This is a genomic window from Desulfofundulus thermocisternus DSM 10259 (assembly GCF_000686645.1).
In the GTDB taxonomy this organism is placed as follows: Bacteria; Bacillota; Desulfotomaculia; order Desulfotomaculales; family Desulfovirgulaceae; genus Desulfofundulus; species Desulfofundulus australicus.
In genome coordinates, this window is the sequence record NZ_JMLG01000008.1 from 57,672 (window position 1) to 103,335 (window position 45,664).

At 56.3% G+C, this 45,664-nt stretch carries 35 protein-coding genes, 3 pseudogenes and 1 riboswitch (1 of these 39 running past the window's edge); of the genes and pseudogenes, 35 read left to right on the forward strand and 3 right to left on the reverse strand.

Annotation, left to right across the window (positions count from 1 at the left end; translation table 11 throughout):
- The 18 genes from BR83_RS15415 to BR83_RS17185 all read left to right on the forward strand — a co-directional run.
- Positions 1-427: the final stretch of an S-layer homology domain-containing protein gene (locus tag BR83_RS15415; protein ID WP_034634785.1), read on the forward strand. 2,405 nt of this gene lie to the left of the window's left edge; 427 of the gene's 2,832 nt are visible here — the last part of the coding sequence; its start codon lies off the left edge, out of view; the stop codon is at positions 425-427.
- 149 nt (positions 428-576) lie between these two features.
- Complete coding sequence (locus tag BR83_RS0108365; protein WP_027356711.1) at positions 577-1,350, forward strand: DUF4430 domain-containing protein; 774 nt, start codon at positions 577-579, stop codon at positions 1,348-1,350.
- 12 nt (positions 1,351-1,362) lie between these two features.
- Complete coding sequence (locus tag BR83_RS0108370) at positions 1,363-2,292, forward strand: energy-coupling factor transporter transmembrane component T (protein ID WP_027356712.1); 930 nt, start codon at positions 1,363-1,365, stop codon at positions 2,290-2,292.
- Positions 2,256-4,010 carry an ABC transporter ATP-binding protein gene (locus tag BR83_RS0108375; protein WP_242839650.1) on the forward strand — a complete coding sequence of 585 codons (1,755 nt, stop codon included), beginning with the start codon at positions 2,256-2,258 and terminating at the stop codon, positions 4,008-4,010. Before BR83_RS0108370 ends, BR83_RS0108375 begins: the two co-directional genes overlap by 37 nt.
- Entirely contained in the window at positions 3,977-4,600 is a 624-nt protein-coding gene (locus BR83_RS15420; protein WP_084327119.1) for an ECF transporter S component, read from the forward strand. The genes BR83_RS0108375 and BR83_RS15420 overlap by 34 nt, the downstream gene beginning before the upstream one ends.
- Positions 4,601-4,712: 112 nt before the next feature.
- Positions 4,713-6,017: an outer membrane protein assembly factor BamB family protein gene (locus BR83_RS15425; protein WP_162164755.1), complete on the forward strand. Its 1,305-nt coding sequence runs from the start codon at positions 4,713-4,715 to the stop codon at positions 6,015-6,017.
- Between the two features lie 450 nt (positions 6,018-6,467).
- Entirely contained in the window at positions 6,468-6,902 is a 435-nt protein-coding gene (locus tag BR83_RS0108395; RefSeq protein WP_027356714.1) for a DUF3842 family protein, read from the forward strand.
- Between the two features lie 34 nt (positions 6,903-6,936).
- Positions 6,937-8,970 (forward strand): putative cobaltochelatase, encoded by a 2,034-nt coding sequence (locus tag BR83_RS0108400; protein WP_027356715.1) that lies wholly within the window; start codon positions 6,937-6,939, stop codon positions 8,968-8,970.
- 27 nt (positions 8,971-8,997) lie between these two features.
- On the forward strand, positions 8,998-10,065 hold the full coding sequence (locus BR83_RS15430; RefSeq protein ID WP_034634787.1) for an ATP-binding protein: 1,068 nt from the start codon (positions 8,998-9,000) through the stop codon (positions 10,063-10,065).
- Between the two features lie 69 nt (positions 10,066-10,134).
- Positions 10,135-10,974, forward strand: a complete 840-nt coding sequence (locus tag BR83_RS0108410; protein ID WP_027356716.1) for a daunorubicin resistance protein DrrA family ABC transporter ATP-binding protein — start codon at positions 10,135-10,137, stop codon at positions 10,972-10,974.
- Positions 10,967-11,707: an ABC transporter permease gene (locus BR83_RS0108415; protein WP_084327121.1), complete on the forward strand. Its 741-nt coding sequence runs from the start codon at positions 10,967-10,969 to the stop codon at positions 11,705-11,707. The genes BR83_RS0108410 and BR83_RS0108415 overlap by 8 nt, the downstream gene beginning before the upstream one ends.
- Before the next feature lie 256 nt (positions 11,708-11,963).
- A complete protein-coding gene (gene cobN, locus BR83_RS0108420) occupies positions 11,964-15,857 on the forward strand; it encodes a cobaltochelatase subunit CobN (protein WP_027356718.1) in 3,894 nt (1,297 codons plus the stop codon).
- A gap of 29 nt (positions 15,858-15,886) precedes the next feature.
- Positions 15,887-16,963: an ABC transporter substrate-binding protein gene (locus BR83_RS15435; protein WP_084327123.1), complete on the forward strand. Its 1,077-nt coding sequence runs from the start codon at positions 15,887-15,889 to the stop codon at positions 16,961-16,963.
- The gene (locus tag BR83_RS0108430; protein ID WP_027356719.1) at positions 16,942-18,057 is read left to right on the forward strand and encodes a FecCD family ABC transporter permease; all 1,116 of its coding nucleotides are present in this window, start codon (positions 16,942-16,944) and stop codon (positions 18,055-18,057) included. The genes BR83_RS15435 and BR83_RS0108430 overlap by 22 nt, the downstream gene beginning before the upstream one ends.
- Before the next feature lie 109 nt (positions 18,058-18,166).
- Positions 18,167-19,591, forward strand: a complete 1,425-nt coding sequence (locus BR83_RS0108435; protein ID WP_027356720.1) for a stalk domain-containing protein — start codon at positions 18,167-18,169, stop codon at positions 19,589-19,591.
- Between the two features lie 28 nt (positions 19,592-19,619).
- Positions 19,620-21,986, forward strand: coding sequence for a copper amine oxidase N-terminal domain-containing protein (locus tag BR83_RS0108440; RefSeq protein ID WP_027356721.1), 2,367 nt, complete (start codon positions 19,620-19,622; stop codon positions 21,984-21,986).
- A gap of 73 nt (positions 21,987-22,059) precedes the next feature.
- Positions 22,060-22,881, forward strand: a complete 822-nt coding sequence (locus BR83_RS15440; RefSeq protein WP_034634789.1) for an ABC transporter ATP-binding protein — start codon at positions 22,060-22,062, stop codon at positions 22,879-22,881.
- Between the two features lie 147 nt (positions 22,882-23,028).
- Positions 23,029-23,172, forward strand: a complete 144-nt coding sequence (locus tag BR83_RS17185; protein ID WP_157832987.1) for a hypothetical protein — start codon at positions 23,029-23,031, stop codon at positions 23,170-23,172.
- Positions 23,173-23,191: 19 nt separating this feature from the next.
- Here BR83_RS17185 and BR83_RS0108455 read toward each other — a convergent pair whose 3' ends face one another.
- A complete protein-coding gene (locus BR83_RS0108455) occupies positions 23,192-24,022 on the reverse strand; it encodes an ABC transporter permease (RefSeq protein ID WP_027356722.1) in 831 nt (276 codons plus the stop codon).
- A gap of 292 nt (positions 24,023-24,314) precedes the next feature.
- Between BR83_RS0108455 and BR83_RS0108460 the strand changes: the two genes are divergently transcribed.
- Positions 24,315-24,893: an FmdE family protein gene (locus BR83_RS0108460; protein ID WP_027356723.1), complete on the forward strand. Its 579-nt coding sequence runs from the start codon at positions 24,315-24,317 to the stop codon at positions 24,891-24,893.
- A gap of 229 nt (positions 24,894-25,122) precedes the next feature.
- Positions 25,123-25,407, forward strand: a complete 285-nt coding sequence (locus BR83_RS0108465; protein WP_242839651.1) for a transposase — start codon at positions 25,123-25,125, stop codon at positions 25,405-25,407.
- 162 nt (positions 25,408-25,569) lie between these two features.
- On the opposite strand, the gene BR83_RS0108470 is transcribed toward BR83_RS0108465, so the two are convergent.
- A complete protein-coding gene (locus tag BR83_RS0108470) occupies positions 25,570-26,121 on the reverse strand; it encodes a Uma2 family endonuclease (RefSeq protein ID WP_027356725.1) in 552 nt (183 codons plus the stop codon).
- Positions 26,122-26,220: 99 nt separating this feature from the next.
- Here BR83_RS0108470 and BR83_RS0108475 point away from each other — a divergent pair, with 99 nt between their 5' ends.
- The 15 genes and pseudogenes from BR83_RS0108475 to BR83_RS17870 form a co-directional block, all read left to right on the forward strand.
- Positions 26,221-26,967, forward strand: coding sequence for a DUF4198 domain-containing protein (locus BR83_RS0108475; RefSeq protein WP_027356726.1), 747 nt, complete (start codon positions 26,221-26,223; stop codon positions 26,965-26,967).
- Positions 26,968-27,065: 98 nt separating this feature from the next.
- On the forward strand, positions 27,066-27,407 hold the full coding sequence (locus BR83_RS0108480) for a CGGC domain-containing protein (protein WP_027356727.1): 342 nt from the start codon (positions 27,066-27,068) through the stop codon (positions 27,405-27,407).
- A 223-nt stretch (positions 27,408-27,630) separates the two neighbouring features.
- Positions 27,631-27,911, forward strand: a riboswitch (cobalamin riboswitch).
- Between the two features lie 139 nt (positions 27,912-28,050).
- Complete coding sequence (locus BR83_RS0108485; protein ID WP_027356728.1) at positions 28,051-29,757, forward strand: carbon-nitrogen hydrolase family protein; 1,707 nt, start codon at positions 28,051-28,053, stop codon at positions 29,755-29,757.
- A 723-nt stretch (positions 29,758-30,480) separates the two neighbouring features.
- Entirely contained in the window at positions 30,481-31,419 is a 939-nt protein-coding gene (nikB, locus tag BR83_RS0108490; RefSeq protein ID WP_027356729.1) for a nickel ABC transporter permease, read from the forward strand.
- A gap of 3 nt (positions 31,420-31,422) precedes the next feature.
- Positions 31,423-32,352 (forward strand): nickel ABC transporter permease subunit NikC, encoded by a 930-nt coding sequence (gene nikC / locus BR83_RS0108495; RefSeq protein ID WP_027356730.1) that lies wholly within the window; start codon positions 31,423-31,425, stop codon positions 32,350-32,352.
- Between the two features lie 20 nt (positions 32,353-32,372).
- Positions 32,373-33,347 (forward strand): ABC transporter ATP-binding protein, encoded by a 975-nt coding sequence (locus tag BR83_RS0108500; RefSeq protein ID WP_027356731.1) that lies wholly within the window; start codon positions 32,373-32,375, stop codon positions 33,345-33,347.
- A 15-nt stretch (positions 33,348-33,362) separates the two neighbouring features.
- Positions 33,363-34,322: an ABC transporter ATP-binding protein gene (locus tag BR83_RS0108505; protein WP_027356732.1), complete on the forward strand. Its 960-nt coding sequence runs from the start codon at positions 33,363-33,365 to the stop codon at positions 34,320-34,322.
- A gap of 155 nt (positions 34,323-34,477) precedes the next feature.
- Positions 34,478-35,518 (forward strand): methyltransferase, encoded by a 1,041-nt coding sequence (locus BR83_RS0108510; RefSeq protein WP_027356733.1) that lies wholly within the window; start codon positions 34,478-34,480, stop codon positions 35,516-35,518.
- Positions 35,511-37,100, forward strand: a complete 1,590-nt coding sequence (locus tag BR83_RS16400) for an ABC transporter substrate-binding protein (RefSeq protein WP_051618048.1) — start codon at positions 35,511-35,513, stop codon at positions 37,098-37,100. Before BR83_RS0108510 ends, BR83_RS16400 begins: the two co-directional genes overlap by 8 nt.
- A gap of 149 nt (positions 37,101-37,249) precedes the next feature.
- Positions 37,250-40,991, forward strand: a pseudogene (gene cobN, locus BR83_RS15450) (cobaltochelatase subunit CobN).
- Positions 40,988-42,547: an ABC transporter substrate-binding protein gene (locus tag BR83_RS0108525; protein ID WP_027356734.1), complete on the forward strand. Its 1,560-nt coding sequence runs from the start codon at positions 40,988-40,990 to the stop codon at positions 42,545-42,547. Before cobN (BR83_RS15450) ends, BR83_RS0108525 begins: the two are co-directional and overlap by 4 nt.
- A gap of 272 nt (positions 42,548-42,819) precedes the next feature.
- Positions 42,820-42,996 (forward strand): class I SAM-dependent methyltransferase, encoded by a 177-nt coding sequence (locus BR83_RS17610; protein WP_242839652.1) that lies wholly within the window; start codon positions 42,820-42,822, stop codon positions 42,994-42,996.
- 243 nt (positions 42,997-43,239) lie between these two features.
- On the forward strand, positions 43,240-43,515 hold the full coding sequence (locus BR83_RS17615; protein WP_027356735.1) for a hypothetical protein: 276 nt from the start codon (positions 43,240-43,242) through the stop codon (positions 43,513-43,515).
- Between the two features lie 20 nt (positions 43,516-43,535).
- Positions 43,536-44,894 (forward strand): ABC transporter substrate-binding protein, encoded by a 1,359-nt coding sequence (locus BR83_RS15460; RefSeq protein ID WP_242839653.1) that lies wholly within the window; start codon positions 43,536-43,538, stop codon positions 44,892-44,894.
- A gap of 146 nt (positions 44,895-45,040) precedes the next feature.
- Positions 45,041-45,514 (forward strand): annotated as a pseudogene (locus tag BR83_RS17870) (cobaltochelatase subunit CobN); the annotation flags it as partial.
- Here the strand turns inward: BR83_RS17870 and BR83_RS16705 are convergent.
- Positions 45,466-45,664 (reverse strand): annotated as a pseudogene (locus tag BR83_RS16705) (IS200/IS605 family accessory protein TnpB-related protein); the annotation flags it as partial. The pseudogenes BR83_RS17870 and BR83_RS16705 overlap by 49 nt on opposite strands.

Below are 45,664 nucleotides of genomic sequence, written 5' to 3' on the forward strand. Positions count from 1 at the left end.
GATGGCCGATCCGGACGGGGCAAAGCTCTTCAATGACGTGCCGCAAGACGCCTGGTACTGCGGCATGGTGGGTGCGGCGGCGAAAGCAGGCTTGGTGCGGGGAACCGGCGAACACAGTTTTGCACCCAATGAGCCCATCACCCGGGAGCAAATGGCGGCCATGATGGCGCGGCTCATGGCCCGGGAAGGACAGGATATGGGTATTGGTGAGGCCGATGCGGCCAGAATGCTGGCCGGCTTTGAAGATGCTGCCTCTATTTCTCCCTGGGCGCGAAACTCTGTGGCCCTGGTGGTATGGGAGCAGGTCATGAGGGGCCGGGCGCTGGCCCGGTTCATCCCTGCAGGCAATACCACCCGGGCAGAAGCTACTGTAGTGTTGTACCGGGTGTGGCAAAAGTTACAGCCGGCTGCTGCTGATAAGAAGTGATACTTCCATGTGGCTATGGGAGTGAGGGCGAGTAAGCCGGTCGGACCGGGGACATGCTGCCGGCCGCGTGCCGCCCTTGTGCGGGAGCGGGTGCCGTTCCGCTCCCGCATCCAACCGGGTTCACTGAATATTTACCATGGGGTGATTCCATGAAGCGCAAACTCATTTATCTTATTGGTTTGCTGGTGATTCTGGCCGGTGTGCTGGGACCAGCCCTGTACATGCATAAAGTTTTCAGTTCCCAGCAGCAATACCGGCAGGCTTATAGCAACCAGGTAACCGGCGGCCAGACAACTAACTACAGTGCGACCGAACAGGAAAATGCTCCTGCGCAGAGCCAGCCCGCCGCCGGTTCCGGTCAACCTTCTGCCGGAATAAGTACAACCCGGCCCTCCGGCGAATCGATACCAAGTCCGTCACCTGCGGCCAAAGAAAAAGCCGGGGCGGCGGGCGGCGGCCAGAGCAAGCAGTCTACCGCTACTTCCCGGCAGAGTATGGCTTCTGGCGGGCCGGATGAAAGTGCTTCTTCTGGCGAGCCGGCTAAAAATTCTTCTGCTGCGCCGGAGAGGGAAGCCGGATGCAGGGTCTGGGTGGCCGTCATCGGGAAAAATGATGAGTTCCTTTTCAGACCGGCGCAGGTTACTGTTGAAACGGACAACAGGTGGGGGGTCACCGCCCTGGGTGCCCTGGATGCCACCGGTCTTCCCTACGCCATGAAACCGGCCTGGCCCGATTTTGTGGATTCCATAGGTGGCCAGGCCTGCAGCGGCATGGCCGGGTGGATGTATTTGGTAAACGGCGAAGTGCCCATGCACATGGCCAGCAAGCACCCGGTAAAAACGGGGGACAAAGTAATCTGGTGGTACAGCAGGAGCATGGACCAGCCACCTCCCCGGTGGGAAGACCTGGTGAGCAAAAAGTAAAGGGGTGCCGGGATGTTTGACAGGCTTTTTTACCGGGAAAAGGGGCTTTTCCTGCAGAGCTTTCACCCGGCCACGGTTCTGGTTTATCTTCTGGTGCTCCTCATCCTGAGCCTGATCTATGATCATCCCCTTTATCTGCTGGCGCTCTTTCTCCTGCTTGCCCTCCTGATCAGGGAAGTGGACGGCCTGGATGCCTGGGAGGGATTTTTAAAAGCAGGGGTCTTTTTAATGCTGGTGGTGATGATGGTCAACCCCCTGGTGATCCGGGCCGGTAAAACCATCATCTGGCACGGTCCTGCAGTTCCCTTTCTGGGGAAGCTGGACATATCCATGGAGGCAGTCTATTTCGGCGCCGCTTCCAGCCTGAGGCTTCTGGTCATCATCAGCATTTTTTGCCTTTATAACCTGATGATCAACCCGGATAAGATTTTGAATCTTTTTTCCAGAGTGGCCGGTAAATCAGTCCTGGTGATGTCCCTGGCCACGCGGCTGTTTCCCACCATGGTCAGGGACCTGCAGAGGATCAGGGAAGTGCAGCAGCTGCGGGGCGTCGACTTTGACACGGGCAACCTGTGGCAGCGGGCAAAGAAATACTCCGGTTTATATAACGTGCTGCTTTTATCCTCCCTGGAAGGGGCGATGGAGATTGCCGAGTCCATGCAGGCCAGGGCCTTTGGCAGCGGCAGGCGTTCCGTGTACAGCCGGAATATCCTCAGGCCCCGGGATCTCTTCTGTCTCGGCGGTAGCCTGCTGGCCCTCTCGGCGGCAGTATGGGGGTTGCGTTACGGCTACGGCCGGTACACCTTTTACCCGGAGGCGGACTTTCTTATTAAAGACGGCGCGACTCTGGCGGTCCTTTTCATTGTGTTATTTTACCTGTCAGTACCGCTTATCCTGAGCAAGGGGTGGAAGCATTGCCGCTTTTTAAAGTCGAAAATCTGACCTATTACTATCCCGGAACGGAAAAACCCGCCCTGAAAAATATCAGCCTGGAAATCCGGGAAGGAGAGTTTCTCCTTGTTACGGGCGGTTCCGGTTCGGGCAAGTCCACCCTGGCCAGGGTGCTGGCGGGCCTGATCCCCGACTTTTACGGGGGGCGTATCGGGGGCAAGGTTTTCTTCAAGGGTAGAGAGATCCGGACGCTGGACCGCCGCAAACTGGCCCGGGAAGTGGGCATGGTCTTTCAGGATCCGGAAAAGCAAATTGTACAGAGCTGTGTGGAGGCGGAAATAGCCTTTGGCCTGGAAAACCTGGGGCTACCTCCGGAGGAAATGTCGCGCCGGGTTGCCGAAGTGGTCAGTTTCATGAATCTATCCCCGGTTCAGGAGGCCTTTACAGCCAATCTCTCCGGCGGCCAGAAACAGAAGCTGGCGCTGGCTTCCGTGCTGGCCATGCAGCCCCGTGTGCTTATTCTTGACGAACCTACCTCTCAACTGGACCCCGTCTCGGCGGAAGAAATCCTGAATGTGGTGAAAAGGCTTAATGAAGAAATGGGCTTTACGGTGATCATGGTTGAGCAGAGGCTGGAAAGATGTTTTCATTTAGCAGACCGGGTGCTGCTCATGGCCGGGGGCGAAATTATCTGCCACGGTAGTGCCGCCGAGGGAGCCCGGGAAGCAGTCAGAAAGGGACTTCCTTTTGTGCCGCCTGTGGCCAGGTTTTTTGCCTGCCTCAACTCGCCGGTTGTACCCGTTACGGTAAAGGAAGGTCGGGAACTCTTAAAGTCTTACCTAAAAGGAAATATAGCCGTTACGAAACCAGATGTTCCCCGCCGTAACCATAATTCTAATATAAAAGAGCATGAGAAAAATAGCATTATCAGCTTGAAAAATGTATGGTTTGGTTATCCGGGCGGTCAAGAGGTTTTAAAAAATATCAGTCTTGATATAAAAGAAGGGGAATTTGTAGCCATCCTGGGAGAAAACGGCGCCGGTAAATCGACCCTGCTCAAGATCATGGTGGGTTTGCTCAGGCCGGGCCGGGGCAGGGTTTATGTGCAGGGAAAAGAGGTGGGCCGGAATGGTTTTAAAGAGATCAGAAAGTTTACCGCCTACTTATCCCAGAACCCTAACGACTATCTCTTCCAGGAGACGGTGGAAGATGAGCTGCTTTTCACCATGCGTAATTTCGGCTTAAAAGACCGGGGGCAGGTGGAGGAAATCCTGCACAGACTGCAACTGGAGCCCTACCGCCGGCGAAATCCACGGGAGCTGAGCAGCGGGGAAAGGCAGAGGGTGGCTTTAGCTTCCGTTCTGGTTACCGACCCCGGTTTGATCATTTTAGATGAACCCACCAGGGGGGTTGATTTGGGTTTAAAGTCGGAACTGGGACATTTTCTGCAAGAGGAGGCCGCAAAGGGCAAAACGGTAATCGTGGTGACCCACGATGTGGAGTTTGCGGCCGAGTTTGCCGGAAGAGTGGTGATGATATTTGCGGGAAGGATTGTCGCCGACGGGGAAAAGCACGCGGTGTTGGGAAGATCTGTATTTTATTCTCCGCAGATCAGCAAGTTGTGCCGGGGCATTTGCGATGGAGTGCTCACCTTTGCCGAAGCGCAGGAACAGCTTGGGCCGCTTCTGGCCGCTAAACCGGCCGTCTTAATCAAAAGTACGGGAGAGAAGGCCATATGGGGACGAGCTGGGGGCTGTACACCACATTGACCGGCATTCTTGCCGTTTTATTGCTTTTGTCCGCCATGGAGAAAAAAGGAGCGCTGGACTCCCGGCAGGTATCGGTTATTGCCGTGCTGGCCGCCCTCTGTGCGGCCGGCCGGGCGGTGACGGGAGTGGGTCTTTTATTTCTGCAGCCCACCATGTTTCTGGTGGAGATAACGGGATTTGTCTATGGTGCGCGGGTCGGCTTCTTTGCCGGGGCTATGACCCCTTTGATTTCCAACTTCTTTATGGGGCAGGGATCCTGGACGCCCTGGCAGATGCTCTGCTGGGGGCTGGTGGGTGTTTCCGGAGCGGTGGTCAAAGCCCTGTTCCCACAGGCGGGAAACAAAACCCTGACCGCAGTCTGTTTCCTCTGGGGCTACCTTTACGGGGCTATCATGGATGTCTGGCAGTGGACCGTATTTATGCGCCCCCTGACCTGGCAGACCTATTTTCTCACCTGGGCGGCGGGTTTTAGCTTCGACTCCCTGCGGGCTGCCGGCAATCTTTTCTTCTGTGCCGCCCTGGGGCACCAGACCTTGAAGATTCTGCAATATTTCCATAAGAAGATGGACATACAATATCTGGAAAGGTGATAAGGAAAGGTGATGAAAAAACAAAAGAAGAGGAGGACTCTTAAAGAGTAGTTGCCGGTATCTGGGATATTGATAAGGAGGGTAGAATGCTTTGTTAATGAGAAGGCCGTTTTTGTTTTTCCTGCTCTTACTGCCCTTTTGCCTGGCCGCCGCAGGATTAATTTTTCCCGGGCAGGTAGAAGCAGCTCCCGGGCAGGCTCCGGCGGTAGAGTGGTCCTGTACTCCAGACAAAGGAGAGGCCCGCTGTGTGGTCCAGACAGGGGACGCAGGATATGTTTGTACCGGCTGGATCAAGTCCGGGGAAGAAGGTTCTGATGTTTTCCTTGCCCGTTATGATCGTAAGGGAAACAGGCTGTGGCAAAAAACATACAGGGGCAATGGTTATAGCTGCGGTTACTGTGTACAGGAAGTCCGCGGCGGCGGTTTTATCATTGTTGGAGATACGAAATCCAGAAACGGCTATGACCACGATGTTTATGTGGTGCGGACGGATGAAAAGGGCGAGCCCTTGTGGGAACGGAACTTCGGCGGCCGGTATTGTGACTATGCCTGGTCCGTGCAGCAGACAAAAGACGGTGGCTTCATCCTGGCCGGGGGTACGGAGTCCTTTGGCGCGGGCATATATGACGTCTACCTGATCAAGCTGGATTCTTCCGGCCAGAAGCTCTGGGAAAAAACATACGGCGGTAAGGGTTCCGATTGCGGTTATGCCGTGCTGGAAATGGATGACGGCGGTTATCTTGTAGCCGGTAATGCTGAATCCTTTGGTAACGGAAATCCCGATGTATACCTGCTGCGAACGGACAGAAATGGACGGCTGATCTGGCAGAAAACATACGGTGGCAGGGGGTCGGATTACGGCTGGTCCCTGGCTCCCTCCACAGGTGGTGGCTATGTGATTGCCGGCGAGAAGGAGATCACCAGCGGGCAGGGCGGGATTCTGGTACCTTATCTGGTCGGGGTTGACCCTGATGGAAATTTGCTCTGGGAGAAAACTTACGGGGGCCAGAGCGCCGGTTCAGCTTATGCCGTCCGCAAGACCGGGGATGGCGGGTATATCCTGGCGGGTAAAAAAGAATCCGCCGGGGGCGGCTATGATACCTGGGTGGTGAAAACAGACAAAAACGGCGATCCTGTCTGGGAGAAGACCATCGCCGGCGCCGGATGCAACAGCGGCTACAGCATCCTGCAGTCAACAGACGGCGGGTATGTTGTGGGCGGGAGAAAGGGGATGGAAAAAGGCGCCGGGAGTGAGATTTTGTTGCTGAAATTAGAGGGGACCGGAACATTGAATACTCCATTATTGCTGTTTACCGGTGCTGGGGCCGCCATTGCCGGCCTGGCTTTGATTTTTACCCTGAAAAGGAAGGGAGCAAAATTGGGGATAAAAAATTTGCAGGGGCAGCAGGAACTTTAAAACTGATGGCGAATAACTTTCATGGAAATGTTAATGGGAAACATTAAAGGGCGGCAGAAGCCGCCTGGCTTTAGAAATCGTCGGGCACTGAGTTGTTAGCCGAATTTAAGACGAATTTAAGACTTAGATTACAGGCAACCATGAAGGTGCTGTTTTCCTCCAGGGAGGAGGGCAGGCTTTCATGGTTTTCTTATTTTTGCCTGCCCGGGGCAGGCAGTGCGGCATCAGCCGCAATTGACTTGGGGGGTTCCGAGCTAAACCTTGGCGTTAGCTTTAACCCTGTGCCTGTTTGCCGGACGGGATCCCCGGTAAACAGGTCTGGCCCCTTCCTGAAGGGTATACAGTGGCCTGGTCAACCCTGTATGCCCACCTCCTTTCGTCCTGGCATGTGGGGAGCGGTCACCCCCACATGCCGCCCATTTCTTTTTTAAGCCGGAGGAACAAAAAGTTATGCGTATTGCGGTAATTGACGGACAGGGCGGGGGTATCGGGCGGGTTATTGTGGAAAAGTTACGCAAGGTCCTGCCCGGGGATGAGGTGGAAATCATTGCCCTGGGTACCAACGCCATGGCGGCGGCTCTGATGCTCAAGGCCGGAGCCAATGATGCAGCCAGCGGTGAAAATGCCGTTATTTATAATGCGGATAAGGTGGACATTATTGTGGGAACCATTTCCTTATTGATGCCCCACAGCATGCTGGGGGAATTTACCCCCGCCATGGCCGAAGCGGTGGCTAAAAGCCCGGCGAGAAAAATTCTTTTACACCTGAATCGCTCCAATGTAGAGATAGTGGGGGTGGTTGCCGAGCCGCTGCCCCATTTAATTGATTTTCTGGTAGAACGGGTGAAGACTATAATGGCCGCCAGGTGCGCGGGACAGGGTTAAAGCCGCTGTTTATCTTCACATGGGGGGTCCATTAATGTCGGTTTTTCAGCGGGTAACATACCCCTTTACGGCCATTGTCGGCCAGGAAAAAATGAAAAAAGGGTTGATCTTGAATGCAATTAACCCCCGCCTGGGGGGAATCATCATCCGCGGGGAAAAGGGTACGGCCAAGTCCACCGCCGTGCGGGCACTGGCTGCCCTGTTGCCGGAGATTGAAGTGGTGGTAGGATGTCCCTTTAACTGCGATCCCAATGACCTTGCTTGCCTTTGTCCCGGGTGTAGAGAACGGTTGGCGGCCGGCCAGAAGCTGGAAAAAACCAGTCGCCGGGTGCAGGTCATTGATCTGCCTGTTTCGGCCACCGAGGACCGGGTGGTGGGCAGCCTGGACTTTGAATACGCCATCAAGCACGGCCGGCCCCGTTTCGAGCCCGGGGTGCTTGCCCGGGCCAACCGGGGAATCATCTACGTAGATGAGGTCAACCTGCTGGATGATCATATTGTGGATGTTTTACTGGATGCGGCGGCTATGGGCGTGAATGTGGTGGAAAGGGAAGGCATCTCATACACCCACCCGGCGGAGTTTGTCCTGGTGGGCACCATGAACCCGGAGGAGGGAGAACTGCGGCCCCAGCTGCTGGACCGTTTCGGCCTTTGTGTGCAAATTGAGGGGGTGGACGACCCGGAGCAACGGGTGGAAATCATCCGCCGCCGGGAGGCCTTTGATGCGGATCCAATGGGTTTTCTGGCCTGCTGGGCGCCTGAAGAACAAAGGTTAAGGGAGAAAATCATTGCCGCCCGTGCTATGCTCCCCCGGGTTACCATCCCGGAGAATCTGTTACACCTGGCTGCCCGTTTGAGCATGGAAGCCCTGGCGGCCGGGCACCGGGCCGATATTGTCATGGCCGCTGCTGCCCGGACTATTGCCGCCTTCGACGGCCGGATAGAGGTAACCGAAAATGACATCCTGGAAGCGGCAGAGCTGGTTCTCCTACACCGGGCGAGGGAAGCTCCTCCGCCGCCTCCGGAGCAGCCGGAACCGCCTCAAGAGGAACCGGAACCGCCGCAAGAGGAAGATCATCAGGAACAAAACCCGGAACAAAGCGAAGAGGCCCCGGCCGGGGAACCTTTTGAAGATAGCCGGCTGGCAGAACAACAGGAATCGCGGGACCAGGAGTCGTCCACACAGGATGAGCCGGATCAGGCTTCCGCTCCTCCCGCAGCTGCGCAGGATGTGGTCTTTGCCGTGGGGCAGCCCTTTCCGGTCCGGCGCATTACTTATGACCGGGACCGTCTGTTGCGCAAAGGCTCCGGGCGCCGTTCCCGCACCAGGACAGCCACCCGGGCCGGGCGATATGTGCGCAGTACCATGCAGCGCAAAAACAACGATCTGGCCTTTGACGCCACCATAAGGGCGGCGGCCCCCTATCAGGTTTATCGAGAAAAGAATGGCCTGGCTGTGGCGCTTACACCGGCAGACATCCGGGAAAAAGTGCGGGAAAAGCGCATCGGGAACTTTTTGCTTTTCGTCGTCGATGCAAGCGGCTCCATGGGGGCGCAGCAGCGTATGGTGGAAACCAAGGGTGCGATTCTCTCCCTTTTGATGGATGCCTATCAGAAGCGGGATAAAATCGGTCTGGTGGCCTTTAAGGGGGATACGGCAGAAGTTTTGCTGCCGCCCACCGGTAGCGTGGAGATGGGTTATAAGCTGCTGGAAGAACTGCCCACCGGCGGGAAGACCCCGCTTTCCGCCGGGCTGTACAGGGCTTATGAAGTAGCCAGGGCCCACCTGTACAAGGACCCGAACATATCGCCTCTTTTGATTCTTATCTCCGATGGGCGGGCGAATGTCAGCATGGGGCAGGATAAGCCTTTGGCTGAGGTCCGCCGGGTAGCAGAGATAATCCGGGAAGAAGAGCGAATTAAAACTTTAGTCATCGATGTAGAAAAAGATGGTTTTATTACCTTTGGCCTGGCCCGGGAGCTGGCTTTTGCCCTGGGGGCGGAATATTACAAAATAGACGATTTAAAGGCCGATATCCTGGTTCAGGCAGTGCGGGAAATAATTTAAGAATTCTAAAATACAGGAGATGGGAAGATGAAATATATCTACCCTTTTTCAGCCATTGTCGGGCAGGAGGAAATGAAAAAAGGCTTGTTGTTAAATGCTGTCAACCCCAAACTATCTGGTATTCTCATCCGGGGTGAAAAGGGCACCGCCAAATCCACCGCCGTACGGGCTCTGGCGGCATTATTACCGGAGATTGATGTGGTTGCCGACTGCCCCTTTAGCTGTGACCCCGATGATATCACCACCATGTGTATGGACTGCCGGCAACGCCTTGCCGCGGGCGAGGAACTGCCCCGGGCCAGGCGAAAAATGCGGGTGGTGGACCTGCCCGTATCAGCCACTGAAGACCGGGTGGTGGGGACGCTGGACATTGAGCAGGCCATCAAAAAGGGAGAAAAGCACTTCGAACCGGGTGTTCTGGCCCAGGCCAACCGGGGTATTCTTTATGTGGATGAGGTAAACCTTTTAGACGATCACGTGGTCGATGTGTTGCTGGATTCCGCAGCTATGGGAGTAAACACTGTGGAGCGGGAAGGGGTTTCCTTCACCCACCCGGCACAATTTATTCTGGTGGGCACCATGAATCCGGAGGAAGGTGAACTGCGGCCCCAGTTGCTGGACCGTTTCGGCCTTTGTGTACATATCACCGGTATTATGGACCCGGAGCTGCGGGTGGAGGTAATCAGGCGCCGGGCTGCTTTTGAAGAAGATCCCGAAGGGTTTTCCAGGCAGTGGGAGGGGGAAGAGGAAAAGTTACGCCGGCAAATCGTGGCGGCTAAAAAACTGCTGCCGGAAGTAGAAATCCCGGAGGAAATGCTTTATCTGATCGCAAAGATAGCCATTGAAATGGGTGTGGACGGCCACCGGGCCGACCTGGTGATGATGAAGGCGGCCAAAACCATGGCCGCCCTGGCCGGCCGGACGGAGGTTACCCGCGATGATGTGCACAGTTCGGTGAACCTGGCCCTGCTCCACCGCATGCGTCGCAAGCCATTCCAGGAAATGGATATCGACCGGGAGAAACTGCAGGTGATCATGGGTGGACAAAAAGCCCGCCATTTTCACGATCATCACCACGGCCACAGCCACCGGTAATATGACGGCGTGGGCAGGGAGGGTGCACCGGTTTTTACGCGCAGTGATATTGAGCCGGAGGTTTACAGAGTGATTGAGCTTCGCCAGTTGACCAAACATTACGGAAACATTATCGCTGTAGCCGGCCTGGACCTGCATATTAAGAAAGGGGAGATCTTTGCCCTGCTCGGTCCCAACGGTGCCGGTAAGACTACCACTATAAGGATGTTGACCATGCTCACCAAACCTACCGGCGGCACGGCTTTAATCAATGGCTATGACGTTATGCGGGATCTGGACAGGGTTAAAAAGGAAATCGGCGTGGTGCCCCAGCATATGAACCTGGACCAGGAGTTGACCGCCCGGGAAAATCTGGAACTGCACGGGCGCCTGCACAGGATTCCTGCTTCCCGCCGGCAGGAGAGAATCGAGGAACTCCTGGACTACGTGGAACTCCGGGAGCGGGCAGGGGATCTGGTGAACAAATTTTCCGGCGGCATGAAACGCCGGTTGATGATTGCCCGGGCATTGATGCACAACCCAAAAGTTCTTTTCTTAGACGAACCTACCGTGGGTCTGGACCCCCAGACCCGCCGCAAGATCTGGGACTTAATCCGGCGTATGAACAATGAAGGCATGACTGTCCTTTTAACCACCCATTACATTGAAGAAGCAGAAGTTCTCTGCCACCGTGTGGGCATTATGGATAAAGGCCTGTTGATTGCCCTGGGGACACCCCGGGAATTAAAGCAAAAGGTAGGAGAAGTGGTGGTGGAATCTTTTGGAGGTAAGGATACCGGTTATAAACTTTTTCCCAGCCGTGATAGGGCCCTGGCCTATGCCGGCCAGCTGGATGGAAATGTTTTAATCCGGGAAGCCAACCTGGAAGATGTTTTCGTCGAGCTAACCGGGCGTAAGGTGGGTGATTGAGATCGATTTCTACACCGTATTCTGGCGGGAAATGGTGGTTTTCAGGCGCACCTTTGTTAAATTCTTTGCTTCCCGGCTGGTCAGCCCCCTTTTATATCTGGTGGCCTTTGGCTGGGGGCTGGGCCGGGGGATTCAAATGAATGGGGGCAACTATCTGGAATTTGTAGTGCCCGGGATTATCGCCCTTTCGGCCATGAATACCAGTTTTAACGCCGTGGGCGTTTCCCTGAATATGAGCCGCCTGTACCACAAAACCTTAGAGGAATACCTGATTGCTCCCATCGGCGCCGGTGCTTTTGTGCTGGGCAAAGTGCTGGCGGGCACCGTGCGCGGGCTGGTTGCTTCTCTGATCATTCTGGCCCTGGCTTTTGTGTTTGGAGCCCACCTTGCTATAAATGGGTGGTTTTTCCTGGTGGTCATCCTCACCTGTTTTCTCTTTGCCGCCCTGGGAGTGGTGGCGGCCATGACCATCAACTCCCACGAGGATATGGCCAACTTTGCTACTTTTGTTATTTTGCCCATGTCCTTTTTATGCGGTACTTTCTTTTCCCCCGACCGCCTGCCCGGGGCTGTAGCGTACATAATAGAGGTGCTGCCCTTAACCCACGCCAGCCATGCCTTACGTGCCCTGGCCCGCGGGGACGGGCTTCTGCCCGTATCCCTGGCAGTGCTGGTGGGGTACGCGGTGGTCTTATTTGTTGCTGGCGTAATGGTGGTGAAGAGGGTCAGATAGCCTTACCCTGCGAAAAAAATACCTTAAAAAATACATTTGAGCAGAAAAGTGAAGAGAGGAAATTTGCATTTTATGTTGAATAACCCTGGCAGAGAAGAAGGCGACTGAAGTCGCCACAGGGAAAATTAATTAAATAAAACTAACTGCTCTTGAAAACTTAAAATTTTAAGCAATAAGCCACGAAGGCGGAACTTTCCTTTACGAAGGAGGGTTATTGTCTTCGTGGCTTTTTATTTTATGGACAGGGGGTGGTTTCATGAAAAAAATTGCCGCCGTGATGTGGCACAGCCACACCACCACTATGCGGCGGGCCGCAGAGCTGGTCAGGGACGAGCTGGAGGTTAAGGTTTACTCGGCCCGCTTTTTAGATGAGGGTAAGGAAGATCTCACTGAAGCCCTCGAGGACATGGCCCGGGCCGACCTGATTTTCCTTTACCGTTCAGCGGCAGAAATTGTCTGGGATGAACTGGAAAAGACGGTAAAACGACTGGCCAGGCCCGTGGTTTGCGTGGCCCATGATCCGGCTTTGTGGGTCCTTTCAACAGTGGGGCCGGATGTGGTTTCCAAATGCTACACATATATAGTTCAGGGCGGCAAAGAAAACTTTGCCCACATGCTCCGGTATCTGGCTGTCGAAGTTCTGGGTGAACGGCTGGAGTACAGCGAGCCGCTTACCTTCCCCTGGGAGGGTATTTACCACCCGGCCGCTTCTGGTTGTTTTGCTACGGTGGAAGATTACCTGTCCTGGTACGAGACATACCTCAGTCAAGCCGGTTGGCCCCAATCATTGGTCGCTTCCGCTCCCACCGTGGGCCTGCTCTTTGCCCGCAACAACTGGGTAAACGGCAACCTGGCTGTAGAGGACCTATTAATTCGTTTGATGGAAGAAAAAGGATTAAAGGTAATTCCTGCTTTTTGCTATTCCCTGAAAGATGCCGAATTGGGCACCAGGGGTTCCGGAGAAGTGGTCAGGGAGTATTTCTTCGACTCCGGGGGACGGCCCCGGATCAACGCTTTGGTTAAACTGCTCTCCTTCTTTTTGGAAGCCCGCACCCGAACCGATGACTTCCTGCGCGAGGATGTGGCCTCTTCAGGAGTGACCCTCTTACAGCGGCTGGGCGTGCCCGTCTTCCAGCCGGTAACCTCCTTTTACCGCACGGTGGAGGAATGGGCAGAAGATCCCCAGGGTTTAAACCGGGACATTGCCTGGTGTGTAGCTCTACCCGAGTTTGAAGGGGTCATCGAGCCGATTTTCATTGCCGGAGCCAGGCGTGAAGGAGAGCTGGAAATCCGCGTGCCGGTGGAAGAGCGCTGCCGGCACCTGGTAGAAAGAGTGGCCAGGTGGGTTGAACTGGCGCAAAAGCCGGTGCAGGAGCGAAAAGTGGCGTTTATCCTGCACAACAACCCATGTGCCTCGGTGGAAGCCACGGTGGGCGGTGGAGCCAACCTGGACACCCTGGAGAGCGTGGCCAGGATTTTGCGCCGTATGAAGGAAACGGGTTATTCCGTGGAAGTTCCTGCCAGCGGCAAAGAGTTAATTGACGCCATTATGAACCGGAAGGCCATCTCGGAATTCCGCTGGACTACCACTGATGAAATTATCAGCAAGGGCGGGGCGTTAAAGCTCATGCCCGTGGAAGAATACCGGCAATGGTATGATCATTTATCTCTGCGGGTGAAGGAACGGCTTACTGAAGCCTGGGGTGCCCCGCCTGGAGAAGCCAAAAACGGCGTACCCGCGGCCATGGTCCACGAAGGGAAAATCGTCATTACCGGAGTTCAATATGGCAACGCTGTGGTATGCGTGCAGCCGAAGCGGGGCTGTGCCGGTGCCCGCTGCGACGGGCAGGTCTGTAAAATCCTGCACGACCCGGACATCCCGCCGCCGCACCAGTACCTGGCCACCTACCGCTACCTGGAGCGGGACTTTGGCGTGGATGTGATCGTTCATGTAGGCACCCACGGCAACCTGGAATTTCTGCCCGGCAAGGGCGTGGGACTCTCCGGCGAGTGTTACCCGGATTTAGCCATCGGATCCCTCCCTCACCTTTACATCTACAACGCGGATAACCCGCCGGAGGGCACCATTGCCAAAAGGAGGAGCTATGCCACCCTGGTGGACCACATGCAGACGGTGATGACCGGGGGTGGTCTCTACGACGAGCTGGCCGGGCTGGAGCGCTACCTGGAGGAATACGAAAAAGCCAGGGTGGCCGACCCGGCCCGGGCCCATACTCTGGAGCATTTAATTATTGAAGAAATCAAAAAGACCAACCTGGACAAGCAGATTCCCGTGGAAGGCGGCCATGACAATTTTTCCGTCATTGCCGAAAAAGCCCATGCCGTGCTTTCCACCATCCGCAATACGCAGATCCAGGACGGGCAGCACATCTTCGGCGAGATACCGGAAGGAGAGCGGCGGGTGGAATTCATCAACTCCATCCTGCGCTTTGACGCCGGGGAAAAGGTCTCTTTGCGCCGGGCCGTGGCCGGCCTCATGAATCTGGATCTGGCCGGGCTTTTGGCCGACCAGGGAAGGTTCTCGACTCGTTACGGCAAGTCCTATGGTGCTCTCCTGGAAGAAATTGATGCTGCGGCTAAAGCCTTTATTGGCCGGTTCTTAAAGGGACAGGAAGTGGATCCGGGTTTTGCTCAAGAGGTCCTGGGGGATAAGTTTCTCTGCCCCGAGGCTTTGCCGGAAGTAAACGCCCTTTTACCACGGGTGCTGGATTTGAACGAGCGTATTGAGGCTTCAGAGGAGATCGAATCGCTGCTGGCCGGTTTTGAGGGGAGATACATTCCGGCCGGTCCCTCGGGGCTGATCACCCGCGGCAGGGACGATATACTGCCTACTGGCCGCAACTTCTATTCCCTGGATCCCCACCGGGTGCCCACCCGGGCGGCCTGGGAAGTGGGAAGGCGCCTGGCGGAAAAAATTCTGGAAAAACACCTGGCTGATGAAGGCCGCTATCCGGAAAACATTGCCCTTTACTGGATGTGCAACGACATCATGTGGGCCGACGGCGAAGGCCTGGGGCAGATGTTCTACCTTTTGGGCGTGCGTCCCCGGTGGCTGCCCAACGGTCGGGTGGCGGGTATCGAAGTAATCCCGCTGGAAGAACTGGGACGCCCCCGCATTGACCTGACCGTGCGGGTATCCGGCATTACCCGGGACAACTTCCCCAACTGCGTGGAGCTTTTAGATGAGGCCATTCAGACCGTGGCCGCCCTGGACGAGCCGCCGGAGCAGAACTACGTCCGCAAGCACACCCTGGCCCGGCTGGACGGGCAGAACGACCCGCAGGCCTGGCGGGACGCCACTTTACGCATCTTTGCCTCGAAGCCCGGCACCTACATGGCCGGGGTAAACCTGGCCGTTTACGCCTCGGCCTGGAAAGAAGAGAAGGACCTGGCCGATATCTTTATCTACTGGAATGGCTACGCCTACGGCAAGGGCGTCTTTGGCCAGGAGGCCTTCCGCCAGTTGCAGGCCAGCCTGAAGACGGTGGATGTAACCTACAACAAGGTGGTTACCGACGAGTACGACCTCTTTGGTTGCTGCTGCTACTTCGGCACCCACGGCGGGATGACTGCCGCCGCCCGGGTGGCCTCCGGCAAAGAGGTGAGGACCTACTACGGCGATACCAGGGAACCGGAGCATGTGGAAGTACGCACCCTGGCCGATGAGATCCGGCGGGTGGTCCGGACGAAGCTTTTGAACCCGAAGTGGATCGAGGGGCAGAAGCGGCACGGTTATAAAGGCGCCGGGGACATTTCCAAACGTATTGGCCGGGTCTACGGCTGGGAAGCCACCACGCAGGAAGTGGACGACTGGATCTTCGACGACATCACCAGGACCTTTATCCTGGACGAAGAAAACCGCCGTTTCTTTGAAGAACACAACCCCTGGGCGCTGGAAGAAATCGCCCGCCGGTTGCTGGAGGCCCACCAGCGGGGCCTGTGGAATGCCGATCCCGAAGTGCTGGAAGGATTGAAAGAACACTACCTGGAGATCGAAGGCTGGCTGGAGGAGCGAATGGGCGACATCAAGGGCGACTTCCAGGGCGGCGCCATCGACATCCTCACCGCCGAGGAGGTGGCCGACTGGGGAGCCAAGATGCGGGAAATCAAGGCTAAGCTGGGGAGTTAGTTTTGCTTTCGGGGGGGAAAGGGTAGCCAATGATTTGGGGGAAGAAGTGGTTGCCTGCAACGGTAGCGGTACTGCTGGTGGTAGCTATTCTGGGCAGTGGCTGTACTTCCAGCCAGGGCGGGTCTTCCAGGCAAGAGGTGACCGTTAAAGAGCAGCTGATTAACCCTGATGGGCAAATTGAGGAACGCGAAGTTACAGTTCCCTGCCCGCCCGGGCGGGTGGTGGTTCTGGGTGCTTATCCGGCGGAGATAGTAAAGGCTCTGGGAGTAGAAAAAGCGGTGATCGCGGTTGATGAATCCACCAAAAAGAATGGGTGGCCGGAATATGTTCTGGGAGTTGAAGATGCAGGAAGTTCTTTTACCCCCAGCGTGGAAAAGATTATCGCACTCAAGCCGGACCTGGTCATCGAAGCTTTTCTGAAATCCCCTCAAAGGGATCAGCTTCTAAATGCCGGAATTCCCGTCCTGAAAATTTATGGCTACAAAACAGAAATTTTAACCAGGGAAATTCGGACGCTGGGCCTGGTTTTTAACTGTCAGGAACGGGCCAATGCCTTTGCAGCTTACATTGAGAAGCAGTGGCGGACAGTCCGGGAACGGACAGAAGAACTGGGCTCCGGGCAAAAGCCAAAGGTATACTGGGAGTATTCTTACGGTGACTGGAAAACAGGTGGTCCTGGTTCAGGATTGCAGCCGCTAATTGAGTGGGCCGGCGGGATCAATATTGCTGCCGAACTGGGAGTGGCTAACCCCGTGGTCAATCCGGAATGGGTGGCAGCTAAGAATCCGGACGTGATTATTAAATATGTCGGGCGTGAACTCTCCGGCTGGACAGTAAAGGATACTGAAAAACTGGAGGAACTCCGCCGTCAGCTCATGTCCCGCCCGGGCCTTAAAAATACGAACGCTGTAAAGCATGGCCGGGTCTACCTGATTTCGGATCTCATTACCTGTGCGCCCCGCGGGGCGGCGGGCGAATACTACGTCGCCAAGTGGCTGCATCCGGAGCTCTTTAAAGATATAGACCCGGAGGCGGTGCACCGGGAGATGCTCAAGAAGTTCTACGGGGAGGAGCTTAAAGGCGTATGGGTTTACCCGTCGAAGTAGGTGGCCCCGGTCCGGGGGCAGATATAAGTGCTATTAAAACGGCATATTCCCGCCACATCGGCCGGAAAATCCTCCTGGTCGGTGTTTTGCTCGGCTTAACCGGTGCTACTGCCCTGGTGGCTACCGCGGTGGGAGCTGCCGGGATAAGTGTGGCGGACGTCTGGCGGGTAATTCTTTCCCATCTGGGTGTGCCGGTAACCCTGGAAAGTGATCTGGCCGAGACGGTGGTCTGGGAGATCCGCCTCCCCCGCATTCTGCTGGCCACCATCACCGGGATGAGCCTGGCCGGGGCCGGAGCGGTGATGCAGGGGGTGCTGCGCAACCCCCTGGTCTCGCCCTACACGATGGGGCTTTCCAGCGGCGCGGCCTTTGGGGCGGCCCTGGCCATCGTGCTGGGGACGGGCCTGGTGGGCGGGAACTATCTTGACGTATCGCGCTGGCTCATCGTTACCAACGCCTTCATCTTCGGGGGGTTGACCACACTCCTGGCTTTCTCCCTGGCCCGGTTCAAGGGCATGGCGCCCGAAACGCTGGTTCTGGGCGGGGTGGCCGTGGGCTATCTCTTCCAGGCAGGGGTATCGCTTTTAAAATACATTTCCAATAACGATGCCTTAAAGGAACTCGTCGTCTGGCTGATGGGCGGCTTCTGGGGGGCGGACTGGCAGACTGTGATGCTGCTTACTCCGGTGGTGCTGTTCTGTATGGCCGGACTGCTCCTGTACGCCTGGGATCTCAACGTCCTGGGGGCCGGGGAGGAGGTGGCGGCAAGCTTGGGGATAAATGTAGGGCGCCTGAGGGTTTATACCCTGACTCTGGCTACCCTTGCTGCTGCGGCTACGGTGGCCTTCACCGGCATCATCGGGTTTGTCTGCCTGGTGGGGCCGCACATCTGCCGGATGCTTGTGGGCAGCGACAACCGGTTTTTGATCCCCTGCTCCTGCCTGATGGGAGCGGTGCTCCTGCTTCTGGCCGATACCCTGGCGCGGACCATCATTGCGCCGACGGAAATTCCGGTAGGGATTATCACCGCCCTGATGGGCTCTCCCTTTTTCATCTACCTCCTAATCAAGAAAAAGCGGCAGTGGTGGGGGTGAGAAGTAGAGGTGGGAAGTTAGAAGTTACACGTTAAAGTTTTAAGTTTTAAAAAATGTGAGGGAAGTTGTGAGCGTAGTTTTTTTCCGGGGCTGATAAGGAGGGTCTTTGATGCTAAAGAGCAAGAAAGTGGTGCTTCTCTGGTTCTTGATGGCGTTTATTTTTGCCTTACTGGGTGGGAAAGGTATTTTGTCGGCGGAGGCGTCGGCGATCGCCATCACAATTGATGGCGAGAGGCTTTCCTGCGATGCGCCGCCAGTGACCGAACAGGGTCGCACGCTGGTGCCTCTCCGGGCCATCTTTGAAGCCCTTGGGGCCCGGGTTGAGTGGGACGATAGAACCCGCACCGTTACCGGGATAAAGGGCGGCACCACCATTAAGCTGGTTATCGACCAGAGGACGGCCTACGTGAACGGCAAGCCCGTTACGCTCGATGTGCCGGGTAAGATACTGAGCGGGCGGACAATGGTCCCCCTGCGCTTTATCGGCGAGTCGTTGGGCGCCAAAGTGGACTGGAACGAGACGAAACGCACAGTGATTATTGTTACCGGTAGCGGTAGTGCCGGTAGCGGGAGCGCTCCTGCGCCGCCAAAGCGGATTACCATCAAGGACTCCCACGGCCGCACGGTCCGCGTTCCCTGCCCGCCGCAGCGGGTCGTCTCGGTGAACTCCGACGTCACCGAGCTCATCTATGCCCTCGGGGAGGAGAAAAGAATTGTTGGCGTCGCGGACACCGCCGACTTTCCGCCCGTGGTAAAACGTAAAGTGAAGGTGGGTAAGGCATTCACTCCGAGCGTGGAGAAGATCCTGGCGCTGAAACCAGATGTGGTCTTCGGCTACGGCGGATTCTTGAAGCCGGAAATTATTGCCCAGATTGAGCGGGCGGGCATACCCGTGGTGCTTCTCGACTGTTACAATATCGATACCATGGCACAGGACATCCGCACCCTGGGGACTATCCTCAACCGCCAGAAGGAGGCGGCAGCGTACCTTGCCTACTTCGAGAAGTACCAGAAGCTTTTTAAGGAACGGACGAAGAACATCCCGCTTAACAAGCGGCCGCGGGTCTACCTCGAGGGCTATACGGACTATTCCGCCGCGGCCCCCGGCTCCGGCGGCGCCCAGATGCTGGACTGCGTTGGGGGGAGGAACATCTGCGCGGCGCTGCGGCAGCCCTACCCGAAGGTGAACGCGGAGTGGGTGGTGGCCCAGAACCCGCAGGTAATCATTAAAGCGTGCAGTACCAGCGTTCCCAGCGGTTACGGGGAGAATGCGGACGCGATGAAAATGAAGCACGCCGAAATGATGCGCCGCCCTGGCTGGAACAAAATTACCGCCGTACAGCAGGGGAAAGTTTATATGCTTTCCAGCGAGATTTATACCGGTCCGCGGGCGATCGTCGGCCTGGCCTACTTCGCCAAATGGATTTACCCGGAGCTCTTCCGGGATGTCGACCCGGAGGCGATCCACAAAGAGATGCTCAAAAAGTTTCACGGCATAGAGCTTAAAGGGGCTTATGCTTATCCGGCCAAATAAAGGTTTTAAGGGAGGTTGGATGACAGCCATGCTGCGCAAAATTCTGGTGTTGATTTGCGTATCCTGCTTTTTGCTGACTGCGGCCGGGCCGGCAGCGGCCTATACAACAGCTAAAGTCCAGGAAACTCCTACCGTCAGTGCCGATAGCACGGTGGCCCTGGGCACGTTACTGCTCAAAGAAGAGTACGCAAACTCCATTAAAACTGGAGATTGGGTTACCATCAGCCTGCCTTCCTTTGTGGAACTGCAGCAATTGCGCTTGTATTTCCCTGGCGGCTCATCCTACTGGCCGTCGGTGACCGATGCCACTTATCCTGTTGATTATACGGTGTACAGGATAGGAGATGAGATCCCTCTGGGTAGCAGTGGCGTTACCCTGTGGAAAGAAGGATTGAGCACTTTTAGCCTTAAGGTTGCGAAAATAAACAGAAAATCTGCAACATCTACTTTCCGCTGCTACATCTACTTCGACCAGGTTTATATCAAGGCCCTGCCGCCTGAGGAATCCGGGAAGATAAATGTAACCATTGACGCTCCTCCGAGCAGCGGGTTCAGTTCCGGGACGGTAACGGTGGCCAATGTCTCCATTGGTGGAAGTACGGCTACGGCTGCTTCGCCGGAAAGCTTGACCGATCTGGGGGGGGAAGTGGCTAATATTACCCTTAAGGAGAATGTCCCCGGGGCTCTTAAAATGAACGGTACCGACTTCAGAAAACAGGATACGGTAAAATTTGTCCTTTCCCCTGGTTTTACCTGGCAAACCGTGGTTCTGCTTCCCAGCTGGGGGTGGCAGTCAGGTGATATTGATTATGCCATTGGTGAGGATGCCAGTGGCAGGAGTGTTCTGTATTTACAAATCAAAAAAGAAACCACGAAGGATACCGGGGTGGGACGGGTGGTTATTTCGGGAACAGTTTCCGTGGACGAAAGCATAGCCCGGCCCGGTAATGTACAGGTAAGCTACGAGGGCAACAATCCGGGTGTTGATCCGGCTCTGCTTACAGTAGCTGAATACAGCACTGCAGGAGCAGCCGTCAACGGCAAAACTGCCACCGATGTTGTTGCCGGCCACAGCAACCAGCGGATAGGAGAGTTTACCGTGACTGAGGGGATGGCCGGTGATCTGGCCAGGGGTCGTACCATCACCCTAACATTACCTGAAGGAGTTAAATGGAACACTTATCCCACAGTAAAAAGGGAAGCCGGAAATGGCGAACTGAGCGGTCCCATACCGGTGGGCGATGACAGACAAACAGTCAAATTTACCGTGATCAGGTCAGGTACTGAGAAAACCGCTTTTTGCTTCAAATATGCCACGGTTGACCTGGCTCTGGATGCTCCCGAGCAGGTGGATATCACCGTGGGCGGCTCTGCCGGGGCCAGGGGTACTGTAACTGTAGCCTATGTGCAGCCTCCGGTTGCGGTGGTTGCAGAAAAGACCACGGTACGCATTGGTGTTCCCAACCAGCCCGGCGGCAAGCTGACGATTACCGAAAATATGCCTGGTGCTGTGCGGGCCAGGGACGCCAGCGGTGCCACGGCATTCCTCAGGCTTGAGCTACCTGAAGGCGTTACTTTCGCTCAAAAACCGGTGGTGGAAGTGAACACCGGAGATCTGGTTTTAGACAAAACTAATATCAGACTCGAACAGGGCGACCGGGTGCTGGTGATTCCTGTCAAGACATCCAGTGTCAGTCCTGTTAGTAAACCGATTGAGGAATCTGCTGCGCAGTCTGAAGGTTCCCCCACCGGTGAAGCAGAAGAAAAGTCCGCCAGCAGTACAGAAGGGGGAGTAACCGGTAGTGGTACTGAAACAAGTAGCGGTACAGAAACACAGGGTAGTACCATCACGGTCAGCGGTATAGTGTTAACCGTAGATAGAACAGTTCCGGAAGGCGCGGTCAATCTGAAAGTAAGCGGCAGTGCCTTAAGCGAGACTGAAAGGATTTTTTCCAGTACATTAAATGAACTGAAAGTACCTCTGGCCACATGTGACACCCCTGCCCCGGATCAGATTAGGGTGGCGGCTGTATTCACCATTGGCAGTAAAATGTATCAAGCCGGCGGCACGGAAAGGGAAATGGACGTGGAGCCTTACGTTAAGAACGGCCGCACCTATGCCCCGGTGAGATACCTTGCCCTGGCTGCCGGTCTGAGTGACGAAAACATCCTGTGGGACGGTGCAAATCAAACCGTAACCCTGCTGGGCGGCAAGCGGGTGGTTCAGTTCAGGGTGGGGCAAAAGTCCTATCTCCTCCAGGGTGTGCCCATCTCTATGGATGTGGCGCCGGAAATAGTCAACGGGCGGACAATGCTACCCTACCGCTTTGTAGCCCAGGCGCTGGGGCTGCAGGCAGAGTGGAATGCATCTGCCCGGCAGGTGATTATCCGTTAATTAAGGTAGTACCGGGGGTGCTCCGTAAACCAGCGTACCCCCGGTACTGTATCCAGGAGAGGAGGAAATCGGGGTGCGGCTTCAAGTTAAGGGCGTGTGTTTTTCCTACGGAAGCGTATCAGTTCTGGAAGATGTGACCTTTAAAGTACAGGCCGGCGAGACATTGGGCATTATAGGGCCCAATGGTTCCGGCAAGAGTACCCTTTTGCGCTGTCTGGCCAGGGTGTTGAAGCCGCGTATGGGGACGGTTTTTCTGGATGGGAAAAACCTGGCCGCTCTTCGTGGCCGGGAGGTGGGCCGCTATTTGGGGTATGTGCCCCCACCGGGTACGGGGCAGGCTTTTCCGTGCACCGTACTGGAAACTGTGCTGCAGGGACGCCGTCCCCACCTCACCTGGGGAGTTAGCCATGGCGACCTTGCTGCGGTAACCAGGGCGCTGGCCTATTTGGGTTTAACCGACCTGGGGGAGCGGCAGCTTGGTGAACTTTCCAGCGGCCAGCGGCAGAAAGTGCTTATTGCCCGGGCCCTGGCCCAGGAACCCGAGGTTTTTCTACTGGACGAGCCCACGGCGACCCTGGATATACGTTACCAGCTTGAGGTTCTGGCGCGGATGCGGGAACTTGCCACGGAACAGGGACGGGTGGTGGTAATGGTGCTTCACGATCTCAATCTGGCCAGCCGCTTTAGCGATCGTTTGTTGCTGCTGCATAACGGGCGTATTGTTGCCGCCGGTACTCCCAAAACGGTGCTTACGCCGGAGAACATTCGTGTTGTATATGGGGTCGAAGCAGTGGTAACAGAGACCAGGTGGGGCCTGCAGGTGACGCCGGTGGCGCCGCTGGATATGACCGGAACGAAGGGAATGGCAAAGGTAGTTCTGGCTGCTCGGGGATGACGGTTGGTAAATCTACTTTGAGAGGGGCTGGTCGAAGGTTTTATCCAGGATGTGATTTCCTGTTTCTGAGCTGATATAACCGCTTTAAGTGGTACCCTGATCCCCGTGGAGCGCCTGCCCGGATTCTTGCAGCACGTGGTATAGCTTTTGCCCCTTACCCCGGCGGCAGAACTGTTACGCACCACCCTGACCGGGAACGGATTCAACTGGCGGCTGGCGGCGGTGCTGGGAGGATGGAGTGTTGTTTTATTTACCCTGGGCTGGCTCAGGTTGAAAATGCTGGATGGCTGAGATCAGGTAAAAGAGCGGTTCAAGCAATCACTCTGGGATAGAGGTATGTGCCCACTGCTGTAGCCAGAATGCAGGCTACCAGCAAAACTCCTACGTCCGCCTGCCAGTTGGTCAATTGGCCGGCAACAAGGGCGCCACGCAGGAAGTCCACCATATAACTTAGCGGGTTGACCGATGCCACCACGCGCAGCCAGTCGGGCATGATGGAGATGGGATACAGCGCGTTGGAAGCAAAAAACAAGGGCATGGTGATTAACTGGCCGATACCCATGAAACGTTCACGGGTTTTAACAATGGCGGCGATAATCATGGACAGGGTGGCAAAAAATACGGCTCCCAGTATGACCACACCGGCGGCTGCTAACAGGAGGGCCGGGTGCCAGTGCAGGGGTATGCCGGTTATGGCCGCAAGCAGAAAAATAATGGTTACCTGGCATAAGGCACGTACTCCAGCTGCCAGAGCCTTGCCCAGTACCAGCGCCACCCGGGGTATGGGCATGGCCAGAAACTTTTGCAGTATACCCATATCTCTTTCCCAGATGGTCGAAAGACCAAAGAAGATGGCTGTAAACATTACCGATTGCGAGAGGATGCCCGGGGTCATGTATGTCTGGTAAGTTACCCCGCCTGTATCAAAGGCACGTACTCTGCTGAAAGCCTGGCCGAAAATCAGCAGCCAGAGGACAGGCTGCACAGCCCGGGTGAATAAAACGGTCGGTTCATGGCGCAGCTTGCGCAGTTCCATTTCTACAATGGTCAGGATATCTATTATCAATATTTTTATGCCAGCTGTTTTTATTGCCGGTTTAACCAAGGCGACGGCTGATGTGGCGAACCTGTCTGATTCCACGAAAATCCCCTCCCGCATCCAGATAGTTACCGGTAAAATAAGTAAATACATCATCCATGGAAGCACCGGGGTTACCCGTCATTGCCTTTAATTCCGCCGGGGTGCCTTTTACCACCATTTCGCCATGATTGAGTATGAAATTTGATAGTCAACATATTTCATGTTTAAAATTGTTCACCCGGCCGCCCGGTCCGGCCGTTCTTAAAGTCCAGGAAGGAGGGAGATTATAATCCCGCACAGTATCAATTACTTTGTGTACCGATCCATGTATTAAGGGAAGGAGTGTTTTCAGATGACCGATTGGGAAAAAGTGGTATCCTTTCACGGGCACCCCTGTTGTTTGTTGGCCATTGGGTACCGGGCAACAAAGGTTGCTTTGGAAAAGCTAAACGCTCATCTTCCCGGGTATAATCTGGTAACCGTGGTGGAAAACCGTACCTGTGCCGCCGACGCGGTGCAGGTGATGTCGGGTTGCACCTTTGGTAAGAGGAACTTCGTCTACAGGGACAACGGCAAATACGTCTTTACCTTTGCCCGCATGGGAGAGCGGCAGGCTTTGCGGGTAAGCTTAAAGGCAGGGGTGCTGAGCAGGGAAGGTGATGAATTTGTAACCCTCATGGAAAAGGTGGCCAACGGCGTAGCTACAGAAGAGGAGCGGGAGGAGTTTTACCGCCGCCAGGAACCCCTGATGAAGTACATCCTGGAAGGCCCGGCGGAAGAAATTTTTGAAATGCAATTTGTAGATTCAGAAATACGTCTTCCCGAGCTCTGCCTGGAGATGATTACCTGCAGCCGCTGCGGCGAAGAAATGATGAAAGATCATGCCTTTTTACAGGAGGGACGTCCGGTCTGTAAGGATTGCTCAGTATAGATTGCGGGAGGCCTGAGAAGAACCGGGGGTGATAGTTGCGGGGACCAATTTTACACCATCACATTGGACACAACTTACCGCGGGCAATCCATTCACCTGAGCAACATCTTTATAGAAATCCGCCCCTGAAAACCCACGGGCTTGTCCCGTGGATCGAGCGGGGCGTCGCCCGTCAAGGGCGACAAGTGTATCCACAAACACCCGTTCTAGTGCTATAATCATGCTATGAATGGAAAAACGAACCACTGCGTCTACAACATCAGAGCTGGTAGCGGTGGATGAGCGCGGCACCTCCGGCACCTGCCCGGTATGCGGGGAGTACACCAGACAGACCGGGCGCGTATACCGGTGCGGCAATGCTTCCTGCGGGTTTACCGGGATTCACCGGGACGTGCTGGGAGCCAGCGGCATCCTGGACAAAGCTCTGCACGGGAGTTTCACCAGGGGCCGCAGGCTGCCCGGGAAAGTGGAATACCTGCGGCCGCAGGTATTGGCGCCGAAAAAAGCGGCCTGACGTATCTACGATGAGTAGTAGACGCCTATGGACCGGGCCTGGTTGTGGTGACGCGACCATGTAGCTCACGAGGAAAGCGTAAGACCTGCGCTTTAGCAGGTAGCATTCCGATGACATGAGAAACCTCCGGGACGAAGCCCCCGGGCTTGTCCCGGGGGAGGTTCACGCAAATACCTCCTTGCCCTTGATGGTGAGACCGGGCAAAAGATGAGGTTGCCAGCTATCCTCTTCGCCGTAAACTCCGGTTTTGACGTAATCATTGTCCTTCCACAGGTATACCGTCACTTTCCGGGCGTCGGGGTCCACAATCCAGTATTCTTTGACGGCATGGCGGGCGTACAGCTTTTTCTTCAGGTCAAGGTCTCTTTCGGCAGTAGAAGGCGATAAAATCTCGATGATCAGGTCGGGTGCCCCTTGAATGTTGTTTTCCCCCACAATCGAAAGGTTCTCGCGGCTCACGAAGAGCACATCCGGCTGTACCACATCGTGGCGGCTGAAAAGCACATCAAATGGCGCCTCGTAAACTTCTCCCAGGCCGTGGGCTTTGGCGAATGACCATAAAATGGTAGCCAGGTTTAAACTTATCTTCTGATGCGCCCGCTTGGGGGAAGGAGTCATGAAAAGATCGCCTCCGATAATTTCATACCGCCTGTCTTCAGGCAAAAGCAGGTAATCTTCGTAGGTGAACTTGAGGTGCTCAGGGATGGAGGACATTAAATCACCTCCAGGGCGAGCGTTTTTAAAATTAAGGAATGTTAGCAAATTGGTCCTCTCATTAAAAGTATACCACTTAAACCAGGGGAGGAGTTCTTCATGTTGAAGGTAGTGCAGGGTCACGAAATTTGGGTTCTGCCCGAGGGAAGTCATGGTCACGAAGGACATGAAACCCGGTGCCGGATTTTTTACGGGCACGCCATGCGTCCCGATGGCCTGGCGGACCCGGCGCGGCTGGCGGCCTGGGTGCTGATCCCCGGTGGAGCAAAGCTTTCCTTAAAGGTAGAAGCGGGAGATGACCGGTTTCACCTGGTGGCGTTTACGCCCGACCGGGATGGGTTCTGGCCCGTGACGGTGGAGAACGACGTCGGGCCGGTGGCGGTTACCGCGGACGGTTTTTACCGCCGGGGGACGCGTAAAGACTACCCGGATGCCCGGGAAGTGGGCTACTACTACCAGTATGCCAGGACATACGTGCAGGTGGGGCATTTCTGTGCCACCTGCGGCCCGGTGGTGCAGCCACCGGAAATCATCAACCTGGCCCACGACCTCGAACTGATTCTTACCCCCGGTGCTTACCGGGTGGGGGACGAAGTAATTCTGGAAGTTCTTTACCGCGGCCGGCCTTTACCGGGGACAGAAGTGAAGGCGACCTGGAGCCTGCGGGAAGAAGATGACTGGGGGCTAAGCGCAAAAACTGATGATGCAGGACGGGTGAAGTTTATCTTGAGCAATCCCGGGCACTGGCTTTTTTACACCCGGGTTGCCGACAAAACCCTGGGCCGGGAAGACGAGTACGACAAAAAGGTGTACAGCGCCACGCTGAGCCTTTTTGGTGTACGGTGAACCCGTTTGGAAGGTTTTATTGACAAGTGATGAAGCAATTAATTGACATATGATAAGTGGTATGTTATAACAAAACCAAAAAAGGAGTGATTTGGAAGGTGAATGTACTCATTGTAAGTTGTGGTTCCTACGTATCCCAGGGTTATGGCTGTCCCGGCGAGTGGAAGTGTTTTAAAGCCGCCCGGGACCGGGAAGGAAACTTTAAGGATTATGATTCTGTGAATGTGGTGGGTTTCCTGACCTGTGAATGTCCAGGGAGATCATTGATTCCAAACATCGGTTGTGTTAAGAAGAATGTAGATTTTGATGTTATCCACCTTTCCACCTGTATGGTTAACGCCTGGCCGGCCTGTCCCTACAGGGATGTGGACGAGCTTGCCAAAAAGATTACGGAAAAGTTTGGGGTAAAGGTAGTCAAGGGAACTCATGATTACGCATAGCTGACGTTCAAAAGAGAACCGGATAGTTCTCTTTTTATGGGAAAGGGGAAATCTTCAAAAGCCCAGGGCATCCAATCCGGCTTCCGTCTGCTTAACGATAGCGGTTTCTGGAAAAAGGTAACGGCTCAAAGAAATGGATTTTCTTCGTAGAAACTTGATTTCGGTGGACCGTTGTTAATGCGACGGGCTGGGTTACGGGTCTTTATATCATCCTTTTTAGAACTGAAATAATGCGTAACGGGGTGTCCTGCTTCCCTGATGGGGGCAGGCTGAAAAGGGAAGCCGGTGCAAATCCGGCGCGGTCCCGCCACTGTGAGGGGGAAGGGACCCACATAATGTCACTGTCCAGCACTCAGTAAGCTTGTTTTCAGCTTTGATAGAAATTGGTTACTGCTACGATAAGGTTACGGCGAAGGGAACCATAACATGGCTGAGTGCTGGATGGGAAGACGTGGAGTTCCGATGAACCCGAGCCAGGAGACCTGCCCCGTTTTTTCACCATGCTGCCTACGCGGATAGGGAGGTGGTAGGTCTGATTTTCCATGCCCCCGCTTTATGCGTAGCGGGGGTTTTTGATTGCCCGTTTTTAATTGCCAGAAGGAACCCCGGCATTGTATCTGGCCGGACGGGCGGAAATTTCCGGGTGGGAAAAAAGTTTCTTGATGAGGTGTTAAATATGCCGGAAGAAGTCAGGGTAGCTTTAATCCATGCGGCCATCAAGTGGAAAGATAAGGAACATAACCTGCGGCGGTTGCTGGCCTTAAATGAAGAGGCTGCTGCCGGTGGTGCCCGGATCATTGTAAATCCCGAGCTGGCCACCACGGGTTATGCCTTTGAAAGCAGAAGGGACATTTCCCTCTTTGTGGAGACCGTTCCCGGCCCGACCACGGAATTGTTCGGTGCCCTGGCCCGCCGGTACGGGGTCTATATCTGCCTGGGGCTGCCGGAAGTGGATTTAAAATCGGGTATTTATTATAACACCGCAGTGCTCATAGGCCCCGACGGCCGGGTAATGGGTGAGCATCGAAAGCTGGCCCCTGCGTTTAAGGAAAATCTCTGGGCGGCCAGGGGTAACCTGCCCGTGCTGGTGGCAGAAACCTGCTTTGGTAGAGTGGGTGTGCTCATCTGTGCCGATACATACTGGTACAAGGCGGCGCGAATGGCTGCCCTGAAAGGTGTCCGGGTGCTACTGATCCCGGCCAACTGGCCGCCCCATCACTACCCGCCGGAAGTTTTCTGGCGTGCCCGGGCTCTGGAAAACGGAGTTTATGTACTGGCCTGTAACCGTACGGGTCAGGATAAGACAATGAACTGTAATGCCTCACAATCGTTTATCATTGGCCCCGACGGCAGCGTTTTAAAGGAAGTACAGTCTGCGCATGACACCATCCTTTATGGCACGTTGCCTTTAAAAAACGGAAAAATTTTTACCCCCGGGGCCGGTGTCCTCCTGGGCGACAGGCGGCCGGAATTTTATGCCGGTATAACGCTGGATACCTTTTCCCAATTTGAACCGGAGGCGCTGCTGGGGTTGCCCGCAGGAAAGGAATTTGCCGTAGCCACTGTTCAGTTTGCTCCACAGGCTAAAGAGCCGGTGAGAAATACCCGGCGCATTTTATCATTACTGGACCAGGCTGCAGACCTGGCTGCCCGCAGGGGTATGAAGCTCGACCTGGTTGTTTTTCCGGAACTTGCTGTAACAGGGGCCATATCTCAACCGTCACAGGCAGGAGAACTGGCCGAACCGGTTCCCGGCCCTGTTACCGTGGAGGTTGTCCGAAAGGCAGAAAAGCTGGACCTGTATGTGGTGATGGGGGTGTTGGAAAGGGAAGACGGTCAACTGTTTAACACTGCCGTGTTGATCGGTCCGGCGGGATTGCTGGGAAAATACAGAAAGATACACTTAAGTCCCTCCGACAGGGAATGGGCTCGCCCCGGACAGGAAGATTTTTGCTTTTTTGACCTCCCCTTTGGCAGGGTGGGCATTTTACTGGGGTATGACCTGTTTTTTCCGGAAAGCCTGGAGAGCCTGGCCAAGCAGGGCGTGGATGTGCTCTGCGTTCCCGCCCTCTGGAATGATGAAAAAAGCCAGTTTATCTGGGAAGCCAGGATAGCCGAACAAATGCACCTGGTGGTGGCCAACCAGTGGGGGTCCAGTGGCTCTTTTTGTGCTCTGGGCGGCAGCTTAATTTACAGTTATTCCCGGTACTCTGAAAGGCGCGTGCGGATAGTGTCTCCTGTCAATGAGGACAGGATCAACATTATGCTTTTAAACCCGAAGGAAACCAGGCAGAAGAAGTTCCTGGAAGAAGTGGATTATGACCTCCTCCTGACACATTACAAACTTTAGGCAAGACTAGACTTTCCTTGCACTGTGTGGTACAGGTTCATCGGCTCCCAGAGGGAGGCTCCCCGGGAACGGAACGGCTGGCCCCCGCCAGCGACCATATAGGACGCTTGCCTTTCGAGTAAAACTTTAGCACGGCAAACTTACCGCTGTCAAACTGTTGTTAAAAATTTTTTTACTTTTGCCTAGGATAACCAATAATTTTGGTTGACTGCTAACAACCCCGGACGTGGTCAGGGGACTGCAGAACCTGGCCGTGGAACGCCGCTCCCGGGACGTACCGTGGAAAGAGTGGCCGGTTGCCGGAACTGTCCGGATAGATTCTTATGCGGCGGCGGTTGCCCGGCCCGTGCTTATGCGTATACCGGCCGGGTGGACCGTGCCTGTAAGGCAGAGATTGCCTGTTAAGGAAAGTCTATCTGGATTTTGTTAAATAGGAGAATACTTATGCTCATATATGAATTGCCTGCATTAAAACTTTTTAGTTAAAATTTTTGTTTTGCCTTTTTTGCAGGAATTTTTTACACAATGTAGTATTATGAAACTAATGAAAGAATATTTTTGCCAGTAAGACGACCGAAGTCGTTGGGTTTTTAAGAAAGGCAATCTAACAAAGGCTATCTAAACAGTTAAAAACTCGAACGGTAAAAGCCACGAAGGCAATGTTTTCCTCATCGAAAGGGGGTTGCTTTTTCGTGGCTTTTAATTTTCAGGAGCGTGCATTAAATGAGCCGTTACCTGCTAAAGCGTTTTCTGTACCTCATCCCCGTGATGCTGGGGGTATCCATCGTCACCTTCGGGCTCATTAACCTGGCGCCCGGTGACCCGGCAGAGCTTATCTTGCGCTCCGGCGGGGTGGAACCCACCAGGGAAGCCGTGGAGGCCCTGCGGGAAGAGCTGGGTTTAAACGACCCCCTTTACGTACAGTACGGGCGCTGGCTGTGGCGGATGTTGCACGGGGACCTGGGCAAATCTTTTCGCACCGGGCGGCCCGTGGCGGAAGAAATTCTCTCCCGCTTTCCGGCCACCCTGGAGCTTGCTTTCGCGGCCATGGTCTTCATGATATGTCTTGCCCTGCCGGCGGGGATCCTCTCTGCCCTTTACCGGCACGCATTCCTTGACCACTTAAGCCGCCTCGGGGCTCTTCTGGGCGCTTCCCTTCCCGGCTTCTGGCTGGGGCTCGTGCTCATCTACTTTTTCGCCGTGAAACTGGGGGTGCTGCCGGTAATGGGCCGGGGCGGGTTGAAGCACCTGGTGCTGCCGGCGGTAACCTTGGGGTTTGGGCTGGCCGCCGTCTACGCCCGGATTTTGCGGGCCGGCATGCTGGACGTGCTGGGGCAGGACTACATCAAGGTGGCCCGGGCCAAGGGGTTGAAGGAAAAGTGGGTGATCGGGCGCCACGCCTTGAAAAACGCCCTTTTGCCCGCGGTGACGTTACTGGGCATGAGCTTCGGGCACCTTCTGGGGGGAGCGGTAATTGTGGAAACCATCTTTGCCTGGCCGGGCGTGGGGAAGTTTGCCGTGGATTCCATCTTTAACCGGGACTACCCGGTGATCCAGGGATACGCCCTTTTCATGGCCGTGGTTTTTGTCCTGGTGAACCTGCTGGTGGATATATCCTACGTTTTTCTCGACCCGCGCATCCGCCTGGAAAGGGGGAAGTAGCCGGTGGGCATCTCGAAAAACTCCGGTGTTGGGGTTGCCGGTTATCCTGCCGCCGGGAAACCGGCGGGCCGGGCAAGAGCCGGCCCGCGCGGGCTGCCGGGTGAGGTGCTGGCAAGACTCTGGCAGGATAAACTGGCTCTTTTGGGGCTGGTGATCATCCTGGCCGTGGTGGCCGTGGCGGTCTTTGCGCCCTATATTGCGCCCAACGACCCTGTAAAGGTGGATCTGGCGCAGCGTCTTGCACCGCCCGGCGCGCAGTACCCCCTGGGCACCGACCACCTGGGGCGCTGCCTCTTGTCGCGGTTGATCTATGGCACGAGGGTTTCCCTGGCCACGGCGGCTCTGGCCCTGACGGCGATCATGCTCATCAGCATCCCCCTGGGTACCCTGGCGGGCTACTGCGGGGGGCGGGTGGACAACGCCATCATGCGGGTAGTTGACGTGCTGCTGGCCTTTCCGGGCCTGATCCTGGCGCTGGTCATCGCCGGGACGCTGGGGCCGGGGCTTTTAAACGTGATGCTGGCGTTATCTTTAGTCTGGTGGGTGGGATACGCCCGGGTCATCCGGGGGATGGTTCTTTCAGTGAAAGAGAAGGAATTCGTTCTGGCGGCCCGGGCCTGCGGCACGCGTGAGATGGGCATCATCACGCGGCACATCCTGCCCAACGTGCTCTCCCCGGTGATCGTCCTGGCCACGCTGGACATGGGCAAGCTGATCCTGGCCATCTCCGGGCTTTCCTTCCTGGGCCTCGGCGCCCAGCCGCCCACGCCGGAGTGGGGGGCCATGCTGAACGACGGCCGCCCTTACATGCAGGTGGCGCCGCAACTCATGGTCTACCCGGGTCTTTGCATCATGACGGTGGTGCTGGCCTTCAACCTGCTGGGCGACGGCTTAAGGGATGCCCTGGACCCGCGGGGGATTACCAGGCTTTAAAAAAACAGGGGGAGAACCGGATGTCCCTTGTTCCTGTTTTAAAGGTGAATAATTTATCCACTCACTTTCATACCCGGCACGGCGTCATCAAGGCCGTAGACAGGGTGAGTTTTGTGGTTGCGGCCGGGAAAACCCTGGGCCTGGTGGGAGAGAGCGGCTGCGGTAAGAGCGTTACGGCCCTGTCCATCCTGCGCCTGATTGAGCCGCCGGGAAGAATTCTCTCCGGGGAAGTCTGGTTAAACGGCTGCAACCTGCTCAAGCTCCACCCAGGGCAGTTGCGGCAGGTGCGGGGCAGGGAAATAGCGCTGGTTTTCCAGGATCCGCTGACCTCCCTGAACCCGGTTTTAACCATCGGCACGCAGCTTGCGGAAACCATTGTCTCCCATGAAGAGGTATCCCGGGCTGAAGCGCGGCGTCGTGCGGTGGAGCTTCTTTTGCGCCTGGGCCTGCCCGACCCGGAAAGGCTCATGCGCCTGTACCCTTTTCAGCTTTCCGGGGGCATGCGCCAGCGGGTGATGATGGCCATGGCGCTCTCGATGCGCCCGAAGGTTTTGATTGCCGATGAGCCCACCACCGCCCTGGACGTTACCGTCCAGGCCCAGATCCTGGCGGAGCTGAAGCGGCTGCAGGAAGAGCTGGGGATGGCGATCATCCTCATCACCCACGACCTGGGGGTGGTCGCGGCCATGGCCGACGAAGTGGCGGTGATGTACGCCGGATCGATTGTGGAGCGCGGCCCGGTGGCGCAAATATTTGACCGTCCCGCCCACCCCTACACCCGGGCTTTGCTTCGTTCCGTGCCGCGCCTGGGCAGGGAAGAACTGGTGCCCGTTGAGGGACAGCCGCCGTCGCTTCTAAATCTCCCGGCCCATTGCCCCTTTCTCCCCCGCTGCCCGCAGGCGGGCGCGGCGTGCTGGGGGGAGAAGCCGGAATTGCGGGAGATCGGGCCGGGCCACGCGGCAGCCTGCCACCGTTTATTTGACCGGGCCAGCTGAGGGAGGGGGACGCGGGTGAGCCTCCTGGAGGTAAGGGATCTGGTTAAACACTACCCGGGGAAAGGAGGAATTCTGGCCGGCCGCCGGGAAAAGGTGCGGGCTGTTGATTGGGTTTCTCTCTCCATAGCCCGGGGAGAAACCCTGGGCCTGGTGGGGGAAAGCGGCTGCGGCAAGAGCACCCTGGGGCGGCTGGTGGTGCGGCTGGAAGAACCTACGGCCGGAAAGATTTTTTTCGCCGGCGAGGAGATCACCGTCTGGACGGGGAGAAAGCTGCGGGAGCTGCGCCGCCACTTCCAGATCATCTTCCAGGACTCTTCTTCCTCTCTCAACCCGCGCCGGACGGTGGGGGCAATCATTGAGGAACCCCTGGCCAATTTCGGCGTGGCGAAAGAGGAGCGCCGGGAGCGGGTGCGTGAGCTTTTGACGCTTGTCGGTCTGGAACCTGGGGATGCGTCGAAATACCCGCACGAATTCAGCGGGGGCCAGCGCCAGCGCATCAACATTGCCCGGGCGCTGGCCCTGCAGCCGGAACTGGTGGTCTGCGACGAGCCCGTTTCCAGCCTGGACGTCTCCATCCGGGCGCAGATCTTGAATCTGTTGCGGGAGCTGAAAAGATGGCTCAATCTTTCATACCTCTTCATCTCCCACGACCTGGCGGCAGTGAACTACCTGGCCGACCGGGTGGCGGTAATGTACCTGGGCAAGATCGTGGAGATCCTGCCGGCAGAAGGTCTCGTATCACAGGCCCGTCACCCCTACACCCGGGCGCTCCTGCAGGCGGTGCCGGAACCCGACCTGCGGCAAAGATATAGCCAGAAACCGGTGGTGCGGGGCGAGCCGCCCGACCCGGCCAGTCCACCACCGGGCTGCCGCTTTCACCCCCGGTGCCCCGAAGCCCGCGACGTTTGCCGGCAAGAGGAGCCCGTTTTGAAGGAGGTGGGAGAGGGGCATTTGGTGAGTTGTCACCTGGTATAAGTTTGGCGGCGACCAGAAACTTGTAAAAAGCGGGAAACTGTCTTTCGCCATCATTGCTTACCGCCAATTCACGCGGGCCACGAAGGTCCTTTTGCCCTGGCGAAACGAAGGGTGGACTTTCGCGGCCTTTTTGCGCTCATGAGGAGGTTTTTAAAATGGACATTGCTGCTTTAACTGATTTTAAACCACCCGTCTCAGGAGAAGCGCTGGCTGAGATGGCCAGATGCTACCAGAAATCTCTGCTTCTGGAACAGGCATTTAAGTTGGGATTTTTTGAAAACCTTGCGGCCGGTTTTCGAAGTGTTGCGCAATTGGCCGAGCAAACGGGGGCCCGTCCGGAGCGGTTAGTGCTCTTGCTGGATGCGTTGGTGTCTGTTGGGCTTTTGGAGAAAAATGGCGGCACTTATACTAACACCGTTCTGGCTCAAACCTTTTTGTGTTCACACAGCAAGTTTTACCAGGGCGATCTCCTTGGGCTGCAACTTGCGCCGGAGCGGCGCCGGCAATGGGAACGAATTGGGGATTGGCTGAAGGGAGAGACAATTAGGCAACCTGGCAGTACTGGCGAAGTGTTTAACCCTTCCTTTGTCCGGGCCATGGCCCAGGCCACGTTGAGCCATAAAGGCTTTGAAGCTACGTTGGAGCTGGTGGCCAAGCATCCAGGTTTTGAGAAGGCAAAAAAGTTGCTTGATCTTGGCGGCGGCCATGGGCTTTATGCTATTGCCTTAAAAAGGCTGCGACCGGAGCTGGAAGCGACGATCTTCGATCTCCCGCACACGGAAGAGGTAATGCAGGAATATGCCCGGCAGTACGGGGCGACGGTAGCTTTTTATGCCGGGGACTTTTACGTGGACGAGTTGCCTAAAGATCAGGACCTCATTTTAGCCTTTGACGTTTTCTACGGCCCGCCTGCGAAGACGAAAGAAGTGCTCGGCAGGGTTTATCGTTCGCTCAGGCCCGGCGGCTACCTCTTCACCAAGCACTGGTTCCTGAATGATACCCGCACCCAACCGGAGCGAGCAGCGTTTTTTGCCCTGATGCTGGCTCTTGGCAATCCTGCCGCGCACGTCTGTACCTGCCGGGAAATGGCGGAAATGCTGGCGGAGGTGGGATTGGCCGTTGAAAAGCTGATTCCTATTGGCGATGCGGCATCTACTATGATTATTGCCAGGAAAGGGGAAGGGGTAAATGGTTAAAGGAAGTTACCTTGGTCGGATTTGGAGCTCTCTTTTGCTTGGCTTGTTGCTCGTTTTGATAAGCCTTGCCCTTTTTGGCTGCGGTGGGGCTAAAAAAGAGCAGTCAAAGGCTGGTGACCAGGATGCCACGGTCAGGATAGGCATCCGCAAGGATATTGCCGCCCTTGACCCGGCAGTCTTTGGGCAGGGCGGTCCCGATCCGCAGCGTTACTTGATCTATGAACCGCTCCTGTATATGGATGAAAGCTTTAGCCTTAAAGGCCGGCTGGCGGAGAGTTGGACCGCCGAAGATCAGGGAAGAGTCTGGACGGTTAAACTTAAAGAGGGCGTGCGATTTTCTGATGGTACACCTTTCAACGCGGCGGCGGTAAAGTTTTCCCTGGAGTATCTCTTAAAGGCAAAGCGAATCTTTTGGCCGTTAGAAAGGATAGAAACGCCCGATGATTATACGACTAAGCTGGTTTTCAAACGCCCTTATGCAGTGCTGCCCTATGATTTGACTACAGCGGAGATTTTCTCACCCACTTCCTTTGATCCAGAGGGGAAATTTAAGGCTCCGGTTGGAACAGGTCCCTTTGTCTTTAAGGAATGGAAAAAGGACCAGGAGCTGATTTTTGTCCGCAATGAAAACTACTGGGGACCAAAGCCAAAGGTAAAAACGGTGATTTTTAAAGTCATTCCCGATCACCAAACAAGGGCCATGGCCTTGCAGAGCGGGGAGATTGATATTGCTGATTACCTGCCCGTAACAGCTATCCGGGAAATGGAAAAAGCAGGCATCTACTCCATTTACAGAAAACCCAGTCCCTGCATGAACTGGATTGCCTTCAATACCTACCGGGAACCTTTCGATGACGTAAGAGTGCGCCAGGCCGTTTGCTACGCGGTGGATGTGGAACGCATCGTGAGTTCGGTAGTTGGCGTGGAAGTAGCCACGCCTGCGTTAAAGGGTCCCCTTTCCTCGCCGGCGCACGATTACATTAGAAAGCCGGATTTACAGTGGTATAGCTATGACCCCGCCAAAGCAAGAGAGTTGCTTTTGCAGGCCGGGTGGAAGGATGTCGATGGGGACGGCATTTTAGAGAAGAACGGGAAGAAATTCCAGATGACGCTTATTGCCTCCACGCTATATGAAGAAGGCAGGGCCATTGCCGAGGCCGTACAGGCAGACTTGAAGAAAGTTGGTATTGCCGTGGAAGTGCGGGTGCTGGAGTCTGCGGCTCGTTTTGAGGCTTTAAAGCAGCGCAATTACGACCTCGTTGAACTGGGCGGCATCTGTGCCACCAACGATCCGACACCTTGGTTCAGCTATTATTTTGGCACCCAACATCCGGAGTACTGCGTGCTAAAAGACCAGATCGTGCAAGAACTGGTCGGCAGGCTCTATACTGCGGTTGAGCCTGAGGCGCGACGGGAAATCTTCTTTAAGCTCCAGGAGTTGCTAAAAGAGCGGGCGCCGGGCATCTTCCTTTACAATCAGGATGCCATTACGGTGACCAGGGAAGCGGTTAAGGATTTTGCCATGGAAGGCGGCATGCCCGGAAGCTATTCCTACCTGCGGGTTATTTCAATAACCAACTAAGGAGGTGCCTTGGGGTGCTCAAAATTGCCGGTTTTCGTGTAATTTACGGGCCCAGCACAGTGGGGCGGGTTTATGAGGAGGCGGTAGCGGAGCTGGTATCTGCCGGGTGGCCTGTTGACCTGCGCTACAGCCAGCCACCGGCAGCGGGTATGCCCCTGCCGCCGCCGGAGTGGCTTGAGTTTGTGCGGGAGGAGGCGGATGCGGTCTTTTTCAGCTTCCCACCAGAGTTTAAGGCGCTGGGAGAGCTTTTGGGCCAGCTGAAGGAAGAGCTTTCTAAGCCGGTTGTACCGGTGGCCGTCGAGGTGGCGGGAGCGGGCAATGTGTCCTCGGAGGCGACCCAGCGCGCCATCCAGTACCACCTTTTCGGCGGCAAGGAGAACCTGAAAGCCTTCCTCTTGTGGCTGGGCGAGCTGGCCGGGAAGTTGCCGGCCGGGACGGCGCCCGCGCCGCAAGAGCTTCCCTGGGCGGGGATTTATCACCCGCGGGCTAAGGGATGCTTTACGCATCTTGCTGATTACCTGGCCTGGTACGGGGAGCGGCGGCCGCTGGTGGGCCTGCTTTTCCCTCGCGTTTTCTGGGTGGAGGAAAACCTGGCGGGGTACGATGCTATTATCGAAGAAATTGAGCGGCGCGGCGCCGGAGTAATCCCCGTCTTTAGCGACGGCTGGTTTGGTCAGGTAAAGAACGATGACGTAATCCGGCAGTTTTTCTTCCGGGACGGGAAGCCGGCCATTGAAGCCCTGGTGGCCTACAGCGCCTTTTTCTTAAAGACGCGCCGGGAGGTAGTCGCCTTAAACCGGGAGCCGGCTGATGATGTGCTCTTAGAACTCAACGTGCCCATCTTAAAGATGATCCACGCTGCGCGGCAAACGGAAGCCCAGTGGCGGGAAGACCCGCAGGGCTTGAACTTACCGCAGGTGATCATCAGCATCACCTTGCCGGAGTTCGACGGGCTCATCGAACCCCTTCTGGTCAGCGCGGCGGAGGACGAGGGGGACTTTGCTCGCGGCTGCCCCCTTTTTCCGGAAGTGCGCTACTTGGTTGACCGGCTCTTCCGTTGGATAGAGCTCCGGCATAAGCCCAATGCCGCAAAGAAAGTGACCTTTGTCCTTTTAAATTCTCCCTGCAAGAGCGCGGAGGCTACGGTGGGGACGGCTTTCGGGCTTGACTCCCTGGAGAGCGTGGCCCGTATTTTAAGGCGCATGAAAGAAGAGGGCTACCAGGTGGACTGGGTGCCGGAAAACGGGCGCGCACTGGCGGAAGCAATTTTGGGGCGCAAGGCGCTTCCCGACTTCCGCTGGACCACGCTTGACGAGGTAGTGACAAAGGGCGGGGCGGCGGCCATGGTCCCCCTGCAAAAGTACCTACAGTGGTTTGAAGAACTCCCGCCGCAGGCCAGGGAAAAGGTGGCAGCAGTCTGGGGGGACCCGAAGGAAGCCGGGGAACTTTCCGGCGTGCAAAAGCTCTCCCTGGGGCTTTACGACGGTCACGTGGTTATCCCCGGAATCGTTACCGGCAATGTGTTTATTGGCGTGCAACCCAAGCGGGGCTGCGCTGGTGCCAGGTGCGATGGGGAGGTCTGCAAGATCCTCCACGACCCGGACGTACCGCCGCCGCACCAGTGGATAGCCTGGCACAGATGGCTTGAGGAGGAGTTTGGCGCCGACGTGGTGGTACACGTGGGGACCCACGGGGTGCTGGAGCTTCTGCCCGGCAAGACTACAGCACTATCTGGATCCTGCTTTCCCCGCATTTCTCTAGGCAAGGTGCCGCACCTTTACATTTACAACCTGGTCAACCCCATGGAGGCAGTAGTGGCCAAGCGCCGCTCAGCAGCGGTCATTGTGGACCACCTGCCGCCGGTTCTGGCCAGTATGCGTCTTTCCGGCGATCTCGCCGACTTGGAAGAGTTACTGGAGGACTACCAGAAGGCGATAAGCCTGAATGAGAAAGGGCGTGCCGAGGTAATTCGGGCACAGATTGCCGAAAAAGCGCGGGCCGCCAATCTTTGGAGTGGGGAACAAGACCCCGACCCTGGGGTTTTGCACGAAAGGCTTACTCTTCTTCGGGAGAGCCAGTTCCGAGATGGTCTGCACATAGTTGGCGAGGCGCCGGAGGGCGAGGCGCTGGCGGAACTTCTAAACGCAATCCTGCGGCTCGATCAGCCCGATTGCCCCTCTTTGCGGCGTGCTCTGGCGGAGTGCTTAAAGCTTGATTATGATGCCCTGTTAAAGGAACCGCAAGCATTTCACCCTGCGGCCGGGGTGAGCAACGGCAAGCTTCTTGAGGAACTGGATGTGCTGGGGAAGGAGATCCTTGCTGACATCCTGGACTTGCCGGTGGACGCGGTGGGCGAGCCTCTGGCCAGGGCACGGGAGCATATTTCCCGCTTTGCCCGGCGCCGGGATCTTATACCTGACGGCAGTAAAGACTCGCTGGCCAAAGTGCTGGCCAAAGCCCTGCGCATCATACCGCTGGTAAGACGTACGAGTGACGAAATGGAAAACCTGCTGCGGGGTTTTGCCGGCGAGTTCATCCCTCCCGGAGCCTCGGGGGCGCTGGCCCGAGGCAAGGTGGAGGTTCTGCCTACGGGACGCAACATGGCGCATTCCCACCGCTGCCGCTTGGGAGGTAGGGAAGCGGCTGGCGGAGGAACTCATTGCTCGCTCGAAAAACGAGGACGGTTCTTACCCGGAAACCATCGGCTTTACCTTGCGGGCGATGGATCCCTTCCGGGCCGATGGCGAGCTCATTGCCCAGATTCTCTATACTCTTGGTGTGGAGCCGGTCTGGGTGGCCGGGCGGGTGGTAAACCTCAGGCCCATACCATTAAATAAACTGGGGCGTCCCCGCATCGACTGTCTGGTAAACCTCTCTTCCATCCTACGGGACGGGATGCCGCGGGCCTTCGAGCTCATTGACCAGGCGGTAAAGATGGTGGCGGAGCTGGAGGAGCCGCCGGAACAGAATTTTGTGCGCAAGCACGTGCTGGAAAGGGAGGCCGAGCTCCTGGCAGAGCATGGGAAGGGAGAAGCTCGAAGGCTGGCCACCTTGCGCGTGTTTTCTTCCGCTCCAGGCACCTACGGCACGGGCGTGGAGCTAGCGGTGGCGGCATCTGCCTGGAAAAAAGAGCAGGACCTGGCGGAGGTTTACTTCCACTGGACGGGCTACGCCTACGGCGAGGGGGTTTACGCGCGCAAAGCGCCGGCTGAACTGGTGGACAACTGCCGCCGGGTAACTGTGACCTTTGAAAAGTTTGACTCGGACGAAATCGACCTTTTGGATTGCTGCCACATCTACGGGGTACACGGCGGCTTTACCGTGGCGGCCAAAGTTGCCTCCGGCAGAGAGCCTCGAACCTACTTCGGCGACACGCACGACCCCGAGCGGCCGGTGATCCGCACCCTGCGCGAGGAGCTTTCCCGCATTGCCCACACTCGGCTTTTGAACCCGGCCTGGATCGAGGGCAAGAAGCGTCACGGTTACAAGGGGGCCGGGGACATTTCCAGCCGGGTCAACCACATGTACGGCTGGCAGGCCACCACCCGCCAGGTGGAAAACTGGGTCTTCGACGGCATTGCGGAAAAGTTTGTCCTGGATGAGGAGAACCGGAAGTTCTTCCAGGAGAACAACCCCTGGGCATTGGAAGAGATCGTGCGGCGGCTTCTGGAGGCGGAGAGCCGGGGACTCTGGCAGGCCGATCCCGAACTCCTGGCGCGGCTTAAGGAAATTTACCTGGAAATCGAGGGCTGGCTTGAGGAGCGGATGGGGGAGGTGAAAGGTGAGTTTCAGGGCGGGGCGGTGGATGTTCGCGCACTTGGGGAGATGGAGGGATGGCAGGAAAAGTTAGCTGCTGTGCGAAAGGAATTGGAAAGGAGGAAAGCGCAGTGAGGAAAAAACGCATGTTGAGCAAGGGATTTCCTTATGTGCTCTTGATACTGTTCCTACTTGGGGCGATAATGTCGGCTGGTTGCACCCAAAAAAATGTGCCGGCACGGGGACAGGCGCAGGAGCTTGTTATAGCGCTGGGCGAAAAAGAAGTGACCTCCCTTGACCCTTACGATCCGCGTGGTTCTTCTTCTTCCTGGTACATTCAGCCAATGCTCTTTGAGACCCTGGTGTTCGACACGTTGAAGGGCACGGAACCAATGCTAGCGGAAAGGTGGGAAATGTCGCCGGACGGGAAAAAATGGACGTTCCATCTCCGGGAAGGGGTAAAGTTTCATGATGGTAGTCCACTTACGGCAGAGGCAGTAAAATTCAGCATCGAAAAGTCTCTGGCCAATAAAGTTTCCGGCTTGGGAGCCAGAAAACCTCCGGTGCCCGTGACCAGAGTGGAAGCAGCGGATGAAAGGACGGTGGTCGTTCATCTCGATAAGCCATACGGGCCTTTCCTTTCCGAAATCGGCAGCGTGAGGATTATCAGTCCTACCTCCTACCAAGGAGATAAGTTTGTAAGACCCGTGGGGACCGGTCCCTGGAAGGTTGCTTCCTTTAATCCTCAGGAGATGGTCTTTACGCCTTTTGAGGATTACTGGCGGGAGAAACCCAAGCTCAGCAAGGTTACGATAAAGTGCATTCCCGATCCGCAAGCGCGGGTAATGGCTCTAGAGTCCGGCGAAGTGGATGTGATTGGGGTGGATATGCAGGGAGTGGAGCCGGCGGCAGCCAAGAGCCTTGCGGCTTCCGGGAAGTACCAGGTGATGTCTCTCCACCAGGCTTATTTAGTAGCGCTGTACTTTAACCCGCGCGCCGAACTGCTAAAAGACATCCGCGTAAGGCAGGCCATAAACTATGCGCTGAACCGGGAGGAAATGGTAGCCAAACTGTTGGAGGGTTACGGCGTTCCCGCCAAAGGGTCCGTAGGATTTGACACTTCCATCCCCTGGACCAACCCGGATATAGAAGGGTATCCTTACGACCCGGAAAAGGCCAAAGCACTTCTTAAAGATGCCGGGTTTAAAGGGGATGCTCCGCTCAAGCTTGCCTACGAGGGCTACCGTGCCTACCACAAGGCTCTGGCCGAACTGATTCAGGCCCAGCTTGGCGCCGTGGGGATTAAGGTCGAGCTTAATTCCTACGAGTCAGGGGCCTTCACTCAAATCCTCCAGGCTGGCCAGTACGATCTAGCGCTCATTCCACCTTACGGCAAGCGGGAAGAGGATCCTTACCCCTATCTCGGGATGTTCTTCTTCTCCCAGGGACGATACAAAGTGATGGAAGACCCTCAATTTGACAGGCTTTTTATGGCCCAGCTTTTCACTGCGGATCAGAAGGAGCGGGAGAAACTCTACTGGGCGCTGCAGGAGGTAATTATGAAAAACTGCCCGGCGGCCTTTTTGTTCCACCCCGACCGAATAACGGTGCTGAAGAAGGACATCCAGGGTTGGGAGTCGTACTACGGCTTTAACAGCTTGGCTACGCTGTGGAAAGTGTACCGGGTTTAAGCGAATGCAAATACTAACTGTCCCACACTCGCGCGGGTATTTACCCGGCGGGTCAAGTATGGAGGTAAAGAAAACTGACTCGGGAAGGGAGCATTGCTATTTTCACGGCAGGCGCACTAAGGAAACCCTATTTCTGGGCGGAGGTCTGGAGCGGGGCGCATAAAAATTCCCTGCAGGCCCGGTGCCGCCGCGACCTGGAACCCCTGGACTACTGGAACCGGCTGGCCGGGCGGTTTGAACGCCAGGCCGAACAGGAGCGCACCGGAAGACGCGTGGCCCGGGTGCTGTCCTGGCTGGAGGGGCGGGGAGTCCTGCAGCCGGGGATGGAAGTGCTGGACATCGGTGCCGGTACGTGTGTCTTCACCGTTCCCCTGGCCCACCGGGGGGCAAAGGTGACCGCCCTGGAGCCGGCCCCGGCCATGCTGGCCGCCCTGCAAAAGAGGGTGTAAGCGCAAGGACTGGCAAACGCCCACTTTCTTGACCGGGAGTGGGAAAGGGTTGACCCGGCGCAAGAAGGCCTGGCCAGGCGGTTCGACCTGGTCTTTGCCTCCCTCACGCCGGGTGTGCGGGATGTGGCGACGCTCGAAAAAATGATGGCCTGCTCCCGCCGGTGGTGTTTCCTGTGCGACTTTGTCGGGCGGCGCCGGAGTCCGGCGCGGGAGGAGCTGTGGCGGGTGATCTTCGGCTAGGAAATGCCCCCGCCGGGGCATGATATTATCTACCCCCTCAACTACCTCTACACCTCGGGTTATTGCCCCTCTTTTCAGGTGTGGGTGGACGAGTGGGACGAGGAGTTGCCGGTGGCGGAGGCGGCGGCCGGGCTGGAGGACTTCTTCCGGTTCTACACGGAGGTTACCCCGGAGATCAAAAAGACAATTGCCGGTTACGTGGAGCAGCGCGCAGTCAATGGGGTTTACAGCGAGGAATACCGGGTGCGCCTGGGCATGATCCTCTGGACGGGGGGGTGAAAAATGGGAATTAGAAACAGGTGCTGTTTGAGGCCGTCGGCGAGCGGGAGGTAAAGTTCACCTTCACACAGCCCGAGCCGGCTTTTCCGGCCAAGGTGGCCTACCACGGCTGCCCCATCTTCAGCTCCCAAAGCTTTGACGCCGAAGGGAGAATTGTCCACCCCTACGGCACGGGGCCTTTCAAGTTTGCGGATTACAAAAAAGGTGAGGCACTGGTGGTGGTCCGGAACGACGACTACTGGGGTGGCAAACCCAAACTGGAAAAGGTAATTTTTAAAGTCATTCCCGATCCCTCCACCCGCCTGGCCGCCCTGCAGACCGGCGAAATTCAGGCCGTAGCCGACGTGGGCGGCATCCTGCCTGAGCAGGCCCGGGTAATTAAAGGCGATTCCAACCTGGTTTTGTTATCCCGGCCGGTCACCACGACCCACTACCTGCTCTTTAACAACAAAAAGCCACCTTTTAACGATGTGCACCTGCGCCAGGCGGTGAGCCTGGCCATAGACCGCGCGCAGATGGTCAAAGAAGTGCTTAACGGTTACGGTGAGCCGGCGGATACCATCTTTACTTCTCTTGCCAGGTCATGGGTGGTTAAGGGGCTGTGGACAACGGACAAGAACAAGGCCCGGGAACTGGCCGCGCAGGTAAAGGCCGGCACACCGCGCAAAGTGGTTTTTATCGTCAACTCCGCCCTGGCCAACCGCTGGCCGTACAAGACGATGGCGGAAATCATGCAGTCCGAACTAAAGGCCCTCGGTTTCGAAGTTGAGCTGAAGATACTGGAGATGGGTGCGTGGAAAGAAGTAGTAAAGAAAGGCGAATATGACCTTACCTTAACGCCCTACACGTTGATGACCGGCGACCCGGACTTCTTCTTCGGCCGCTGGATCCACTCCAACGGGCAGATGAACGTGCAGCGGGGGGTGGGATACAATAACCCGGAGGCGGACCGGCTGGTGGAGTTGGCTGCTGCCGAGCGAGAACCGGCAAAGTACGCCAGGACATACGTCCAGGTAGGCCATTTCTGCGCCAGCTGCGGTGGGGTGGTGCATCCCCCGGAAATCGTGCACCTGGGCCACGATTTAGAGCTGATTGTCGCCCCTGGTGCTTACCGGGTGGGTGACGAGGTGATCCTGGAGGTGCGTTACCGGGGCCGGCCTTTGGCCGGGGCGATCGTTAAGGCCACCTGGAGCCTGCGGGAAGAAGAGGACTGGGCCCTGGCCCAGAAAACCGATGACGCGGGATGGGTAAAGTTTACCTTGAGTCATCCCGGCCACTGGCTCTTTTACACCCGGTATGCCGATGAAACCCGGAAAAGCGAAGGCGAGTACGACAAGCGCGTGTACAGTGCCACGCTGAGTTTCTTCGGGGTGCGGTAGAGCAAAGCGAGGCATCCGGATCCCAGCAGCCTAGAGCTAGAAACACTTGAATGCTAGGTAGCTGTAAACGACACCACGAAGGTATCAGCACCTTGAATTTTTGTCGCCTCTGAAGGAGGCGGGTTTTCCCGTGACAGTGCTTCCCCCGCATTTCTCTAGGCAAGGTACCGCACCTTTACATTTACAACCTGGTTAACCCCATGGAGGCGGTAGTGGCCAAGCGGCGCTCAGCAGCGGTCGACGCTGTTTTCTTTCCGTGCCCTGGTTCAAAAAACTTAACAATTCCTGATACACTGTACCATTCATTGTTAAGCGGCCTCCCCATGACCAGGCTTTCGCTCCTTTCCGGATTGGATTTGCCCGCCCCTGGGAGCGGGCATAGCAACAGGGAGACCTCGGCCCCGGGAGTCCCACCCGAACGGGAGAACTGCGCGAAACAGGCACCTCCGGCTTGCACCTTCATCAATGTTGACTATTTCGCGGCCCAGCACTCAAGTTTCTTGAGTGCCGAACGCCCCCCGCAACCTGTTAGGTACGGCCTACCGGTTTGTCCGATACCGGCTAAACGGGGTCACCTACTTGATAAAGCGAGCTGCTTCAACTCGTGCCAGACGGAATAAAACGATTCCTGCTTAAAACGGGTCAACCCGTTGTGAATGAGAATCTTTCCTTCCAGCCGCTTGAAGAGTCGCTTCACCTTTCGGGTCATCCCTCTTCCTTCCCCAGGTAAGGAATCAACCTTCTGGTTCAGCTTCTCTTTGATGACTCGA

Bases quoted from the DNA above. Each gene is read 5' to 3' on its own strand.
- BR83_RS0108365 (WP_027356711.1), top strand. From the start codon at position 577: ATGAAGCGCAAACTCATTTATCTTATTGGTTTGCTGGTGATTCTGGCC.
- BR83_RS0108370 (WP_027356712.1), top strand. From the start codon at position 1,363: ATGTTTGACAGGCTTTTTTACCGGGAAAAGGGGCTTTTCCTGCAGAGC.
- BR83_RS15420 (WP_084327119.1), top strand. From the start codon at position 3,977: ATGGGGACGAGCTGGGGGCTGTACACCACATTGACCGGCATTCTTGCC.
- BR83_RS0108395 (WP_027356714.1), top strand. From the start codon at position 6,468: ATGCGTATTGCGGTAATTGACGGACAGGGCGGGGGTATCGGGCGGGTT.
- BR83_RS0108400 (WP_027356715.1), top strand. From the start codon at position 6,937: ATGTCGGTTTTTCAGCGGGTAACATACCCCTTTACGGCCATTGTCGGC.
- BR83_RS15430 (WP_034634787.1), top strand. From the start codon at position 8,998: ATGAAATATATCTACCCTTTTTCAGCCATTGTCGGGCAGGAGGAAATG.
- cobN (WP_027356718.1), top strand. From the start codon at position 11,964: ATGAAAAAAATTGCCGCCGTGATGTGGCACAGCCACACCACCACTATG.
- BR83_RS15435 (WP_084327123.1), top strand. From the start codon at position 15,887: ATGATTTGGGGGAAGAAGTGGTTGCCTGCAACGGTAGCGGTACTGCTG.
- BR83_RS0108430 (WP_027356719.1), top strand. From the start codon at position 16,942: ATGGGTTTACCCGTCGAAGTAGGTGGCCCCGGTCCGGGGGCAGATATA.
- BR83_RS0108435 (WP_027356720.1), top strand. From the start codon at position 18,167: ATGCTAAAGAGCAAGAAAGTGGTGCTTCTCTGGTTCTTGATGGCGTTT.
- BR83_RS0108440 (WP_027356721.1), top strand. From the start codon at position 19,620: ATGCTGCGCAAAATTCTGGTGTTGATTTGCGTATCCTGCTTTTTGCTG.
- BR83_RS0108460 (WP_027356723.1), top strand. From the start codon at position 24,315: ATGACCGATTGGGAAAAAGTGGTATCCTTTCACGGGCACCCCTGTTGT.
- BR83_RS0108465 (WP_242839651.1), top strand. From the start codon at position 25,123: ATGGAAAAACGAACCACTGCGTCTACAACATCAGAGCTGGTAGCGGTG.
- BR83_RS0108470 (WP_027356725.1), bottom strand. From the start codon at position 26,121: ATGTCCTCCATCCCTGAGCACCTCAAGTTCACCTACGAAGATTACCTG.
- BR83_RS0108475 (WP_027356726.1), top strand. From the start codon at position 26,221: ATGTTGAAGGTAGTGCAGGGTCACGAAATTTGGGTTCTGCCCGAGGGA.
- nikB (WP_027356729.1), top strand. From the start codon at position 30,481: ATGAGCCGTTACCTGCTAAAGCGTTTTCTGTACCTCATCCCCGTGATG.
- BR83_RS0108500 (WP_027356731.1), top strand. From the start codon at position 32,373: ATGTCCCTTGTTCCTGTTTTAAAGGTGAATAATTTATCCACTCACTTT.
- BR83_RS0108510 (WP_027356733.1), top strand. From the start codon at position 34,478: ATGGACATTGCTGCTTTAACTGATTTTAAACCACCCGTCTCAGGAGAA.
- BR83_RS16400 (WP_051618048.1), top strand. From the start codon at position 35,511: ATGGTTAAAGGAAGTTACCTTGGTCGGATTTGGAGCTCTCTTTTGCTT.
- BR83_RS17615 (WP_027356735.1), top strand. From the start codon at position 43,240: ATGCCCCCGCCGGGGCATGATATTATCTACCCCCTCAACTACCTCTAC.